The sequence below is a fragment of the Nocardia niwae NBRC 108934 = DSM 45340 genome (assembly GCF_001613465.1).
GTDB lineage: Bacteria > Actinomycetota > Actinomycetes > Mycobacteriales > Mycobacteriaceae > Nocardia > Nocardia niwae.
The window spans coordinates 56,710-113,738 of the sequence record NZ_BDCK01000015.1; the positions used below are offsets into that span (position 1 = coordinate 56,710).

The window sequence follows — 57,029 nt, forward strand, 5'->3', positions numbered from 1 at the left end:
TCCGATCGACACGATCGCGACCATGGTGTCGTGGGTGGCGCCGCGGCCGATGGTGTCGCCGTGCCAGGCGACGCTGTCGCGTCCGTCCCGGTAGTAGCACAGGCCCGCGGTGCGGAACGGTTCGCCCAGTTCGAGCCGGTAGTACTCGTTCAACGCCGTGCGGGCGTCGGCCAGCGCCGGATCCGGCAGCGGCTCGTGCTCCGCGTAGAACCGCAGCAGCCGGGGCACCTCGACCACGCGGTCGTACATCGGCCTGCGCTCGGCTTTCCATGGCACGCCATGGACCAGCCGGTCGAACAGCCCGTCCGCGCCCGACAGCCAGCCGGGCAGCAGGTCTACCCAGGCCCCGTGGTCCAGCACGGTGCGGCGCGCATCCCGAAGCGGCGAGAACTCGGTATCCCCGAACCCGTCGAGCAACGATCCTTGCAGCGGTGTGGACATGCGGTCGAGCCTACCCGCCGATCGAACATACGTGCTAGCGGTTTTCGGTCATGATTCCCGGATCTTCGCGAGGCCGGCGCAAGTGGCCCCGCTCACAGCGTGATATGGCTGGTGAAAACCGGGTTCTGAGCGCTGCTACGCTGCTTGCCGTAAGACATCCTTTAACGGACCGTCCGGTGAGGCGGGGAAGGAGGTCGGCATGGCCGTGCCCGAAGAACGGGCTGCCAAGTCCGGCGCTGCCGAGACATCGCAGCGACATGCCCCGGAGTGGGTGGCGGCGGGGCGAGAGCTGTTGTCGGCTTCGGATGTCGGGCGGACCGTCGCGCGCATCGCGCACCAGATCATCGAGAAGACCGCGCTGGACGCGGGCGAGCCGGAGGCGCCACGGGTGGTGCTGATCGGCATCCCCACCCGGGGGACCACCCTGGCCGCGCGCCTCACCGAGAAGATCGAGGAATTCTCCGGCGTCCGCCCGGCTCTGGGCTCGCTCGACATCACCCTCTACCGCGACGATCTGCGCAGCCGCCCGCACCGGCCACTGGAACGCACCTCGGTTCCGGAAGGCGGTATCGAGGACGCGCTGGTGGTCCTGGTCGACGACGTCCTGTTCTCCGGGCGCACCGTCCGTTCGGCTCTGGATGGCCTGCGCGATCTGGGCCGCCCGCGCGCGGTGCAGCTGGCGGTGCTCATCGACCGCGGGCACCGGGAACTGCCGATCCGCGCCGACTACGTGGGCAAGAACGTACCGACCAACCGGTCCGAGGACATCTCGGTGCTGCTGACCGAACACGACGGCCGCGACGGCGTCTACCTGCACCAGGAGGAGGCGTGATGGAACTGTTGCCGCACGCCGACTCGCGGCGGGAGGCAAGCGCGTGAGGCATCTGCTGTCGGTCGCCGCACTCGATCGCGCCGCCGCGAACGAGCTTCTCGACGAGGCCGAACGTTTCGAACAGGCCCTGCTCGGCCGCGAGGTGCACAAGCTGCCCACGCTGCGCGGGCGCACCGTGATGACGGTCTTCTACGAGAACTCCACCCGCACCCGGGTGTCGTTCGAGGTGGCGGGCAAGTGGATGAGCGCGGACGTGATCAACGTCAGCGCGAGCAGCTCCTCGGTCGCCAAGGGCGAATCGCTGCGCGACACCGCGCTGACCTTGCACGCTGCGGGCGCCGACGCACTGATCGTGCGGCATCCGGCTTCGGGCGCCGCGCACCAGATCGCGCGCTGGATGGACGAGTGGGCGGTCTCGGCGGGACGCACCTCGGGCCCGGCGGTGATCAACGCGGGCGACGGCACGCACGAGCACCCGACCCAGGCCCTGCTGGACGCGCTGACTCTCCGGCAGCGGCTCGGCGACATCGAGGGCAAGCGCATCGTCATCGTCGGGGACATCCTGCACAGCCGGGTGGCGCGGTCCAACGTCTTCCTGCTCGCCACGCTCGGCGCGGAAGTCGTGCTGGTCGCCCCGCGCACGCTGCTGCCGGTCGGCGTGGAGACCTGGCCCGCTCGCGTGTCGCACCATCTGGACGCCGAGTTGATCGGCGCCGACGCGGTGCTGATGCTGCGCGTGCAGGCCGAGCGGATGAACGGCGGATTCTTCCCGTCGGCCCGCGAGTACTCGATCACCTACGGGCTGTCCGAGCGCAGGCTGGCGCTGCTGGACGACCACGCCGTCGTGCTGCACCCCGGTCCGATGCTGCGCGGCATGGAGATCGCGTCCTCGGTCGCGGATTCCCCGAAAGCCGCTGTGCTGCAACAGGTCACCAATGGCGTGCACATGCGGATGGCGGTGCTGTTCCGCCTGCTCGTCGGCACCCAGGAGGCAGTGGCATGAGCGGTCGGACCCGTGCCGGAATCGGATACAGCATGAGCGGTCGGGCTTGGAGGCGGCAGCGCAGCGTGACCACGCAGAGCCACGCTCGTGCCGGAGAGGACGCAGCATGAGTGAGCACATCACCGTCTTGATCAAGGGCGTACTGCTGTACGGCGAGGGCGAACCGGTCGACGTGCTCGTCGCCGATGGGGAGATCCGCGAGATCGGCGCCGATCCGGGCGCGGTCGACGCCGAGATCATCGAGGCGCACGGGCAGATCCTGCTGCCCGGCTTCGTCGACCTGCACACCCACCTGCGCGAGCCGGGCCGCGAGGACACCGAGACCATCGAGTCCGGCTCCGCGGCCGCCGCGCTCGGCGGCTACACCGCGGTGTTCGCGATGGCCAACACCAACCCGGTCGCCGACTCGGTGGTCGTCACCGACCATGTGTGGCGGCGCGGCCGGGAGGTCGGCTTGGTCGACGTCTACCCCGTCGGCGCGGTCACGGTCGGGCTCGCGGGCAAGCAGCTCGCCGAGATGGGGACCATGGCCGCGGGCGTCGGCGCGGTGCGCATGTTCTCCGACGACGGCCACTGCGTCTACGACCCGCTGATCATGCGCCGGGCGCTGGAGTACGCGAACTCGCTCGGCGTGCTGATCGCCCAGCACGCGGAGGAGCCGCGACTGACCGAGGATGCGATCGCGCACGAGGGGCCCACCGCGGCCCGGCTGGGTCTGGCCGGCTGGCCGCGCGCGGCCGAGGAATCCATCGTGGCGCGCGACGCCCTGCTGGCGCGTGACGCGGGCGCCCGGGTACACATATGCCACGCGTCCACGGCGGGCACCGTGGAGCTGGTGCGGTGGGCGAAGTCCCAGGGCATCTCCATCACCGCCGAGGTCACCCCGCATCACCTGCTGCTGGACGACTCCCGGCTGGAGACCTACGACGCGGTCAACAAGGTCAACCCGCCGCTGCGCGAGGCGTCCGACGCCGCCGCGCTGCGGCAGGCGCTGGCGGAAGGGATCATCGACTGCGTCGCCACCGACCACGCACCGCACGCCGAGCAGGACAAGTGCTGCGAGTTCGCCGCCGCCCGGCCCGGCATGCTGGGACTGGAGACGGCGCTGTCGATCATCGTGCGGACCATGGTCGAGCCGGGGCTGCTCGACTGGCGCGGCGTCGCTCGCGTGATGAGCGAACGCCCCGCCGCGATCGTCGGCCTGGACGAGCACGGCAGGCCGCTCGAGGTCGGCGAGCCGGCCAACCTGACGCTGGTCGACCCGAAAGCGAGCTGGACGGTGCGCGGGAAGGAACTGGCCAGCATCTCGAACAACACGCCGTTCGAGGCGATGACCTTCCCGGCGCGGGTGACGGCGACGCTGCTGCGCGGCCGGATCACCGCCAGGGACGGCAAAGCGCTGGGCAACCGGGCGGAGGCGTAGATGAGCGACCGACACGCAGCCGTTCGAGGAGGTTCGTAGTGGAGAGAACACTCTGGGTGGTGGGGCTGCTGGTGCTGTTCGCGGTCTGCCTGTGGCTGATGTACCGGGGCTGGCGCAACCGCGCCGCACGTCAGGCGGAGCGCATCGGCGCTTTGCCCGCCGTGCCCGCCGAACTCGGTGCGCAGCTGCTGGAGCCGACCACCGGCCTGTATCTGGGCAGCACGATCGCGCCCAGCTGGCAAGACCGGATCACGGTAGGAGACCTGGGCTTTCGCGCCACCGCGGAACTCACGCGGTTCGAACGGGGGATTCTGCTCGAACGCGACGGCGCGACGGTGATCTGGATTCCACAGGATTCCATCACGGCGGTACGCACCGAACGTGGCCATGCGGGCAAAGTGATGACGGAAGATGGTGTGCTGGTCATTCGCTGGAAGCTGCCGACCGGAACCGAGATCGACACGGGTTTCCGCGGCGACGACAAGTCGGTCTACCCGGCTTGGCGCCGGCTTCCGGCGGGAGATCAGAGCGGGACGATGACGGGAGATGACGAGGGATGACAGGAGAAGCAGCACTCGTGCTGGAGGACGGCCGGGTATTCCGCGGCCGGGCCTACGGCGCCGTGGGCCAGACGCTCGGTGAGGCGGTGTTCTGCACCGCGATGACCGGGTATCAGGAGACCCTCACCGACCCGTCCTACCACCGCCAGATCGTGGTGGCCGCCGCGCCGCAGATCGGCAACACGGGCTGGAACGACGAGGACGACGAGTCCACCAAGATCTGGGTCGCCGGATACGCGGTGCGCGACCCCGCGCGACGCGCGTCCAACTGGCGCGCCACCAAGACGCTGCCCGACGAGCTGGAGCGGCAGGAGGTCGTCGGCATCGCGGGCATCGACACCCGCGCGCTGGTGCGTCACCTGCGCACCCGCGGCTCGATGAAGGCGGGCATCTTCTCCGGTGACGCGCTCGCGGCCGCCGACGAGCTGGTGGCCAGGGTGAACGGGCAGCCGTCGATGCTGGGCGCCGACCTCGCGGGCGAGGTGACCACCGACGCGCTCTACACGATCGAGCCGGACGGCGACCACCGGCGCACGGTCGTCGCGGTCGACCTCGGGATCAAGACGAACACCCCGCGCATGTTCGCGCAGCGCGGCATGCGGGTGCACGTGGTGTCCTCGAGCACCACGCTGGACCAGATCCTCGAACTGAAGCCGGACGGGGTCTTCCTGTCCAACGGCCCCGGCGACCCGGCCACCGCGGACACGGCGGTCGAGCTCACCCGCGGCGTGCTGGGCGAAGGCCTGCCGCTGTTCGGGATCTGCTTCGGCAACCAGATCCTCGGCCGTGCGCTCGGCCGGGGGACCTACAAGATGAAGTTCGGCCACCGCGGCATCAACATCCCGGTGGTGGAGCACGAGACCGGCCGGATCTCGATCACCGCGCAGAACCACGGGTTCGCGCTGGAGGGCGAGCGGGGCGAGCGGTTCGACACCCCCTTCGGCACGGCCGAGGTGAGTCACGTCTGCGCCAACGACGGCACGGTCGAAGGCGTGCGGCTGGTCGACGGTCGCGCGTTCTCCGTGCAGTACCACCCGGAGGCCGCCGCCGGACCCCACGACGCCGCGTATCTGTTCGACCGTTTCGCCGGTCTCATGGAAGGAGCCTGATGCCTCGCCGCGAGGATCTCGAGCACATCCTGGTGATCGGTTCTGGCCCGATCGTCATCGGCCAGGCGTGCGAATTCGACTACTCCGGCACGCAGGCGTGCCGGGTGCTGCGGGCCGAGGGCCTGCGGGTGTCGCTGGTCAACTCGAACCCGGCGACGATCATGACCGACCCGGAATTCGCCGACTCCACCTACGTGGAGCCGATCACGCCGGAGTTCGTGGAGAAGGTCATCGAGAAGGAGCGTCCCGACGCGATCCTGGCCACCCTGGGTGGACAGACCGCGCTGAACACCGCGGTCGCGCTGCACGAGCGCGGTGTGCTGGAGAAGTACGGCGTGGAGCTGATCGGCGCCGACTTCGACGCGATCCAGCGCGGTGAGGACCGGCAGAAGTTCAAGGACATCGTGGCCAAGGTGGGTGGCGAGAGCGCCCGCTCGCGGGTCTGCTTCACCATGGACGAGGTCCGCGAGACGGTCGCCGAACTCGGCTATCCGGTGGTGGTGCGGCCCTCGTTCACCATGGGCGGCCTCGGTTCCGGCATGGCGTACAACGAAGCCGACCTCGATCGCATCGCGGGTGGCGGCCTGGCCGCCTCGCCCACCGCGAACGTCCTCATCGAGGAGTCCATCCTCGGCTGGAAGGAATACGAGCTCGAGCTGATGCGCGATGGCCGCGACAACGTCGTGGTGGTCTGCTCGATCGAGAACGTCGACCCGATGGGCGTGCACACCGGCGACTCGATGACCGTCGCGCCGGCGATGACGCTCACCGACCGCGAGTACCAGAAGCTGCGCGATCTCGGCATCGCCATCCTGCGCGAGGTCGGCGTCGACACCGGCGGCTGCAACATCCAGTTCGCGGTGAACCCGAGCGACGGCCGCCTGATCGTCATCGAGATGAACCCGCGCGTCTCGCGCTCGTCCGCGCTGGCGTCGAAGGCCACCGGCTTCCCGATCGCGAAGATCGCCGCCAAGCTGGCCATCGGCTACACGCTCGACGAGATCGTCAACGACATCACCAAGGAAACCCCGGCCTGCTTCGAGCCGACCCTCGACTACGTGGTCGTGAAGGCGCCGCGGTTCGCGTTCGAGAAGTTCCCCGGCGCCGACGGCACGCTCACCACCACCATGAAGTCCGTCGGCGAGGCGATGTCGCTCGGCCGCAACTTCGCCGAGGCGCTGGGCAAGGTGCTGCGGTCGCTGGAAACCAAGGCCGCAGGCTTCTGGACCCAGGACGACGGCGCGTGGACCGACGTCGAGGCGATCCTCGAGGATCTGCGGACCCCCACCGAGGGACGCATCTACCAGGTGGAGCGGGCCCTGCGGCTGGGCGCGAGCATCGAGGACGTCGCCGCGGCATCGGGCATCGACCCGTGGTTCGTCGCGGAGGTTGCCGGTCTGGTCGAGTTGCGCCAGGAGATCCTCGACGCGCCCGTGCTGGACGAGCCGCTGCTGCGGCGGGCCAAGCACTACGGCCTGTCCGATCGCCAGCTGGCCGCGCTGCGGCCGGAGCTGGCGGGGGAGACCGGTGTGCGCGCGCTGCGCCATCGGCTCGGCGTCCGACCGGTCTTCAAGACCGTCGACACCTGTGCCGCCGAGTTCGAGGCGAAGACCCCGTACCACTACTCGGCCTACGAGCTGGACCCCGCGGCCGAGTCCGAGGTGGCGCCGCAGCCCGAACGCGAGAAGGTGATCATCCTCGGATCCGGGCCGAACCGCATCGGCCAGGGCATCGAGTTCGACTACTCGTGCGTGCACGCGGCGCAGACGCTGTCGCAGGCCGGGTACGAGACGGTGATGGTCAACTGCAACCCCGAGACCGTCTCCACCGACTACGACACCGCCGATCGCCTGTACTTCGAGCCGCTGACCTTCGAAGACGTGCTCGAGGTGTATCACGCCGAATGCGAGTCGGGTACCGTCGCGGGCGTCATCGTGCAGCTGGGCGGTCAGACGCCGCTCGGCCTCGCCCAGCGGCTCACCGCGGCGGGGGTGCCGGTGGTCGGCACCAGCGCGGCCGCCATCGACCTGGCCGAGGATCGCGGCGAGTTCGGCGATGTGCTGGTCGCGGCCGGGTTGCCCGCGCCGAAGTACGGCACCGCGACAACGTTCGCGCAGGCGCGCAAGATCGCCAACGACATCGGTTACCCGGTGCTGGTGCGCCCGTCCTACGTGCTCGGCGGACGCGGCATGGAGATCGTGTACGACGAGAACTCCTTGGAGGGCTACATCTCCCGGGCGACCGAACTCAGCCCGGAGCACCCGGTGCTGGTCGACCGGTTCCTGGAGGATGCGATCGAGATCGACGTCGACGCGCTGTGCGACGGCGAGGAGGTCTACCTCGGCGGCGTGATGGAGCACATCGAGGAGGCGGGCATCCACTCCGGCGACTCCGCGTGCGCGCTGCCGCCGATCACCCTGGGCCGCAGCGATATCGAGGCGGTGCGCCGCTCGACCATGGCCCTGGCCAAGGGCATCGGTGTCCGCGGACTGCTCAACGTGCAGTACGCGCTCAAGGACGATGTGCTCTACGTGCTGGAGGCCAATCCGCGCGCGAGCCGGACGGTTCCGTTCGTGTCGAAGGCCACCGCGGTGCCGTTGGCGAAGGCCGCCGCTCGGATCATGCTCGGCGCCACTATCGCCGAACTCCGCAAGGAGGGCATGCTCCCGGGCGAGGGCGACGGTGGGCACGTCGCGCTGGACGCGCCGGTCGCGGTCAAAGAGGCTGTGCTGCCGTTCCACCGCTTCCGGCGCGCCGACGGCAGCGGCATCGATTCGCTGCTGTCGCCGGAGATGAAGTCCACCGGCGAGGTGATGGGCATCGACGCCGATTTCGGCACCGCCTTCGCCAAGAGCCAGACCGCCGCCTACGGCTCTCTGCCCACCGAGGGCACCGTGTTCGTCTCGATCGCCAACCGGGACAAGCGCGCGATGGTCTTCCCGGTCAAACGACTGCACGACCTGGGCTTCCGGATCCTCGCCACCGAAGGCACCGCGGAGATGCTGCGGCGCAACGGCATTCCCTGCGTGCAGGTGCGCAAGCACTCCGAGGTGGGCCCGGACGACGAGCCGACGATCGTGGAGCAGATCCGCGACGGCGAGGTCGACATGGTGTTCAACACGCCCTACGGCAACTCCGGTCCCCGCGTGGACGGCTACGAGATCCGCAGCGCGGCGGTCGGGGTGAACATCCCGTGCATCACCACCGTGCAGGGTGCGGCGGCCGCGGTGCAGGGCATCGAGGCCAGCATCAACGGCGGCATCGGGGTGCGGTCCCTGCAGGAACTGCACTCGGTGCTGCGTGGGTGAGCCACGACCGGACGGAGTGGGCGAGATGAAGACCTTCGGCGAGCGCTTGCGGCACGCGATGCGGGACTTCGGGCCCGTGTGCGTGGGGATCGACCCGCATCCGGAGCTGCTGCGGACCTGGGATCTCACCGACGACGTCGAGGGACTCGAGCGCTTCACCGAGATCTGTGTGGAGGCCTTCGACGGTCTGGTCGCCCTGGTCAAGCCGCAGGTCGCGTTCTTCGAGGCTTACGGCTCCGGCGGTATCGCGGTCCTGGAGCGCGCCATCGCGGTGTTGCGCGCCTCGGGAACCTTGGTGCTCGCCGACGCCAAGCGCGGCGACATCGGCTCCACGATGGACGCCTACGCCCGGACCTGGCTGGCCGACGGTCCGCTCGGGTCCGACGCGGTGACGGTCTCGCCGTATCTGGGCTTCGGCTCGCTGGCACCGGCGCTGACGCTCGCCGAGGCCGGGCACCGCGGCGTCTTCGTGCTCGCGGCGACCTCGAACCCGGAGGGAGCGCAGGTGCAGCGGGCGGTCGCCGCGGACGGGCGCACGGTCGCGCAGACGATGGTCGACGAGGCCGCGGCTCGCAACGCGGGCGCGGACTTCGGTTCGGTCGGCGTCGTGGTCGGCGCCACGCTCAGCGAGGCCCCGGAGCTCGCCGCGCTCAACGGTCCGATCCTCATGCCCGGGGTGGGCGCCCAGGGCGGTGGTCCGGAAAGCATCCGGGACCTGGTACCCGAGCCGATGCTCGGGTCCGTCGTGCCGAACGTCTCGCGCGAGGTGCTGAAAGAGGGGCCTTCCGTCCCGGCACTGCGTGCCAGAGTGCAGGCGTTCCAGGACGCGTTCGCGTTCGTGCAGAAATGACCTCGAAAGGCCGGCGCACCCGCGCCGGCCTTTCGGCTTCTCCGCCTCCTGTGTGTGCAGGTGTTCGCACACACGTGCCCCTTACCGGGGTCTGTGCGGGCTCCTGGGCCGATTTCGGGGCGAACCGGTGCACGGGGATGGGCGTATCGCTCCTGGGGCGATGTACCGGGCCGGAAACCGGCACCGGATGCCGGTCTGCGCGGCCGAATCGGCTCGGATGTGACGCCCGACACGCGCAAAAAAGTCGCGACACGCGGAGAATTTCCAGAAAGTTCCTGGTAGGGCGCGTGAGGGGTTGCTGGAGAGATGCGCCGCCGTGTCGCAACCCTTCCGCAAACCATTCGGTTTGTCGAAAACGCCCTGCTGGCGGCGTATTTCGCTGATCCGGCACGGTGATGCGCTCGGTGGCGCGGGCGGGACCGGCGCTGGGCCCCGCGGGCGGGGTCCTCACCCCGAATCATGCGCTGACCTGGGGGGTGGGTTCGCAATCGGCGGACGTCGTGGGTACGGTCGCTGAGACTGCCGGGTTACCGGCAGGAGTTGATGCAATGAACGATGAGACGGAGGAACCGTGGCCCTTCCCCAGCTGACTGACGAGCAGCGCGCCGCTGCTTTGGAGAAGGCGGCTGCCGCTCGCCGCGCTCGGGCGGAGCTCAAGGAGCGCTTGAAGCGTGGCGGCACCAACCTGAAGCAGGTCCTCACCGACGCCGAGACCGACGAGATCCTCGGCAAGATGAAGGTGTCGGCGCTGCTGGAGGCCCTGCCGAAGGTGGGCAAGGTCAAGGCGGCGGAAATCATGAGCGAGCTGGAGATCGCCCCCACCCGGCGGCTGCGCGGACTCGGCGACCGGCAGCGTAAGGCGCTGCTCGCCCGGTTCGACTTCGACGCCTGACGACGAGGGTGATCGAACACACGCGGAAGGGTCGACTGGTAGTACTGGTCGGCCCCTCGGCCGTGGGCAAGTCCACCGTGGTCCGCTGTGTCCGCGAACGACTGCCCGACCTGGTCTTCAGCGTGTCGGCAACGACCCGGGCCCCGCGGCCCGGGGAGGTCGACGGCCTCGACTACCACTTCGTCTCCCGTGCGGAGTTCGACGCGATGATCGAGGCGGATGAGCTGCTCGAATGGGCGGACATCCACGGCGGGCTGCAGCGTTCGGGCACCCCCGCCGGGCCGGTGCGCGCCGCTCTGGCGGAGGGCCTGCCGGTGCTGGTCGAAGTGGATCTGGAGGGCGCGCGATCGGTGCGCCGGGCCATCCCGGACGCGATCCTGGTGTTCCTGGCTCCGCCGAGCTGGGAGGAGCTGGTGGCGCGGCTGACCTCGCGCGGCACCGAGTCGCCCGAGGTGATCGAGCGCCGCCTGGAAACGGCCAGGATCGAGCTGGCCGCCTGTGACGAGTTCGACATCGTTATCGTGAACGACGAGGTGACCAGCGCCTGTGAGCAGTTGGTATCGTTGTTCGTTAGCACAAATTCGAGTTCGTGACCTCCCAAACACCAGGAGCCCCCCTAGTGAGCAGTACGGACACCAAGACCGCGCCCGCCTACGACACGCCGGTCGGCCTCACCAACCCGCCGATCGACGAGCTGCTGGAGCGCACGTCGTCCAAGTACGCCCTGGTCATCTACGCGGCCAAGCGCGCCCGGCAGATCAATGACTACTACAACCAGCTCGGCGACGGCATCCTCGAGTACGTCGGCCCGCTGGTCGAGCCGGGTCTGCAGGAGAAGCCGCTGTCGGTCGCACTGCGCGAGATCCACTCCGACCTGCTCGAGCACTCCGAAGGCGAGTGAGGCGAACCGCGTTCGCCGTGACCACGACTAGGCCGGAGGCGTAGTGACCACAAGGATCGTCGTCGGCGTGGCCGGAGGGATCGCCGCCTACAAGGCGTGTTCTCTGGTCCGGCGATTCACCGAGACCGGACACGACGTCCGGGTGATCCCCACCACCTCGGCGCTGGAGTTCGTCGGCAAGGCGACCTTCGAGGCACTGTCCGGGAACCCGGTGCACACCGGCGTGTTCTCCGACGTGCCCGAGGTCCCGCACGTTCGGCTGGGCCAGGAGGCGGACCTGGTGGTCATCGCCCCGGCGACCGCCGACCTCATGGCCCGTGCCGCGTCCGGTCGCGCCGACGACCTGCTCACCGCCACGTTGCTGACGGCCCGATGTCCGATTTTGTTCGCGCCCGCGATGCACACCGAGATGTGGGAGCATCCTGCGACCGTCGCGAACGTCGCGACGCTGCGCGCCCGCGGTGCGATCGTCATGGAGCCCGCGGCGGGCCGGCTCACCGGCGCCGACACCGGCCCCGGACGGCTGCCCGAGCCCGAGGAGATCTTCGGCTTGGCGTCGCTGCTCCAGGAGCGCGCCGACGCGATCCCGCGGGATCTGGAGGGCCGCCGAGTCGTCATCACGGCGGGCGGCACCAGGGAACCGCTGGATCCGGTGCGTTTCCTCGGCAACCGCAGCTCCGGCAAGCAGGGCTACGCGCTCGCGCGGGTCGCCGCTCAGCGTGGCGCCCACGTCACGCTGATCGCGGGCAACACGATCGAGATGGCGGCGCCTGCCGCCGTCGACCTGGTGCACATCACCACCGCCGAACAGCTGAAGACCGCCGTCGACAAGCACGCCGTCGGCTCCGACGCGGTGATCATGGCCGCGGCGGTCGCCGATTTCCGGCCGACCAATGTCGCCGCCGCCAAGATCAAGAAGGGTGCGGGCGAGCCCGACGTCATTGCGCTGACCAAGACCGACGACATCCTCGCCGGACTGGTGCAGGCGCGCCGCGACGGGCAGTTGCCCGGCACCGCGATCGTCGGCTTCGCCGCCGAGACCGGTGACGAGCACGGCGACGTCCTCACCCACGCGCGGGCCAAACTCGCCCGCAAGGGCTGCGACCTGCTCGTGGTAAACGCGGTCGGCGAGGGCAAGGCGTTCGAGGTGGACACCAACGACGGCTGGCTGCTCGGCGCGGACGGCACCGAACAGGCGCTCGATCACGGCTCGAAGGCCTTGCTGGCCAGCCGTGTGCTCGACGCGCTGAGCGTGTTGTTGCGCTGAGCCGGGCGGCGTGCCTGCCAGCATTGCCATCCGATCCGTCGTTCGTTCGCGGCGTCGTCATGATTTCGGCATCGCCGGGACACCGGGAATTCAGCTGTCCGGGGCGGCTGTGTAGTTGAGGTCCGCCCTGTCGGTGATTTGGAATAGTCTGAGATGTAAGGGTTGCGCGGTCGCGACATCGCGTTACTGTCGCAAGCCGATACGAGTAACCCGTTGAGGGAGAGGGAAGAACTGTGCGCACGTCCGGGAGCCGGCTTTTCACCAGCGAGTCCGTGACCGAAGGTCATCCGGACAAAATCTGTGATGCCATCAGCGATTCCATTCTCGACGCATTGCTCGCGGAGGATCCGCGCAGCCGGGTCGCGGTGGAAACCCTCGTGACGACCGGCCAGGTCCATGTCGCGGGTGAGGTCACGACGTCGGCGTACGCCGATATTCCCCGAATTGTCCGGGAAAAGGTCCTGGAAATCGGATATGACTCGTCGGCAAAGGGATTCGACGGGAATTCCTGCGGTGTGAATATCGCGATCGGCGCGCAGTCGCCGGATATCGCGCAGGGTGTCGACACCTCGCACGAGGCGCGCGTCGGCGGCTCCGATGACGAGATCGAGCGGCAGGGCGCCGGTGATCAGGGCTTGATGTTCGGTTACGCCACCAAGGACACCCCGGAGCTCATGCCGCTGCCGATCGCGCTCGCGCACCGGCTGTCGCGCCGCCTGACCGAGGTGCGCAAATCCGGCGTGCTGCCCTACCTGCGCCCGGACGGCAAGACCCAGGTCACCATCGAGTACGACGGCGATCGTCCGGTCCGCCTGGACACGGTGGTGGTCTCCACCCAGCACGCCGCCGACATCGACTTGGACAACCTGCTGGCGCCCGACATCCGCGAGAAGGTGCTCGACGCTGTGCTCGCCGACCTGGAGGTGCCGAGCCTGGACGTCTCGAACATCCGCCTGCTGGTGAACCCCACCGGCAAGTTCGTGCTCGGTGGCCCGATGGGCGACGCCGGCCTGACCGGCCGCAAGATCATCGTCGACACCTATGGCGGCATGGCCCGTCACGGTGGCGGCGCCTTCTCCGGCAAGGATCCGTCGAAGGTCGACCGCTCGGCCGCCTACGCCATGCGCTGGGTCGCGAAGAACGTGGTCGCGGCCGACCTGGCCGACCGGGTCGAGGTCCAGGTGGCCTACGCGATCGGCAAGGCGGCTCCGGTCGGCTTGTTCGTCGAGACCTTCGGCACCGAGAAGGTGGACCCGGCCCGCATCTCCACCGCGATCACCGAGGTCTTCGACTTGCGCCCCGGCGCGATCATCCGCGACCTGGACCTGCTGCGCCCGATCTACGCGCCGACCGCCGCGTACGGCCACTTCGGCCGCACCGACGTCGACCTGCCGTGGGAGCACACCGACCGCGCGGACAAGCTGCGCGCGGCTGTCGGACTCTGACCTCGATCAGGTCCGAGTGAACGAACCCGCGGCGGACACCCCCGCCACCGAGGCGGACGGTCCGGCCGCGGGTCTTCCGGGCGTGACGCTGCCGATCGCCCGGGTGCTGCCGCTCTTGTCGCCGGCGCATCTCGACCGCGACTTCGACTACCTGGTGCCCCCCGAGCTGGACGAGATCGCCCAGCCGGGGGTCCGGGTGCGTGTCCGTTTCGCTGGTCGACTGGTCGACGGGTATCTCCTGGCCCGGTCGGCGCACAGTGACCACGGCGGCAAGCTGGTCAAGCTCGAACGTGTCGTTTCCGGCGAACGCGTGCTGACCCCGGAAATCCTGGAACTGGCGGGCAACGTGGCAGCCCGGTACGCGGGTACGCGGGCCGACGTCCTGCGGTTGGCCATTCCGCCGCGCCACGCACGCACGGAAACCGGGGGCAAGAAGAAGTCGGCTGCGGCACAGTCGGATTCCGTGTCCTCCGGCGTTTCCCCGTCTGCTTCCCCGGTGGACCGGGGTGCGCGCGCGGACGCTGATGAAGCCGAAACGGTCGGTGGTCAGGCGTCTTTCGCCCGATCTGTCGGCGCGGAAGACGCCACCGATACGCCATCCGACACTGTGAGTCCCGCGAATTCTTCTGTACCGCAGCATGGTTCGGCATACCGAGGCTACGGATCCATGGGAGAGAATGGCGGAACCGTCGGTGCGGCCGATGCGGGCGATCGCGACCCTGCGAGCGCGGACACCGCCCGGGATGTGCGCTCGCCTGAGGCGGCCGGTGCTGAATTCGAGGGCGAATCGTTCTCGCAATCCCCGGAACCGGGCTGCGACGGCGACGGGCACCGCGCGGCGACCGGCGGCGACAGTGCGCAGGCAACCTGCGAGGACTCGCCGCTCGCGGCCGTAGATCTCGCTGCCTGGGAGCGTTACGTACACGGCTCGGCATTCGTCGGTGCGCTCGCGCAAGGCAAAGGGGCCCGCGCGGCGTGGCAGGCGCTGCCGGGTGAGGACTGGCCACGGCGGCTGGCGGAACTCGCCGCCGTGGAGGCGCGGCAAGGGCGCAGTGCGATTCTCATGGTGCCCGACCAACGCGATCTCGACCGCGTGCTGGCGGAATGCGTTCGACTGGTGGGGGACTCGGCTGTCGGGCTGGCCGCAGGCCTCGGCCCCGCGGCTCGCTACCGGCGTTGGCTCGCGGTGCTGCGCGGTTCGGCCCGCGTGGTGGTCGGCACGCGCAGCGCGGTATTCGCACCAGCGGTGAACCTCGGGCTGATCGCGCTGTGGGATGACGGCGACGACACCTACGCCGAACCCCGCGCACCGTATCCGCACGCGCGTGAGGTGGCGATGTTGCGCGCACACGACACCGGAGCGGCCTTCGTCGCGGCGGGTTTCGCCCGGACCGCCGAGATCCAAGCGGTGGTCGATTCCGGCTGGGCGCACGACCTGATCGCCGATCGCGCGGTACTGCGCAAGGCCGCGCCGCGGATCAGCGCCCCAGGCGACAGCGACATCGCACTGGAGCGCGATCCGGTCGCGCGTGCGGTCCGGATCCCCGGCGTCGCCTTCGCGGCGGCTCGCGCCGCACTGAAGGAGGGGGCGCCGGTGCTGGTGCAAGTGCCGCGCCGGGGGTACATTCCGGCGCTGGCCTGTGGGAAGTGCCGTACTCCGGCGCGCTGCAGACACTGCAACGGGCCGCTCGCGCTGCCCGAAGCCCGGAGCTCGGCCGATCCCGGTGCGTCCGCGCAGAGCCCCGCTTGCCGCTGGTGCGGGATCACCGAGGCTGCCTTCCGATGCTCCACCTGCGGCTCGCGCGCGCTGCGCGCCGTGGTGATCGGGGCAGCGCGCACGGCGGAGGAACTCGGCCGCGCCTTCCCCGGCGTGCCGATCCGAGGTTCCGGTGGCGGCGCCGTGCTCGATACGGTGGAGCAGGGGCCGCAGGTGGTGGTCGCCACGGTCGGCGCCGAACCCGTGGTCCCCGGCGGGTACGGCGTCGCGCTGCTGCTCGACGGCTGGGCCTTGCTCAGCCGCCCGGACCTGCGCGCCGCCGAGGACGCGCTGCGCCGCTGGATGACCGCCGCGGCGCTGGTCCGCGCGCACGGCCAGGTCGTCGTCGTGGCCGAGCCGTCCGTCCCGACCGTGCAGGCGCTGGTCCGATGGGATCCGGTGGGCGCGGCGCGAGCGGAGGTAGCGGCGCGGGCCGAGGTGGGCTTCCCGCCCGCGGTCCGGCTCGCCGCGATCGACGGCACCGCCGAGACCATCGCCGACCTGCTCGCGGCGGCGGACCTGCCCGATACGGTCGACCGCCTCGGACCGGTGCCGCTGCCGGATGGCGCCCGCAAACCGTTCTCCTCCGGCGATGCGCCCGCCGAAGTCGAACGCTTGCTCCTGCGGGTCGAGCGCCGTCGTGGATCGGCGCTCGCGCATGCCCTGCGTGCCGCCCAGGCAGTCCGCAGCACGCATCGTTCCGACGCTCCGCTCCGCGTGCAGATCGACCCGGTCGACATCGGCTGACGGGCGCGGGGAGAGGGTTCCGAGGGGACTCCTCGACCCCGGTCTTCGGGCAGTTCGGCCGAGGTGCCGGACGCCGACGGGCAGGCGACGAAGTCGCCCATCGCCGAACCGGCGGCCCAGCGCTCCGCCGAGCGTCAGGCGAAGGCCGCCCGGTTACGAACGGCCCAGTCGGCGTAATGCGTAGCCGGCCGCCCGAGCACGCGCGGCACGTCGGGGCTGATCTGCTGTTCGTCGGCGGTCGGCTCGCCGAGGATCGTCAGCGTGTGCTCGGCCACCGGTTCGGGCATGAACTCGAGCATTGCCGAACGCGCCTGCGCCCGAGTCAGTTCCACGAATCGCAGCGGCTCGCCGAGCGCCTCGCCGAGTGCCGCGGCCTGGCTCCGCGGTGTGGCGAGTTCGGGTCCGGTCAGGGTGTAGACCTGTCCGGCGTGCCGGTCGTCGCGCAACGCCGCCGCCGCCACGGCGGCGATATCGGCGGGATCGATCGAGGGAAGACCGATATCGCCGAACGGCGCGGCGACCAGACGCTGCGTGCGCACCGAATCCGCCCACGCGTAGGTGTTGGAGAAGAACCCGCCCGGGCGCAGGAAGGTCCAGGCCAGCCCGGAGTCCTTGATCGCCTGTTCGTAGGCGACGAGCCGGGCATAGCCCGCCGCGTCCGGGCGAGTGGCGACGCCTTGCGAGGACACGAAGACGATGCGCCGCACACCACCCGCCGCGGCGACCTTCAGCACCTGCTCCGGTTCCGGGCCTGCCACCAACTGCTCACCGGTGATCAAGAGGAACAGGGTGTCGGCCCCCGCGACGGCGGGGGAGAGGCTTTCCGGCTCGCCGAGATCGGCCCGAACCGAGCGGACTGTGTCGGGCAGCGAGAGATCCGTATGCCGCGCGACGGCTGTCACCTCCTCGCCTGCGTCCGCCAGCAGGCGCACGAGGGGCGCGCCGATGTTGCCGGTCGCTCCGGTGATCACGATCATGGTCATCTCCTAAGTTAGTTGGCTGACTAAATACAACCTAGCCGGTCTGGCCCGCGCTGTCTACAGTTAGTTGTGTGACTGACTCAGTGGCGGAGACCAAGCTCGGCAAGCGGGAACGGCTGATCGAAGCCGCCGTGCGGGTGTTCTATCAGCAGGGCGTGGAAAAGACGACGATCGCGGACATCGCCCGCGCCGCGGAGGTTCCGGTCGGCAACGTCTACTACTACTTCAAGACCAAGGACCAGCTGATCGAGGCGGCGATCGGCTCGCACGCGCGCATCCTCGATGCCGTGATCGCCGCGAGCGACCGGAGTGAGACTCCTGCGGAGCGACTGAAAGCCCTGATCGCGGGGTGGGTCGCCGATCGCGAGCAGACCGTGCGTTACGGCTGTCCGTTCGGCACCCTGTCGTCGGAGCTGGACAAGCGGGGTGGCGGATTGGATACCGCGGCCGCCGATGTGATGCGTGTCCTGGTGGATTGGGCCGAACGGCAGTTCGCCGCGATGGGACGCGTCGACGCTAGCGAGCTCGCGATCGCCTACGTCGCGGCTTATCAAGGTATCTCGCTGCTCACCAATACTTTTCGCGATCCGGAACTCATGGTCACCGAAGGCGCGCGGCTGTCGCGTTGGATCGACTCGCTGGTGGGCTGACACTCGGGCGGGGGGTCAGGGTGCGAAATCGAACCTTGCGTTCGATGCATTGCCGATATATCGTCGATAGTGTGAATCGAACCCGAGAGCCCTGGGAGGCTGACATGGAAAACCAAGAATTTCGCGAATTCGGCCGGCGTGGCCGCAGGCCGATGCCGGGTCCGGAAGGCTTCGAACACGGGCGGCGCTTCCGCCGCGGCGGACGTCACGGCTTCGGTCCCGAGTTCGGCCCTGGCTTCGGTCCCGGATTCGGCCCTGGCTTCGGTCCGCACTTCGGTCGCGGACGCGGACGCGGCGGCCGGGGCAGGCGGGGTGACGTCCGCGCCGCCGTGCTGTTGCTCCTTGCCGAGCAGCCGATGCACGGATACGAACTCATCCAGCAGATCCGCGAGCGCAGCAACGACATCTGGCGTCCGAGTCCCGGCTCGATCTACCCCGCGCTGGCGCAGCTGGAAGACGAGGGCCTGGTCCTCATCGAAAAGGTCGCCGGGCGCAAGACGGCGAAGCTCACCGAGACCGGTACCGAGTATGTCGCCGCGCACCGCGACGAGCTGGGCGATCCCTGGGCAGACGTGCAGCAGGACGTCGGTGCTCAGGCGATGGATCTGCGCGCCCTCGTGGGACAGTTGATGGGGGCGGTGGCGCAGGTCGCGGCGGCCGGCACGCCGCAGCAGGCGGCGCGTGCGGCGGAGTTGCTGACCGAGACCCGCAAGTCCCTCTACCGCATCCTCGCGGAGGACGAGACCCCCGAGAAGTAGGGGAGGCGAAACACCCCTATACCGCGCGCATTTCGAGTCGATCGGAGGGATCATTGTGAGATGCGACAGCCGAGTCGAGCGGGAGCTTGGGGTAGTTCACACTTGCGTCGCGCCGTGCTGGCCCTCGTGGTCGCCGGTGCGGCCGCGCTGGGGCCGGGCGTGGCGTCGGCCGAGCCGTCCGGCCTTCGCCCGCCCGACGTGCCGACCAACGCGGGCCCGCCGCAGTCCGATCACTTGGCCGCCGCCTGGTATCAGAAGAGCCACCCGAACGCGGTCCCCGGTGGTACCAACGACTTCGGCTGCGTGCCCAGCGCCCGTCACCCCCGTCCTGTGGTGCTCGCGCACGGGACCGACTCCACGGCCTATTCCGACTGGTCGGGGATAGCACCGCGGCTCACCGCGGCCGGATTCTGCGTGTTCGCGATGAACTACGGCGGCAAGCCCGGCGCGGACAGTTACGGTACCGAGGATCTGGTGCTCAGCGCTTATCAGATCGGTGCGTTCGTCGATCAAGTGCTCGCGGCGACCCGCTCGGCCAAGGTCGATCTGGTCGGGTTCTCCCAAGGCGCCAACGTGACTCGGTACTACGTCAACAAGCTGGGCGGTGCGCCCAAGGTCGAGCAGTGGGTCGGCCTCGCCTCGCCCACCTACGGCGGAGTCATGTACGGACTGGTGCCGGTCGCCCAGGCGATTCCCGGCGCTTTGCAGGCGTTCGCCCAGGTGACTTCGCTCGCCGCGGTGCAGCAGGCCGAAGGGTCGCCGATCATGCTCGATCTCAACGAGGGCGGCGACACGGTGCCCGGCGTGCGGTACGTGACCGTCGGCAGCCGCGTCGACGAGATGATCCAGCCGTTCGAGAACATCGCGCTGCGCGGGCCCGGCGCGCGGAACATAGCCCTGCAGGACCTGTGTCCCGCCGATCTCACCGGGCACTTCCATATGGTGTACGACCCGTTCGTGCAGGAGTTGCTGCTGACCGTGCTGGAGCCGAGCAGCCCGGCGCCCGTGTGCCGACCGGTGCCGCTAGGCACCGGCATTCCCGAAGTCATCATCGCCGGCAACTCCTGAGCCAGGGACCGCGCCGCCCGGCCCGCTCGGCTGCGCCAGGAAGAGGGAGCTGAAGGCGCGTACCCGCCCACGCCGCGCTGGAGCTCACCAGGGGCGAGCGGAGCCGGTTCGTAGGGCACGCGCGCCGGCGCCGGCCGAATCCGCTGCCCACGGTCGACGCTGAACCGGCGGGGAGTCCGGAGGGCTGCTCGTTCTTCATCTTCGCCCTACGGAGGAGGCCCGGCTCGGCTTCCTCGGGCGGGGTCGTCGATCCCAACGTCGCCACCGGTGTCGGCCGCCTGGTGCCCGCACCGGTTTGCGGCGCGTGGGTCGGTCGGCCGATATCGGCGTGTAGCCGATCGAGTCGGCCCCTGCGTGGTTCGCGCGGGCGGCGGTGAGACAACGAAAGTCACCGATCAGTTCCGTTCGCCGACGACCTCGCGGGCAGGACGAAGTCTTCTGGCGGAGGCTCGCGGCGGAATGCCCGGCAACGTTTCAATCAATGATTGAATCACCGTTGGAAACGTGCTTGACTGTGCGCATGCCGAAACCGGTCTCCGAAGCCGCGACCACGCGCGATCGCTTGCTGACAGCCGCCGAACGCCTGCTGCTCGAAGGCCGGTACGACGAGGTGTCGGTGCGGGGGATCTGCGCGCATGCCGGGGCGAATCCGGCGGCGGTGCACTACCACTTCGGGTCGAAGGACGCCCTGGTCGCCGCGTTGCTCGAGGAGCGGCTCGGACCGGTGTGGGCGGACCGTCTGGCCGCCGTAACCGGCGCCCACGGGTCGATCGGCGAGGTGGTCGACGCGGTCATCGAACCTTTCGTCGAGTTGGCTGCCGATCCGGTGGGCCGTCTGCACCTGCGATTGCTGGCGCAATTCGTCCTCGGCAGGCATGTGACGGAGTGGCGTCAGCCCTGGTTCCGCATCGATGCGTGGGTGAGCCTTTTGCCGGGCCTGAGTGAACGCGAGAGCAGGCGCCGGTGGATGCTGGCGTTCGACCTCGTCATCATGCGGTTCGGCAGCGCGGAGCACCGGGAGTTGTCCCAGGAGGCGGTGGCCACCCTCCGGGAATTCGTGGTGGCCGGATTGACCGCGCCGACAGGAGAGAAATGATGAACGACGTATTCGCACCGGCCCGGCTCGGGCCGATCACGTTGCGCAATCGGGTGATCAAGGCCGCGACCTTCGAGGGTCGTACGCCGGACGCGGTGGTGACCGACGAACTGATCGAGTTCCATCGCGAGGTGGCCGCCGGTGGCGTCGGGATGACGACGGTGGCCTATTGCGCTGTCGCTCCCGGTGGACGGACCGACCGGCACCAGATCTGGATGCGTCCCGATGCGGTGCCGGGGCTGCGCAGGCTCACCGACGCCGTCCATGGCGAGGGCGCCGCGGTGAGCGCGCAGCTCGGCCATGCGGGCCCGGTGGCGAACGCGGCCTCCAACCGTGCTCCGGCGCTGGCGCCGAGCCGGATGTTCAGCCCCCTCTCGATGCGCATGATGCGAAGCCCCGACGAGCACGGCCTGCGCGAGGTCGTGGCCGCACACGCGGATGCGGCGAGGCTGGCGGAGGAGGCCGGCTTCGACGCGGTCGAGATCCACTTCGGACACAACTATCTGGTGAGCTCGTTCCTGAGTCCCAAGCTGAACCGCCGCACGGACCGGTATGGCGGCAGCTTGGCCAACCGTGCGCGTCTGGCGCGCGAGATCGCCGCTGCGGTGCGGCACGCCGTGGGCGGCCGCCTCGCGGTGACGGCGAAACTGAATATGGAAGACGGCGTGCGGGGCGGGCTCACCGTGCCCGAGTCGGTGCAGGTCGCCGCGTGGCTGGAAGCCGACGGCAGCCTGGACGCCTTGGAACTCACGGCGGGCAGTTCACTGCTCAATCCGATGCTGCTGTTCCACGGCGACGCTCCCCGGCGGTCGTTCGGCGACGTGCTGCCGGTGCCCGCGCGCTGGGGCTTCCGGGTGGTCGGCAAAGCCTTCTTGAAGGAGTACCCGTACCGCGAGGCGTATCTGCTGGAGCGAGCCCGGCACTTCCGGCGGGAATTGTCGATGCCGCTGGTTCTGCTCGGCGGCATCACGAATCTGGACACCATGCGGCTCGCCATGGCCGAAGGCTTCGAGTTCGTCGCCATGGCCCGTGCGTTGCTCCGTGAGCCGAACTTGTTGCGGCGCATCCAGTCCGATGCGTCGACCCGGTCGGCCTGCGTGCACTGCAACGAGTGCATGCCCACGATCTACACGTGTACGCGCTGCGTGTTCCGCCCTGATCAGCCGAGGGAACCCGTCGAGCTGACAGTGTCGGGGCTCGGTGGTACGGAGGTGCAGGCGTAGGCTCGGCGATCGACTCGGGCGCCGCGGGCGGGACGATCATCAGTGGCGAGGGCCTACGTAGTTCGCTGCGAGGGCAGCGAAGAGTAGACGCCACTGCCCGGCGGACAGCGTCCGGCCGGTGTCACTCCACATCACCGCCATGGCGGTGAGCATGACCGCGTGGACAGTTCCGAACCGGGATCACCGTATCGGCCGAGCCGCCCCGACGTGGGATGCGGAGCGAGGAGGCCGACGGCCGCTACAGCCGCGCCGCGGTACTCGGCTAGGGGAGAAGATCGGTGAGCAGTGCACACGGCCGGAAGACGATCAAGGCGGCGGGCGGAGTGACCAGTGTGGTTCTCAGCACCGTCATGGCCACGGTGGGAGCAACCCGGCCGATCTTCAATGGCCCGGGGCAGGACCTGCCCCGCGGCTTCTTCTTGATGGTCGAGCGGGGCGGTGAACTCGTACCGCAGATCACGCCGCTGGACCCGGCGCTGCTGTCGGACGATCACGCCGTCCGTCTTACCGACCAGCGTGTCGAATTCTTCATCGACGGGGCGCCGGTGGGCGCGTGCGGGAGCCCGCCGTACGGCAAGGGGGTCAACATCCTGCAGAAGCCGGTTGCGCTGCTCGGGCAGGCCTGGCTCGACGGCAGCCACTGGTTCCCGCTGCCGATCCCGGAGTACGACGACCGCGAGCAGCGGCTCACGATGACGCGGTACCGGCGGGGGCCGACCGAAACCACCCCGCAGCGCTGACGCCGCCGGGCGCGACACGCCCGTGGTGCCGAACTTTATCGCCGTGGCTGGTTCGAGGCCGGTCTCCCGGGTATGCGCCAAGTGTCAGCTTGTTCCGATATTCCAGGAGGTTGTTGTGGCGGAACACGGAAGCGGTGCTCGTGAAGGCGCCGAAGGCGTCGTCGAAGACGTCAAGGGCAAGGTGAAGGAAGCGGCCGGCACCGTCACCGGTCACCAGGACCTCAAGGACGAAGGTCGCGCGCAGCAGGACAAGGCGGAATCGCAGCGCGAGGCGGCCGGCAAGGAAGCCGCGGCCGAGAAGGCTCGTGCCGAGGCGGACGTCGACGAAGCCCGCCAGTCCGCACATCAGCACGGACGGTAAGCGCACGCCGTTTCGTCCTACCGCAGACACCCCGCCGCCGCCGGTCGACACCGGCGGCGGCGGGCGTGTGTCCGAGACCTTCCTGCCGAGGCGGTGGCGCTCGGGCGAGGACCTCGGGCGAACGCGGCGGGCTCGGGCGGGGCGCTGCTCAGGAGTACGGCTCGACGGTGACTACGTAGTCGAGGTCCCGCACCCGTTCGGCGGTCTCGGGCGCCGACAGAATGACCAAGCGATTCGCGCCGCCGTCCTGAACCACTTCGGCGCCGGTTCTCCTCAGCCAGTCGAAGAATTCCGACCGGATCGCCGTGAGCGCGGCGTCGTCGGCGAGATCACCCGGACGCAGCAGGATGAGGTATCGGCGGTCGTGCGCTGACATACAGCTCTCCTCTCGATCATCCGGGAGCACGGTCGGGTCAACGAGGTGTGGGCGACGACCTCCGTCCTCGGATGTCTTGGCGGTGAAGATCCGCAGGTGCGCGAAGACCTGACCCGTAGTGACACGCTCGGGAATCGGCCGGTGCTACCCGAAGTCTATGGACCCCGGAGGCGAGGGTCCTGCTCTTCGGTGGTGTGGCGAGCCGGGCCCGCCTGCGGGTCAAGACCTGTCGGCCGCCGCCCGGCGGGCGGCGCTGACCGCGCGCTTGGCGATAGCCCACCGGTGTACCTCGGAAGGCCCGTCGTAGATGCGGAACGGCCGCACTTCGCGGGACAGGCGGGCCAGTGGCAGGTCGTCGGAGACGCCGAGGCCGCCGCACAACTGGATGCTCCGGTCGACGATGCGGAAGATCGCCTCGGCGGCGAAGGTCTTCGCGATCGAGGTGGCGTTGCCCGCGTGCTCCCCGTTGTCGAGTTCCCAGCAGGCGCGCACCAGCAGCGCACGGGTGGCGGCGATGTCGATCTCGTTGTCGGCGATCATCTTCTGCGCCATGCCGAGATCGCCGATGCGCGCTCCGAAGCCTTCGCGCTGAGCGACCCGCTCGACGGCGATGTCGTGGCCGCGCCGCGCCGCGCCGAGCCAGCGCATCACGTGCGTCATGCGGGCCGGCCCCAGCCGGACCTGGGCGTATTCGAAACCGCGGTCGACCGCGCCGAGCACCGCTTCATCGGGAACGATCATGTCCTCGAAGAAGACCTCGCAGTGGCCGCCGATCATGGCCCGGTCCAGCGTGGTGATGTGCCTGCCCACGCGCAGGCCGGGAGTGTCGGCGGGAGCCAGGAACATGGTCGCGCCGCCCCGCTGCCCGGGCACGCCGGAGGTCCGCGCCATCACGATGAAGAAGCCGGCGCCATCCGCGCCGGTGATGAAGTGCTTGTGGCCGTTGATCCGCCAGCCGCCGTCGGCGCGCACGGCGCGGGTGGCCAGTGCAGCCGGGTCGGAGCCGGCGCCGGGGGCGGGCTCGGTCATCGCGAAGGCCGAACGCACCTCGCCCCGCGCGAGCGGTTCCAGATAGCGCGACTTCTGCTCCGGGTCGGCGATGTGGGCGAGCATGTGGATGTTGCCTTCGTCCGGCGCGGCGATATTGAGCGCCGTCGGACCGAACAGCGAGTAACCCGCTTCCTCGAACACCGGCGCGCGATCCGACATCGACAATCCGTGACCGCCGTATTCGAGGGGCGCGTGCGGCGCGAAGACCCCGGCTTCGCGCGCCAGCTTGTTCAGCGTGACACGCAGTCCGTCGCCCCCCGCGGCGGTGATGTCGCCGTTGTGTTCGTCCGAGATCGGCAGCACCGTCTCCCGCACGAATTCACGAGTGCGCTCGGTGAGCGCCCGGACCTCGTCGGAATAGGTCAGATCGATCGGCATCGCGCATTCCTCCTCGATTTCCGGAGCTCGTCATTCGACCGAACGATCGCTCCATCTGAACACTGTCTCACTGCCGGTAAGCGCTGTCAAAGCTTCCACAGAGCATGAATCGGATCGAGAAATGGACATCTTCTGATGTTCAGATATTCTAAACATTATGGAGAACGGGACCGCTGCGCCGCACGAGGCGATCCGGCGCGCGCGCCGTGCCACCGGCCTGTCGCTGCGTGAAGTGGCTCGCCGTCTGGAGGTGAGTCCCGCAACGCTCAGCGCCGTGGAGACAGGTAAGACCGGGATCTCGATCGCCCGGCTCACCCTCTTGTCCGAGGTGCTCGGCGTGCCGGTCGCCCACCTGCTCGGCGGCGCTTCCACCGCGGCTCCGCCGAGCCGCCGCCGGTCGGTCGCCGAGCCGGGCGCGCCCGGCGGCTGGCGTGAGTTCGCCCCGTTGGACGTCGACCCGGTGCTGGCCGCCGCCCTCGCCTCGTTCGTAGAGTTCGGCTATCACGGCACGACCGTGCGCGCCCTCGCCCGGCGGGCGGGCACCAGCGTTCCCGGGCTCTACCACCACTATCGCGACAAGCACGACCTGCTGGTTCGCATCCTGGACCTGACCATGGACGAATTGCACTGGCGAGTGCGCGCCGCCCGCGCCGAAGGCCGCGACAGCATCCACCGGGTGCGCCTGATCGTCGAAGCGCTGGCCCTGTTCCACACCCATCGCCGCGATCTCGGTTTCATCGGCGCCAGCGAGATGCGCAGCCTCTCGCCGAGTGAACGCGCCCGCATCGCCCGCTCTCGCCGCGACATCCAAGCCATCCTGGACGACGCGATCGCCGAGGCTCACGCCGAGGGCCGCGTCGCGAGTCCCCACATCCGGGCGGCGGGCCGAGCCATCGCCACCATGTGCACCGCCATTCCCCAGTGGTTCCGAGAGTCCGGCCGGGCGACGCCGGAGGAAGTGGCCACGCAGTACGGCGACTTCGCCCTGGATCTGCTCGGCGTCGATCCGGAGAACTAGCCGCGCCTTTCCTCGCCGGCGCGGACATCACTGCGAGCCGCTCCGTGCAGGCCGCCCCACCTTGGTGGTGATCGGCCCACCCCTTGGGGATCTGAGCCCAGCACTCGGGGGCCTGCCTGCGGCGGCGCGGACGGCGGACAGTAGGACGTGTCATCGCCAGCGAACCGGAGCATCCCATGTCGATTCTCAGCAGCATCGCCGCCACCGCGGAACGGCGTGCCACGGTCTGGACCGAAGACGGCGTGGCGCTCGCGGTCCGCGAATACGGCCCGCGAAACGCGGACCTCACCGTCGTCCTGTTGCACGGACACTGCCTGCGCACCGAATCCTGGACCTACGTCCGCGCGGAGTTGCTGCGCCGATACACCGGCGCCCGGATCGTCTGCTACGACCACCGTGGCCACGGCGAATCCGCCACGGCCTCCCGGCGGACCTACAACCTCGACCAGCTCGGCCGGGATCTGCGGGTCGTTCTCGACGCCGTGGCCCCCACCGGACCGGTCGTCCTCGCGGGCCACTCGATGGGTGGCATGACCGCGCTCACCTATGCCGGTCAGAATCCGCACGAGATCGGCACCCGGGTCGTCGGCGTGGCTCTCCTCGCGACCGCTGCCGACGGGCTCGCCGACGCCGGGTTCGGCCGTCTGCTGCGCAATCCGGTCGTCTCCGCGTTCCAGGCGGCCGTCCGCCGCGCCCCGGGGGCGATGCACCACGCGAAGCTGCTGGCCTGCCGTCTGTTCGCTCCGCTCATCCGTACCGCGGAGTTCGGTGATCGCAAGGTCAGCACGCGGGTGCTCGCCCTGGCCAACGCGATGCGCAACGAGACGCCGATCGTCACGATGGCGAGCTTCTTGAGCGACTTCATGGTCTACGACCGAACCGACGCGCTCGCGCTCCTCTCCCGGATCCCCACCTTGGTGCTGTGCGGCTCCGCCGACCTGATGACGCCACCGTCGCATTCCATCGCGATGGCCGCCGCCGTCGAGTACTCGGATTTCGTGATCGTCGAGGGCGCCGGTCACTCCGTGATCCTGGAGCGGCCCGGCCAGGTCGCGGAGGCCGTCGCACGCCTGATCGAGCGCGCAGGCCAGGCCGCCGACCTCACCTTCGCGGCGTAGCGCTCCGGGTAACTCACGTGTACCGCTGGCGGAGTTTGCCTTTGACCAGCTTCCCCGTGGGGGTTCGAGGCAGGTCGTCGGCGAAGTCGAAACTCCGTGGCACCTTGTAGTGGGCGATGCGGTCGCGCAGATAGTCGCGCAGCTCCGCCGCGAGGTCGGGGCCGGGTTCGACGCCCGGCGCCGGTTGGACGACGGCCTTGACGGATTCGCCCATCTCCTCGTCGGGCACGCCGATCACCGCCACGTCGAGCACCGCGGGATGCAGGGCGAGCGCGTCCTCCACTTCCTGCGGGTAGATGTTCACGCCGCCGGAGATGATCATGAAGGCCTTGCGGTCGGTGAGGAACAGATAACCGTCCTCGTCGACGTAGCCGATGTCGCCGGTGGTCGTCCAGGCCGGGTGGTCCGGGTGGACCGCCTCGGCCGTCTTCTCGGGGTCGTTGTGATAGGCGAAGGGAGCCGCGTCGCGTTCGAAGTAGATGGTGCCGATCTCCCCGGTGGGGAGTTCCGCGCCGTCGTCGCCGCACACCCGGATCGTTCCCAGGCCGGCGGTGCCGACCGAGCCCGGTTTGCGCAACCACTGCTCGCTGTCGATGAAGGTGGCGCCGTTGGCCTCCGTGGAGGCGTAGTACTCGTGCAGGATCGGGCCCCACCAGTCGATCATCGCCCGCTTCACGTCGACCGGACACGGTGCGGCCGCGTGCACGGCCACCCGCAGGCTGGACACGTCGTAGCGGGCGCGGGCGGTCTCGTCCAGTTTCAGCATCCGTACGAACATGGTCGGCACCCACTGGCTGTGGGTCACCCGGTAGCGCTCGATGGCGGCCAACGCCTGTTCGGCGTCGAACTTCTCCATGATCACGAGCGTTCCGCCGAGCGCGTGGACCACGCCGCCGAAGCGCAGCGGCGCGGCGTGATAGAGCGGGGCGGGGGAGAGGTAGACCGTGTCGGTGTCGAAACCGTAGAGCGGGCCGAAGATCGCGGTGTAGGCGTCGCCCGGCGCGTCGCCGACCTGCCGGTCCGGCAGGGGCTGTTCGATGCCTTTGGGACGCCCTGTGGTGCCCGAGGAATAGAGCATGTCCGCTCCGCGCGGCTGGTCCGGCAGGGGCTCGGGGGACGCGGCGGCCCGGGCGTCCTCGTAGGACTTGTAACCCTGCACCGGACCGTCGAAGGCAAGACGGATGTCGACCGCGGGGGTCTGCGCCACGATCTGCTCGGCGGCGTCGGCGAGACCGGCCGACACGATCAGGGCCCTGGCGCCACAGTCGTTGACGATGTAGGCGATCTCGCTCGGCGACAGATGCCGGTTGACGGCGGTGATGTAAAGCCCGGTTCGCAGTGCCGCCCAGTAGACCTCGTAGATCTTCGGGTCGTTTCCGGACAGCAGCGCCACGTGCTCGCCCTTGCGCAGCCCCGCGTCGTACAAGTGCCGGGCCAGTCGGACCGAGTTCTCCTCGAGTTCCCGATAGGTCAGACCTTCGCCGGTCTCGGCGCGAATGATAGCCGGTTTGTCAGGGAATCGGTCGACGTGTGCGCCGGGGTACATGCGGCTCCTCGGTGGAACATGGCGGTCGATGCCCGGCCGCCCGGCCTGCGCGGGCTCCCTGGCCATCCGGCCACGCGCCGGCGTCCCCGGGGTCCCGCAGAGCGTTTGCTCTGGCGCCGACGATAGCTGAAAGTAAACGACGGTTCTGGTCTATTCGGCAGAATCGATGGCGCGGAACCGGGCGGACGCCGGAGTGCCGGGCAGCACGGTTTACATGGCTGTTCCGGCGACGGGAAGCCGAAGACCATGAATTCTCCCGGCGCACAGCGCTGGAACTCGGAATCGAATCCGGCCGAGAACCTGAGGGCCTCCACGGTCGAGTGGGTCTTCGACGCCACCGGCATGCACGACGGCGATCGCCGAAACGGGTACTGCCATCGCCGGTGGTCAGCGCGTCCTGGGATGTCGTACATCTGCGCAACGAGGATTTCATCGGCAGGGCGAAGGCATCGCTGCACCAGCACTATCCGGAGGCCCGGCACCGCGCAAGTGTTGCACAACAGGGTGATTCACCAGCCGCAGGCCAGTTTCCCCGCCCATCCCGGCTTCGAGTCGCCGCGGCTGAGCCAGACGACACCCATCCGAGAGCTCTTCCTCGCCGGCGACTGGACCAGGACCGAACTGCCGTCCACCATGGAGTCCGCGGCGGAGAGCGCCCGGCGAGCCGTCGGGGAGTACCTGACTGCCGCGAAGTGAGCGGAATGTTTTGAGCGGCATGGTGGCTCGTCCGGCTGCGCCGTTCGGCGACCTCGGATGATTTCGTCGCGGTTATTCCACCCGAAGTGGGCAATACGGTTCATGGAGAGGTGAGAACCATGAGCTTTGTCCGAAGTGCTGACAGGTATCGATGGCGCCGCAACGGTCGCCGACAGCGCCTTGGGCCCCTGGCTGCTCATCGCGGTGTCGCTCGGCCTGATGGCATTCGGCGTCCTGTCGTTCCTCCAGGCGAAATACCGGCGCACCTACGGTGGCGTCCCGGTGTAACCGGAGTGGCGTCTGCCCGTCGCCTCCTCATCCAGGTGCGCCGGCCATTCGCGCTCGACGCCTGGGCGGCGGAGTGCCACCGACATCGACTGGTGTCACGGCGTCGGCCTCGAGTCTGCGGACCCATCGCGGCATTGCTGTTGCCGGTAAGGGGGCGTAGCACGGCTGTCGGACCCGGCGGGAGCGGGGCTCGCGCCGTTGACCGAACACCAGGTCACCACCTGACCCCGATGTCGGATCAGCCGTGTGTGTCGGCGGTCGGTGCGGAGCGGGTGGGCGGCCCTTTGATCTCGACGATCGGCAACCGCAGCGCCGCGGGGGCATCGGCCGGGACCGTCGGGTCGCGGGGCGGCACGGGTGCGATGCGCCGGTAGGGAGCGCCCGGCTCGGGACGCGGATCCGGCTCGCCCTTGTTCGGCCAGAGGGCAACCGCGCGTTCGGCCTGCGCGGTGATCGTGAGCGACGGGTTCACCCCGAGGTTGGCCGAGATGGTCGAGCCGTCGATGACGTGCAGTCCCCGGTATCCGTGCATCCGATGGTAGGGATCGACGACCCCGGTGTCCGGGGACTCCCCGATGACGCAGCCGCCGATGAAATGCCCGGTCATCGGGATGTCGAACAGCGCGCTCCAGCCGGCACCCGGGATGCCGTCGATCTTGTCGGCGACCCGGTGCGCCACCTCGTGCCCGGCCGGAAGCCAGGTCGGGTTGGGTTCGCCCACACCCTGTTTGGTGGTCATCGTGCGGCCGAAGAGGCCGCGCTTGGTGTAGGTGGTGATGGAGTTGTCGACCGACTGCATCACCAGCAGCCCGATCATCTGTTCCGACCAGCCGCGCGGGTTCTGCAGATGGAGGGCGTCGCGGCCGAGCTCGCGCATCGTGCGTGCCCACAGGCGCAGCTTCGGCGTGCGCCCGTCCGGGTCGATCATGGCGGTGCCGATGAGACCGATCGCGTTGCTGCCCTTGCCGTAGCGCACCGGCTCGATGTGGGTGTCGTCGTCCGGGTGGATCGAGGAGGTGATCGCCACCCCTTTGGTGAAGTCGGAGTCCTTGCGGCGGCTGCGGACCGAGAGCAGTTCCTCGGAATTGGTGCGCGAGAGCTCGCCCAGCCGCGGCGAGATGTCCGGCAGTGAACCGCGATCACGGAGCCGGTGCAGCAGTTTCTGAGTGCCCAGTGCGGCCGCTGCGAAGACGACCTGCTCGGCCGTGAACTTCCGGCGAGCCTTGCGCACCCAGCGGCCGGTGCGGACGGTGGCGATTTCGTAACCACCGCCGGGCAGGGGGCGCACATCGGTCACCGTGGTGAGCGCATGCACCGTCGCACCGGCCTGCTCGGCGAGGTAGAGGTAGTTCTTGACCAGGGTGTTCTTGGCATTGTGGCGGCAACCGGTCATGCACTCGCCGCAGTGCGTGCAGGTGCTGCGGGCCGGTCCGACGCCGCCGAAGAACGGGTCGGCCACCTCCTGACCGGGGCGTGTCCCCTTGCCGCCGAACAGGACGCCGACGGGGGTGCTGCGGTAGGTCGCTCCGACGCCCATCTCCTCGGCGATCTCGGCCAGCACGCGGTCCGACGGCGTGGTCGCCGGGTTGGTCGTCACGCCGAGCATCCGCTTGGCCTGGTCGTAGTGCGGGGCGAGTTCTTCTTTCCAGTCGGTGATGTGGGCCCACTGGCGGTCCTGGTAGAACCGGTCCGGCGGCTCGTAGAGGGTGTTCGCGTAGACCAGCGAGCCACCGCCGACGCCCGCCCCCGCCATGATGAAGGTGTCCTTCAGCAGCGTCAGCCGCTGGATGCCGAAGCAGCCGAGGGCCGGAGCCCACAGGTACTTGCGCGCGTCCCAGGATGTTTCGGCGAATTCGTCGTCGGCGAAGCGCCTGCCCGCCTCGAGCACGCCCACCCGGTAACCCTTCTCGGTCAGGCGCAGCGCGGTCACGCTGCCGCCGAAGCCGGAACCGACGACCACCACGTCGTAGTCGAACGTCATCTGATCTCCACCACTTGTCGAAGTTGCTGCCGGGGACGAGGCGGGCCGGGTCACGAGACGAGCCTCGCGTCGAAGTCCGCGGGATCGAGCTTGCGCGTGTGCCACCGGTAGCTGGTGACGGTGCCCGGCCAGTTGTTGGTGATCCGCCCGGCCGCGTTGCGGTACCAGCTCGAGCAGAAGTTCCACGGCGTGCGGTCGAGGCGCTGTTGCAGCCGGTGATCGAAGCGGGCCTCGATGTCGGGACGCACCTCGAGTACGTGGCCCGGCCGCTCGGCGAGCCGCTGGACCGCCTGGCGGATGTAGCGGGCTTGCGATTCGATCATGTAGACGATCGAACCGACGCCGAGGTTGGTGTTCGGGCCGTAGATCAGGAACAGGTTCGGGTAGCCGGGCACCGTGATGCCTTGGTACGCCCTGGCGCCCTGCGCCCACTCGTCGGCCAGCTTGCGCCCGCCCCGTCCGGAGACCTGCATGGGCCAGAGGAATTCGGTCCCCTTGAAGCCCGTGCCGTAGACGATCGCGTCCACCTCGTGCAGCACGCCGTCGGCAGTGCGCACGCCCTCTGGGGTGACCTCGGTGATCGCAGTGGTCTCCACCGTCACGTTGGGCCGGGTGAGCGCGGGCAGGTAGTCGTTGGAGAACAGCGCCCGCTTGCAGCCGGCCGGGTAGTCCGGGGTCAGCTCGGCGCGCAGGTCCGGGTCCGCCACCTGGCGCCGAAGATGGCGCAGGCCGATCCGCGTCACCAGTTTGCGGATGATCGGCACGTCGACGATACCGAGGGCGAGGAACTCGCAGAACAGCCAGAACGCGAAGCGCTCGGTGAGGCGGGTCGGCGGCAGCAGCCGGAAGGCGCGATGGTGCCAGGCCTTGTACTCGACGTCCGGCTTCGGCATGATCCACGCCGCCGAGCGCTGGAACAGCGTCAGGTGCGCCACCGAAGGCGCGATCGCGGGCACGAACTGCACCGCGCTCGCGCCGGTGCCGATGACCGCCACCCGCTTGCCGGTCAAATCGGCCTGGTGATCCCACTCGGCGGAATGGAAGGCGGTACCGCGGAAGGTCTCCACCCCGGGGATGTCCGGCAGCGCTGGCCGCGAGAGCTGCCCGACCGCGGAGATCAGCACATCGCAGGTCAGCTGGGCGCCGTCGGCGGTGCGCACGGTCCAGCGTCCGGCGGCGTCGTCGAACTCCGCTTCGGTGACCTCGCTGCGGAACCGGATCTTGGGCAGCAGGTCGTGGTCGCGGGCGATGCCACGCAGGTAGGCGAGAATGTCCGGCTGCTGGGAGAACCGCTTCGGCCAATCGGTGCGCGGTGCGTACGAGTAGGAGTACAGCGGCGAGGGGATGTCGCAGCCCGCGCCGGGATAGGTGTTCTCCCTCCAGACGCCGCCGACGTCCTCGGCTCGCTCCAGGATCGTGACATCGTCCAGGCCCGCCCGCTGGAGTTCCATCGCCATGCCGAGCCCCCCGAAACCGGTACCGATGATGACGATCGAAGGTGTGCTCATGGTGACGACGCTATGGCCTGGACAGAGATCGCCGTCAAACACTCGAGGTCAGAAAATCAATACTTTCGGCCAAATCGTCGGTACGGCGCCATCACGCTGACCTCGAACGACAGAACGCCGTAGCCGATCGGCAGGGTGCCGCCCGCGATACGGACGATCGACCCGTCGCCCTCCGTCGCGACGCGGCGGAAATATGCCCGGCTCGGCCGCGCGCAGGCAGTAGTTCTGCTCGCCGGCCCCACACGGCGGGCACATCCCGCAGCTCCACGGGCCGTAGACGGCGACCGCGTCACCTACCGAGTGGCACACGCCCGCCGCCGAGATCTTCAGCAGGGACACAGACGCCGCTTCGACGCGCACCCCTATCCGAAGGAGCTCACGTTGTTCACTTGGTTCGACTGCGTATACCCGCTCTGCACGTACTCGATGCTGAACCCGCCGGAACTGTCCCAGGTGATCGGCGTCGATTCGGTGCCGACATTGGTCATCCACAAGATGTAGATCTCATGTCCGGCCTCGTATTCCGAGCTGGTCTGGCCCGGAGCCAGGACGAACAGTGATTTGGGCTTGTCCCATTCCTGCCGGTAGACCGACACGTATACGTCCGTGTCGTTGTACAGCTTGTACCAGCCGGGCGAGCTGCGGTCGACGGGTTGCCGCTGTTCGGTCAACGAGGACAAAGACACGGTCTTGCGCTTGGTCTGCATGCCGGTATCGGTCATCGGTCGTCTCCCTTCAGGGGTGCGCTCGGCGCACGGGGAATCGAGGCGCGCCCCTCGCCGAATTGCAGCGGAGATCGCGCCGCTTCGTGGTGCGGATCGGTCACCGGAGCAGAACGTGTTGTGGCTCTTCGGACGCTCGCACGGTGGCAGCATATGAATACGCCCCCGGCGCTTCCCTCACCTCTTTCGGATGAATTACCGCGGAGCGGAGTCGTTTGATCGCAATCAGGATCCAGTCGACGGAATTCGCTTCGGCGTCCGGCCGATTCTGCTGTACTCGCTCTCGGCGATTCGCCGTGGAGGAAGACTACGAGATCAGGGCAGCGTCACCGCCGGTGTCGCGCTGGGTAGCGGTGCGCTCACACAGTGAGGACGAGACCATGACTACCAAATATCAGATCATCAATTACGACACCGGACAGGCCCTCGGGGTCGACGGCCACGGGGATAGTGTGACCTTGCAGCAACGTGCGCCCGAGGATGCCGCCCAGTTGTGGAACGTACTGGTCAATGCCGAAGAGGATGACTTGGACATCGTCAACACGAAAACCGGCGGTTATCTCTCGGCCACCGGTTCGAATGGCCAACTGATGTGTGGCGCCGAGCGTTTCGGCTGGGATCTGCCCGAGTTCCCCGAGATATCCCCGATCGCCACCAGTGATGACAGATCCGTAATCGGCATCTACTTCAACAATCGACCACAGTTGATGCCCAACCTGACGCCCGATCATGAACGCGACAATGAGAGGTGGATATTCCATCAGGTGTTGTAGCAAGCCACCGTCTCGAACATCCCCGGACGCGTTCGCGCGGATTCCAAAATCGGCATGCGGCCCTCGCGCCCCAGCGTCGCAACGGTAAACCTTCTCGTCGATGTCAAGGCAAGACCCCGCGCGGTGGGACCGTCGTCGCGCCTCGATCCGGCCGTAGGCGAGGCCGGGTCATCCGGGTGCCACGAGCGATCCCGAGCGGGGTCGTTCGCAAGACTTCAGCCCAGGTGGGCGCCTGCTGCCTTCGCGATTTCATCGAGGGCACGCACTGTCTCCGATTCCGGGGCGCCGGCAGGCCGAAGAGCAAGCGCTGCGCTCCGGCCTCGGCATAGCCGTCGATCAGTGCCGGATCGGTCGCCACAAACGCGACGGTCACCGGCAGGCCGCTGCCGCGCAGCGGGGACGAGGAGCAGTGGCGGTACGCACGAACGATCGCCTCCAGCGGAGTCGCTGGCCGGAGCACACGCTGACCGCGTTCGTTCCCTTCGCTCGGTTGTCGCCATCGGCGTCACTCGCCCGGGAACAGGTGGGTGCGGAGGAATTCGATCTGGTCGGTGACGACGTCTTCGACAGCCGGTGGGTGATACACCGTGAAATGGTCGGCGTCATAGTGTTCGAGTGTGCCCTGGGGGACAGCGGCGGCGACCTTCTCGGCGATCGCCGGATCGATGAGGTTCTCCCGGTCGCAGGCGCACACCAGTAGCGGGCACCGGACGCGGGGCGCTCGGGAGGCGGCGTTGTAGAACAGCATGCCCAGCCCGGAGGCGGCGGTGATGCGGTTGTCGAACCGGTATTCGGAGGGAGTGACCGACAGCCAGCCTTCCAGCGCGCCAGGCTGATCGACGAAGGCCCGTTCGCCCGGCCGCCCGACGATCGGCACGTACCTGCGAGGCAATCGCAGCGCGGCGCGGATCAGGTCGGAGGTGATCGGTGCGGTGAACCGGGCCAGGTGGCGTACTCCGGCCCGGGAGACGACCGCTCGCCCGCTGAAGACGGGGCACTGCACGACCGCGGCGGCGAGATCGTCATGGCGAGCCGCGGCGGTCAGAACGTGGCTGGCGCCGAACGACGTTCCCCACAGCGCGATTCGGCCGCCATCGATCTCGGGCCGGGCGCGAGTGAACGCGAGGGCCGCGTCGACGTCCGCGGCATAGCGTCGCTGGCTGATCATTTGACGGGGCCGCCCTCCCGATTCGCCCAGATGGCGAAAGTCGAACGCCACCACGGCGATTCCGGCCTCGGAGAACCACTTCTCGTACTGGCCGAGCATCATCTCGTGCGTTGCTCCGCCGCCGTGGACGAGCACGACGGCCGGGTGGGGGCCCGGACCCGCAGGCAGGGTCAGCCACGCGGCGCACGTGTCGCGGCCGGACGGGAAGGATGTGCGGACGGTCATCATCACTCCATTCAGGTACGTTGTACGTAAACCGTCCACAGTTAAACACGTACGATGTACTTGATCAAGGAGTGGGATGCCCGCGCCTCGCAAATTCACGCTCGACCAGCTGCAAACCGCCGCGCTCGAGCTGGTCGACAATGACGGATTGGCCGGTTTGACCATGCGCAGCCTGGCAGGCGCGCTCGGTACCGGCGCGATGACGATCTACAACTACGTCGACGGACGGGAAGGCCTGGAACAGCTCGTCACCGGCGCCGTCATGGCCCAGGCGCGGTGGGACTCCGATCCGGGCGGCGGGTGGGAGGAGCAAGTCACCGCGATCGCCGTGGGGACGTGGCGCGCCGTCCGCGCGCATCCCAACGCCATCCCCCTGATCCTCACCCGCCGCAGCCTCGACGAGGACACGCTGCGGCCCGCCGAAGCTCTACTGCGTGCCCTCGCCCGCGGCGGCATGTCCGGGCGCCGCCTGCTGATCGCGTTCCGGGCGGTGTCGGGCGTGATCGCCGGCTCGGCCCAAGCCGAACTCGCAGGCCCGCTCGCGGCCGCACGCGGTGACGACGCCCGCACGGTCACCGACCGGATCACCGGCCTGCCGGCCCCGCGCTTCGCGAAACTGATCGAAATCGCCCACGCCGCGCTGGACAGCGACCCCGAGGACGAATTCCGTGCCGCACTACACATCATCCTCGCCGGTTTGCGGCACGATCGCGAGTGACGGCGCCGTCAGCGTCCGCGGCGATTACCGTGTGTCTCGTCTGGTGACGACCGTGTCGTCGGAAAAACGTGGATTCCGTCGTGAATTCGTCAGTCCCCGAAATGGCAGTGGGCCGACGCGGATACAGCCCGGCCGGTCCGCTCAGCGTTGACGCCAGCTCAGCGGGCCCGGCAGGTCGACACTGTTCTTCTTACTGCGGGAGTTCCAGGACCACGGGCCGATCTTGATACTCCACGAGGACAGACCCGATTGGGTGAAGTTCAGTTTCAGCGGCCCGAAGGATTTGCGCTGACGGTATCTGACGGGCATGAGCAGCTCTCCTGACTCGCTGGCAGGGTAACCGATCCGGTTATCCCACATGGCTTTCGATCAACAGGATTGACCGAATGCCCGCCCGCAAACCCGCATACGGGTGTGGCCGGTGGAAGTCCGCATCGAGACCATGCGCCGATCGGACCGGGAGCCGAAGCCCCCGCGAAGAGAGCACGGGCCCGGCGCCGGTGCCGACCGCTATTTCGTCTGCGCGAGCTACCTCGCGTCGACCGCGCTCAACACGCGAGAGCCGGCGGCGGGGCCCAGTTGTGCGCCTGCCTGCGGGTAGGTCGGATACTCGATGCCCGAGATGTACTGAACCGTCCGCACCACCTGGCAGGAGTAGCCGAATTCGTTGTCGTACCAGACATACAGGATCGCCGTGTCGTCCTCGACGATGGTGGCATTGGCGTCGATGATCGACGCGGCGCGCGATCCGATGAAGTCGCTGGAAACCACGTCCGTGGCGGCGGTGTAATCGAGGTTTCGGCTCAACGGCCCGGCGAGCGAAACCTGACGGAGGTACTCGAGCACATCGCTCTTCGTCGTTTTCCGCTGGAGTTGCAGGTTCAAGATCGCAACGGATACGTCGGGGGTGGGCACCCGGATCGAGTTGCCGGTGATCTTGGCCTCGAGATCCGGCAGTGCCTTCGCGACCGCGGATGCGGCGCCGGTTTCGGTGAGCACCAGATTGAACGGCGCGGACCGGCCGCGACGGTCCGCCTTGTGATAGTTGTCGAGAAGGTTCTGGTCGTTGGTGAACGAGTGCACCGTCTCCACGTGCCCGCGGATGATGCCGTACTCGTCGTCCATGGCCTTGAGCGGCGGAACGATCGCGTTGGTGGTGCACGAGGCGCACGAGAAGATCCGTTGCGACAGGTCCAGGCTGCGGTGGTTGACGCCGTGCACGATGTTCGGAACGTCGCCCTTACCGGGCGCGGTGAGCACGACTTTCGCGATGCCGGGTCGCAGATGCTGCGACAGCCCGGCACGATCACGCCACCTGCCGGTGTTGTCGATCAGGATGGCGTCGTCGATCCCGTATTCGGTGTAGTCGATCGTCGTCGGATCATCGCTGTAGATGAACTTGATCACGTTCCCGTTCGCGGTGATCGTGTCATTGTCGGTATCGACCTTGATCGTGCCGTTGAAGTGACCGTGCACCGAATCCCGGCGAAGCAACGACGCGCGCTTGGCCAGGTCGTCGTCGCCTCCTCTGCGTACCACCACGGCTCGCAGGTTCAACCCGTTGCCGGATCCGGCCTTCTCGATGAGCAGGCGGGTGACCAGGCGACCGATGCGGCCGAAGCCGTAGAGGACAACATCTCTCGGGCCTGGTGACCGAGCCTTGTTGCCGTCGGTCACCTCCGCCAGCACCGCTGCGGTGAACTCGCGGATCGACAGTCCCCGGTCGTCGGTGCGGTAGGTCATGACCAGTTGACCGAGATCGATCTTGCAGGGTCCCAGATCCAGCTCGCTGAGCACTTGCAGGAAGGGAAGGGTCTGGTCGACCGACAATTCTTCGCCCTCGATCTGCCTCGCGAAGCGGTGCGTCCGCAGGATGCTGATCACCGACTTGTTCACCAGTGACCGGCTGTGCAGCAGGATCGTCACGCCTTTCCTGCGATACAACGTGCCGATGATCGGAATCATCGCCTCAGCGGCGGCTTCCTGAGCGTTCCAGCGGTCAAGATGTTCGGTAGTCAACGCAGGCCCTCGGATTTCCTCGATTTTTTCGCCGTATCGATGCTAATGAGGGCCTCGATATCACCGAGGCCGGATACCCACTGGTGAGATCGCCAGGTGGTGACGCACTCGGGCGCAGATCCTGTCGTACTCGTAATCCGTCGACCGAAGCGAGCGGGAGACACCTCAGCAGTTGGTCGGGGCGGGCTCGCCGCGAACCCGGGCTTCGAGCCACAGCAGCACCGCGGGCGCTCCCAGGACCGCTGGAGTCAAATGCTCGAGCGCGGACTCCGGTTCGACCGTAGGCACCCGCAACGTCTGCACCCGCACCCCCGCCGCGCACCAACGGCGCATGGTGTTGTCGATCGCATCGACCGGAATCTGCCGGTCATCCGGCGAATGCCATTCGAAGATCGGTATTTCCGGCACCCCGACGTAGAGTTCCAAGCTGTTTTCCTCCAACACCGACCGGGCTTCTCGGTTGTCGAAGATCGCGGTGTCGGTGACGTAGTCCCGCGCGCTGCCGTTGATGCCCGCGATGAGGATTTCGTTGCTGCAACCGTTGGCCATGGCCGCACCGACCTCGAGGCCGCGCGGGTTGAGGTACGAGCTGGTCGGCAGCCGGTCCGGGTACTCCCGCTCCAGACCGATCGCCGCCGCCATGGCCAACCCGAACGAAGGGTGCGGGTCCAAGCCCAGCGCCTCGGCGATGGTCACCAGATTCATCGGAGCACCGCCGATTGCCGCGCCCGCGAGCTTCAGGTCGGGTGCGTACGTCGGCTGCAACGCGGCTGCCCACGCGGTGGCCAAGCCGCCGCCGGAGTAACCGGCCAGGACCGTTGGGCTGTGTTGTACGGCGAATGCGGGTAGCCGCTGCACTGCTCGGATGCCATCCAAGACGATCTGGCCGCCCAGACGCGCGGCCCCGAGAGCGAACTGCGGTCCGAGGTGGTCCGGCAGCGCGACACTCCAGCCCTGCGCCAGCACCACGTTCAAGATCGGCGTGGTCGCCACCAGATTCAGGTCGTCGCTGTACAGCTTGTGCGATATCGCGCAGTCGGTGCCGAGCGCATTGATGAAGTGCTGATAGGACAGCAGTGGCCCATCGGGCCGCCGGCCGAAGGGCGTGAGAACCGTGGTCGTCGCCGCGATCGGCGCTCCACGCGAGTTGGTGGATCGGAACTTGACCAGTGTGACGGTGGAGCCGGGGAAGAGGGCCAGCGGCGGCATCGCGCGCACGTCGAGCACTTCGCCCGGTTGGTGTGCCGCCAGATCCGCCGGGGCGGCGTAGAACGGATCCGGGTCGGGGCGCGGATACAGTGGGTCCGCGGTGGCGATCGTTGCCAGGAGCAACCCGAGGGCTGCACCGCCGATCACACCGAGCGCACGAGCTGTGCCGCTGCGTCTGTTGCCGGAGAAACGAGTAAATCGCCGGATCACAACCTCGACCTCCAGTAGTTCGACGTTTGTCAACAGTCGGCTTCCATCCAATGCCGAGTCTTTGGCAAATCTTCAGCGACACGCCGGACGCGAAGCCGTAGGCCGGTCCCCGTCTCGTCCGTCGACCGGGCACTGGTCACACCCCGGGCCGCGATCATCAACGGCGCATCGCATTGGGCGGGCTGCGGGTGAGGAGCGGGCCAGGCGTCACCGGCAGGCCGCTGACCAGGGCTTTCCCAGGCGGCCCCGTGGGGGATCGATGACCCGTGCGGCGCCGGGGAAGCGTCAGGCCATCGGCACTTTCGGCCCAGTCGTTCCGGGCCCGCGTCGTCACCGCGGTCCCCAATGGTGGTGTTGGCGCTACCTCCTGCCGGGTAGCGCGCGCGACCGTGATTCGGGCGCGCGGGGTATGGGCCGCGCGGATCCGGCTTCCTACGCTCGATCTGGCCGAAAACACGAACTGAACAGGAGAAATGTCTTCATGAGCGCAATGCGGCGACATCGCCGAAGGATCGCGCTGGCCGGTGTCGGGCTGCTGGGCGCGCTCGTAGTCCAAGCATGCGGCACCGACACCGGCGACGGCGAACCAACCCGCAAGGAGAGGTATCGGACCGTCACTCAGGCTCTCGACACGCTGGTCCGCAACGGTTTCCCGGGCGCGCAGGTCACCATCGACGGCCCGGATGGTCACCGGGTGCTGACCGCCGGCGCGGCGGACCTGGCCACCGGAGTGCCCATCGCCGACGACGCCCGAGTCCGGATCGGCAGCAATACCAAGACCTTCGTCGCTACTGTCGTGCTGCAACTGGCCGCCGACGGCAAGGTCGATCTCGAGGCGCCGATCGAACGCTTGTTACCGGGCGTCGTGCAGGGCAATGGCAATGACGGCAATCGCATCACGGTCCGCCAACTGCTCCAGCACACCAGCGGCCTGCCGGACTACCTTGCCGGCGGCGATCCGGATCTGACAGCTGCCGCGAGCACCCCGCAGCTGCGGGCCGATGCCGACGAAATCCGCTGGGCCCATTACGAACCCGCGGACCTGGTGCGAATCGCCCTGTCGATGCCGCCCCGATTGGAACCGGGGGAGCGTTCGGTCTATACGAACACCAACTACATTCTGCTCGGCATGCTGATCGAGAAGATCACCGGCCACTCGGCGGAGGCCGAGATCGCCGGCCGCATCCTGGAACCGCTGGGCTTGCGCGACACCTACTTCCCCGATGCGCACGAGATCGGCATCCGGGGGCCGCATCCGCGCGGATATCAGCAAACCGACAGCCGGCGTATCGATTTCACCGATCTGGACCCGTCCTGGGCGGGCACCGCAGGCGCGATGGTCTCCACCCCCGACGACCTGAACCGTTTCTTCACCGCCCTGCTCGCCGGGAAGTTACTGCGCGCAGCGCAATTGGCCGAGATGAAACAGACCATCCCCTGGGACCGCGGCGAACCCGGTTCCGGATACGGCCTCGGCCTGATTCACCACCCGGTCTCCTGTGGCAAGGAGGTGTGGGGCCACGGCGGCAGCATCCCGGGCTTCGCAACCCGCAACGGCGTGGCGTCCGACGGCACCGCCGTCGTGGTGACGGTCAATCAGCTCCCGGTCGATACGGCCGCCTCGGACGCGGTGTCGAAGCTGTTCGATGCCGCCGTCTGCGCCCGATGAGGAGATTATTCGTGTCTCGACACAAGCTGCCGCGGGTACTGGGCACTCCGGTAGCGTTCGCGGTCACCGGGCTCGTCGCCGCGGTGGCGTTCACGACGACCGCCGTCGCCGATCGGGCCGGCGCGGCCGAGCCCTTGGACCGCTACCACCACCAGCCGCTCACCTGGAAGTCCTGCGATGCACCAGGTCTCGACGGCATGGGCGCACAATGCGCCGATGTGACGGTGCCCCTGGATTACGCTGCGCCGCAAGGCTCTACCATCACCGTCGCCATCTCCCGCATCGCCGCGACCGACCCGGCCCAGCGGCGTGGCGTCATCCTCTCCAACCCGGGCGGTCCGGGCGGTGCCGGCCTGGACTACTTCGTCGACACGAGCCAGGCCATGGCCCCCGAGGTCCGCGCCCGCTACGACCTGATCGGCATGGACCCGCGCGGTGTCGGGCGCTCCTCGCCGGTGAACTGTCACTGGCCGCACGGTTTCGGCCTGCAGTTCGCTGGTGTAGATGCCGAGGGATTCGCCGAATCCGTCGCCGATCAAGCCGATCTGGCGGCGCGCTGCGCCGACGCCGAGGGGGAGCGACTGCCGCACTTCACCACCCGCAATACCGCTCGCGACATGGATGTCATCCGTACCGCACTCGGCGAAAGCAAGATCAGTTATCTGGGCACCTCCTACGGTACCTACCTGGGTGCTGTGTATATGCAGATGTTCCCGGAACGTTCCGACCGCATGGTGCTGGACGGCGCTGTGGACCCGTACCGCTACGGCGCGGTCGGCATGGTGCAGGACATGGGCTCACCCAACGAGGCCGCGCTCGACGCCTGGGCGGCGTGGACCGCCCAACGCGACGACGAATACCACCTCGGCACCACCGGTGCCGCCGTTCGCGGTCTGGTCGAGCGGCTCATCGAACACGCCGCCGCCCACCCGATCCGGATCGGCGACTACGACATCGACGAGCATTCCCTGCCCCTGGTGTTGTACATCGCGTTCGATTCGCCCCGCGGCTACGGTGTTGCCGCGAAACACACCCGGGACCTGGCCGAGGCCGCCGAAGGCAGACCGGTACGACCGGACGAAGACCTGGCGGGCAAGCTGGCCATGATCCTGCGCGCCCAGCCCCGCGACATGTCACCTCAGATGGCAATCCTCTGCGGAGACATCGGCGCACCCCGGGACCCGGACTGGTACCGGCGCAATATCGAAGCATCCCGCGCCACCCAGCCGGTCTTCGGCGCGTTGGCGAACAACATCACGCCGTGCGCGTTCTGGGCTCCGCCCGCCGAACCGCCCACCGTGATCGGCAATTCAGTGCCGAACCTGATCGTCCAGGCCACCGGCGACACCCGGACCACTTTCGGTGGCGCACTCGCCATGCACCGGGCGCTCACCGGCTCTCGCATGGTCACGTTGCAAGACGTCGCCATTCACTCGATCCTCGGCCGCTACCCGAATGCCTGCGTCTACGACGCTGTGAACAGCTACCTGGCTGACGGCGCTCTGCCCGCCGCCGACCTCACCTGTCGCGACGACTGATCATCCGGCATTCAGATAGGCGAGCACGGCCAGCACCCGCCGGTGCCCCACCTCGTCGGCGAAGAGGCCCAGCTTGGCGAAGATGCTCCGAATGTGTTTGAGCACAGCACCTTCGGTCACCACGAGGCGCTCGGCAATGGTCGCATTGTCGAGCCCCTCGGCCATGAGCGCCAGCACCTCGCGTTCGCGTGGGGTCAGCGCGGACAGCGGATCGTCGGTCTTGCGCCACACCAGCAGCTGCGAGATCACTTCCGGATCCATGGCGGTCCCGCCCTCGGCGACCCGCCGCAGCGAATCCAGGAATCGATCCACCTTCCCGACCCGTTCCTTGAGCAGGTATCCGATCCCGCCCGCCCCGTCGCCGAGCAGTTCGGCGGCATAGCTGCGCTCGACCCAGGCCGAGAGCACCAGCACCGGCAGGCCGGGGTGAATCTCGCGGGCCCGAACCGCCGCTCGCAATCCGTCATCGGTGAAGGTGGGCGGCAGACGCACATCCACGACCACGGCATCGGGCCGGTCGGCGTTCACCACCGAGAGAAAGTCCTCCGCATTGTCCACCGCGGCGACCACCTCGATCCCCGCCGTCTGCAACAGCAACGCCAGCCCTTCCCGCAACAGGGCGTCATCCTCGGCGATCACAACCCGCACGGCAGCTCCACCCGAACCACAGAAGGCCCACCCGCCGGACTGCTCAGCGCCATTCGCCCGTCCAGCGCTTCAGCCCGCCGCCGAATCCCGGCCAGCCCGCCACTCTCGATCTCTCGTGCCCCGCCCACCCCGTCATCCCGCACCTCGACGGCCAGCAGCCCGGCATCGCCTCCGAGGAATACCCGAAGATGTTCGGCTCCGGAATGTTTGGTCGCATTGGTGATCGCCTCGGAGATGACGAAATACGCGGCCGCTTCGACGGCCGCCGGCCACCGAGCCCCCGCATCCGCTGCCTCGTTCCTGCCGTGGCACACTGCGACGGCGCCGTCGAGATCGAGTTCGACCGGAATCGGGGAGCGCGCGGCCAACGCCGAAATCGCGCTCGTCAGACCACGATCCGCGAGCACCGGCGGATACACCGTCCGCACCACATCGCGGAGTTCGGCCAACGCGGCCTCGGCGGTGTCCTGCGCCTTGCGGACCAGGTCGGACGATGCGGCCGGATCCCGTTCGCGCAATTGGTCGGCCAGCCCGAGCTGCATGATGACCGCCGCGATCCGCGCCTGCGCGCCATCGTGCAGATCCCGCTCGATGCGTCGCAGTTCCGCCCCATGCGCATCCAGCGCGGCGGCCCGGGTGGCGGTCAACTCCGCCACCCGCACCGCGAGTTCGGTGCCCGGCGCCGGGCCGAGCAGCGTCCGCGCCAGCAGCGCCTGCCAGCGGGCCACCGTGGGCAGCCGAAGGACCAGGACCGCCAAGGGAATCGCGATGAGGGCGCTGAACCCGGCCAGCGGCCAGGAATCGACCACGAAGCCGAAGTTGTCGACGGTGCCCGGCGGTGCGATCTGCCAATAGACCGGAATCGCCAGCTGATTCAGCACACCCAATGGCAGTGCGATCGAGAACAATGCCACCACCATGCCAGGCACCCCGTGCACGCACAGCCACGCGATATCCCGGCCGTTCGCCGGATCCCCGAAGGCACTGGCCAGTCGTTGCCGCAGGCCGCCGGTCATCGGCCTATACGCCACCACGATCGGCGCGCCCAGCCGCTTGCCGGCCCGCCGCCGTTCGAACCCGGACAGCGGCCGGATCAACCGCAGGTACTCGGGAATCGCCGGAATGCCCACCCCGCCGAGGCTGGTGACCGCGACCACGAACAAACCGGCCGTGGCGAACGTGGCCGCCACGCCGGTGGCGCCGCCGACCAGCAAATAGCCGATGCTTCCCGGCAGTGCCCCCAGCCGACCGGCGACCGACCGCCGCACGGCCACGGGTCCGCGCTCCTGCATCGGATCGGCACTCATCCCACCAATCTACTGACCGCGGGATCGGCCCCCGCCGTGGAGATCGCGCGGCGGTCAGCGCTGCTTGCCGCCGCATTCCTGTATATGCGGCGCTGGTCGTTGTCGATCTGCTTTCACGCCTTCGCCCGCTCGGCGCGCATTCGCGCGTGGTGCGGGCGGCCGGCCCTTCGTTCTCACGGCTCAGCTTGGGGTGGGTGACCAGGCGACGCCGGGAAGCGCGCCGGCTCCGATGGCTGCCTGCGCCGCGTACCCCGGCTCGCTCTCTGCGAGCAGTCGGTGAAGCGGCAAGGCTCGAGGCCCGAGCTGCCGAGCAGGGCGACAGTGCCGTGAGCAGCGACGGAAGGTTCGACTCCGCCTCGACGATCGCTGTGCGTGGCCGGTTTCGGCGCACCGGCTCAGCCGGGTTCAACGCGGGACGGTGGCAGGCCGCTGACCAGGCCTTTCCCGGGCGGCCGGGCGGAGGGATCGACACCCCGCCCGGACCGCATAGGATTTCTATCAGCTTCCGGCTGGTGAATCGGGGATTTCCGGTGGTCTCACTAGAATGGGGCGACCGTATTCGTCCGCTTCCGGGAGTCAGTCGTGACCATCCAGCCCGTTCGCCTGTTCGGCGATCCCATCCTGCGTGCCCGCGCCGCGGAGGTCACCGCGTTCGACCGCGAGCTGCGGCAGCTGGTGACCGACCTGACCGAGACCATGCACGACGACGGCGGGGTCGGGATGGCCGCGCCGCAGATCGGGGTCGGGCTGCGGGTGTTCGTCTACGACACCGGCGACGCCGCGGGTCATCTGGTGAACCCCCAGTGGGAGGTCGTCGGCGACGAGGAGCAAGTCGGCCCGGAAGGCTGTCTGTCGATTCCCGGCGTGCGCTACGACACCCGCCGGGCCTTGCGCGTGCGGGCCTCCGGGGTGGACGTCGACGGCGCGCCGGTCGCTTTCGAAGCGGAAGGGCTGCTGGCGCGGTGCGTGCAGCACGAAACCGATCATCTCGACGGGGTTCTGTTCATCGATCGCCTCGACCCGGCCCAGCGCAAGGAGGCGATGCGGGTGATCCGCGAATCCGATTGGTTCGCCGCCGGATTGACGGTGCGCCCGGCACGCTCGATGAGCGGTGCGGGCCGGCCCAACCCGTTCGGGGCCGGCCACTGATGCGCGTCGTCTTCGCGGGGACTCCGGAACCGGCGGTCGCGTCGTTGCGGCGTCTGTTGGAATCGGCGCGGCACGAGGTCGTCGCCGTGGTGACGCGGCCGGACGCGGTGGCCGGGCGCGGCCGGAAGGTGACCAGGTCGCCGGTCGGCCGGCTGGCCGACGAGCACGGCATCCCGGTGCTGACCCCGGCGCGGCCGTCGGAGCCGGAATTCGTCGCGCAGCTCACCGAACTGGCGCCGGACTGCTGCCCGGTCGTCGCCTACGGCGCGCTGTTACCCCAGTCGGTGCTGGACATACCGCGCTTCGGCTGGATCAACCTGCATTTCTCGCTGTTGCCCGCCTGGCGGGGTGCGGCGCCGGTGCAGGCCGCGATCGATGCGGGCGACGAGATAACCGGCGCCTCCACCTTCCAGATCGAAGCCGGGCTGGACACCGGCCCGGTCTTCGGCATGGTGACCGAGAAGATCGCCGTCACCGATACCGCAGGAGGCCTCCTGGAGCGGTTGGCCGACAGCGGCGCCCGTCTGCTGGAAGCGACGCTCGACGGGGTGGAAGACGGGAGTTTGCAGGCGGTGCCACAGTCGACGGAAGGCGTCTCGTACGCGCCCAAGGTCGGCGTGGAGGCCGGGCACGTGCGCTGGGATCAACCGGCGCTGGCCATCAGCAGGCGCATTCGCGCGGTCACCCCCGCTCCGGGGGCATGGACCGAGGTCGGCGGCACCCGGCTGAAGCTGGGGCCGGTCGAGTTGGTGGAGGAGGAGTTGCCGGAACGCGTGATCGAGGTGCGCAAGTCCGGTGTGTTCGTGGGCACTGCCACCACCGCCGTGCGGCTCGACCAGGTGCAGCCGCAAGGCAAACGCATGATGGCCGCGCTCGACTGGGCGCGCGGCGCCCGCCTGCAACCGGGCGCGGTGGTCGAATGACGCGCGGCAATCGGCCCGGTGACGGCAACGCACGCGACCGGCGGCGGGAGGAACGAGAATCCGCGCCGAACCGCTCCGCGGAGGCAGGCCGGGCGCGCGCGCAGGGCGGCGGACGGCAGCAGGACGGCGCCGGCCGGTCGCAGGCGACCGGCCGGCGTTCCGGCGGCGGACGAGCCGAGGCGGGTGGTGGTGATCGCGATCGCGACGAACGGCGCACCGCCACCGGACGACGCTCCGCGGCGAGCCGATCGGACCGTTCCGCCGGCGGTCGCCCGGCTGCGCAAACGGCACCGCGCCAAGGCGCCAAGGCCGCGGGGCGAGCGCACCGTGGCGAACCCGCCGATCCGCCGCGGTCGGTCGCCAGAGATGTGCTGCGGGCGGTCCGGGAGCGCGACGCCTACGCCAATCTCGTTCTGCCCGCCTTGCTGCGCGAACGAGGCTTGTCGGGTCGAGACGCCGCACTGGCCACCGAACTCGCTTACGGCGCGTGCCGCTCACTGGGACTGCTGGACGCGGTGATCGCCGAAGGCGCGGGCCGGTCGATCGAGGAGATCGACGGACCCCTGCTGGACGTGCTCCGGCTGGGCGTCTACCAGTTGTTGCGCACCCGGATCGGCGCGCACGCCGCCGTCGACACCTCCGTCGCGCTGACCCGTGCCGAATTCGGCGCGGGCAAAGCCGGTTTCGTCAACGCCGTGCTCCGGCGAGCGGGGGAGAAGACCCCCGAGCAGTGGGTCGATGCACTCGCGCCCGCCGATCCCGTCGGCCGGTTGGCGTTCGAGTACGCCCATCCCACCTGGATCGCGCAAGCCTTCGCCGACGCGCTCGGCGCGCGAGCGACGGAACTGCGCGACGTGCTCGCCGCCGACGACGCCCGCCCGCTGGTGCACCTGGTGGCCCGCCCCGGCGACATCACCGCGGAGGAACTCGCGCTGGTCACCGGTGGCGAGGAGGGCCGCTGGTCGCCGTACGCGGTCTACCTCGACGGTGGCGATCCGGGCAAGCTGGAGCCGGTCCGCGAGGGCATGGCGGCGGTGCAGGACGAAGGCAGCCAGCTGGTGGCGCTAGCGCTGCTCGGGGCTCCGCTCGACGGACCGGATACCGGTCGCTGGCTCGACCTGTGCGCCGGACCGGGCGGCAAGGCCGCGCTGCTGGGCGCGATCGCCGGGATCGATGGCTTCCGGGTGGACGCCGTCGAGCCCGCCGCGCACCGCGCCGAACTGGTCCGCAAGGCCGTGCGCGATCTGCCGGTGGACGTCCATGTCGCCGACGGCCGTGCCAGCGGACTGGCCCCGGGCTACGACCGCATCCTCGTGGACGCCCCGTGTACGGGCCTCGGGGCGCTGCGCCGCAGGCCCGAGGCGCGCTGGCGGCGCACTCAGGAAGACGTTCGCGACCTCGTGGTGTTGCAGCGTGAATTGCTCACCGCCGCATGGGGTTTGCTGCGCCCCGGCGGCGTCGTGGTGTACTCGACCTGCTCGCCGCACCTACCGGAGACGGTGTCGATCGTCGCCGACGCCGTGCGCCGCCTCGGCGCCGAGCAACTCGACACCCGTGAGTTGCTGCCCGGTGTCACCGATACCGGCGACGGACCCGGAGCGCAGCTGTGGCCGCACCGGCACGGCACCGACGCCATGTTCCTGGCCGCTCTGCGCAAACCCCGCTGAGCGGCGTTCCATTCGTCCAAGCCGGGCGCGTCGTCCTGCCGCACCCTGGGAGGATGACGATGACCTGGCAGGACGTGGTCCGGATGGCGTCCGGGCTGCCGGAGGTGGCGGAGTCCACCTGGTGGCGCAGCCGGCGCTGAAGGTCGCGGGCAAGGGGTTCGCCCGGCTGCGCAGCGAGGCCGATCTCGTCTCGGCCTGCGACCTGGCCGAGAAGGAGGCGCTGCTCGTCTCCGGCGATCCGGCCTTCTACACCACACCGCACTACGACGGCTACGCCTACATCCTGATCGACCTCGATCTTGTAGCGCCCGGCCACCTGCGGGAACTGCTCGATGCCGCGTGGTGGCTCACCGCTCCGGCGAGAGTGTGCAGGCTCCGCGCGCACGACGCCCGATGAGACCACTCATTCCCGGCTGGATTGCTCCCGCAGCCGCGCAAGGGTTTTCGCGAGGATGCGCGAGACGTGCATCTGCGAGATGCCCATCTGCTGCGCGATCTGCGTCTGGGTCATCGATTCGAAGAACCGCATGGTGAGGATGCGCCGTTCCCGCTCGGGCAGCCCGGCCAGCAGCGGGCGGATCGCGACGTATTCCTCGACCCGATCGAACTGGGATTCCTCCTCGCCGAGCGTGTCCAGCAGCGAAGCGTCGGTATCACGGCCGAGCGTGGCGGCGTCGATCGAACTCGGCTGGTAGGCGTTGCCCGCGATGACCGCCTGGGTCACCTCGTCCGGATCGACGTCCAGCTCCGCGGCGATCTCCTTCGCCGTCGGCGAGCGGCCGAGGGACTGGGAAAGACTGTCGATCGCCGCGCCGATGCGTAGGTGAGTTTCCTTCACCCGGCGCGGCACACGCATCGCCCAGGTGTTGTCGCGGAAGTATCGGCGAACCTCGCCCATGATGGTGGGCACCGCGAAAGACAGGAAATTCGAGCCGCGCTCCACGTCGAAGCGATCCACCGCGTGCACCAAGCCGACCCGTGCGACCTGGGTGAGGTCGTCGAACGGCTCACCACGCCCACTGAACTTGCGGGCGATGTGGTCGGCGAGCGGAATGCAGCGGCTGATCAGTTCCGCGCGCAGCGCGCTGTGCCGTGCTGTGCCGCGTTCGCTGGCCGCCAGCTGCCCGAAGAGCAAACCGACGTCGTCGTATCCGGGTACCGTGCCCGCCGCTTCCAGGGCTTCGTCGGCATCGGCGGCGTCCTCGGTGGTCAGCGTGTCGGCGTCGTCCTCGCGTTGGGAGTCGTACACGGTGTTTTCGTCCGCCACTACGCCTTCCCCCGGACCCGACGGAACTCGACCGTCGTCGGATATCCGGAAGTCGTCGTGTCGAACGAATCCTGTGTCGCGTCCACCGCGTCGGTGAGGGTGCGCAGCACATGCCACCCGAAGCTGCGCTGATCGGGCAGGCCCGGCTTCTCCGCGATGCCCTCGACCCGGACGAGCAACTCGTGGTCACCCACGGTGAACCGGCAGTTCAGGCTCGTTTCCGGGGCGGCGACCGCGATCAGCGTCGAGCAGACCTCGTCGACGGCCAGCCGGATGTCGGCCACCTCGTCCAGCGTGAAATCGCTGAGTAGGACGAGTGTTTCGGCGAGCCCACGCACGATGGGCAGTTGTGTCACCGACGCCGCCACCCGAATCTCCACCGGGGTGCTGTAGAGCCCCTGTTCCGCCGAAATATTGATCACCCTATGCAGGCTACCCACTCCCGCGCTGGGCAACCCTGGGTACCGTTAGACTCCGGCGTTGTGTCCAACCCGACTTACCCGCGTCCGGCCGCTCCGATGATCGCCCCCTCCATTCTGTCCGCCGACTTCGCGCACCTCGCGGACGAAGCCCAGGCCGTCGCAGGCGCCGACTGGCTGCACGTCGATGTGATGGACGCGCACTTCGTGCCGAATCTCACGCTCGGCCTCCCGGTGGTGGAGAGCCTGCTGAAGGCGACCGAGATTCCGCTGGACTGCCACCTGATGATCGAGGATCCGGGCCGCTGGGCGCCGCCGTACGCGGAGGCAGGCGCGCACAACGTGACCTTCCACGCGGAGGCGACCGACGATCCGATCGCGGTGGCCCGCGACATTCGCGCGGCGGGCGCGAAGGCGGGGCTCTCGGTGAAACCGGGCACGCCGATCGAGCCGTACTTGGAGATCCTGCGCGAATTCGACACGCTGCTGGTGATGAGCGTGGAACCGGGTTTCGGCGGGCAGTCGTTCATCCCGGAGGTGCTGCAGAAGGCGCGCATCGTGCGCAACCTGGTCGACTCAGGAGAACTGCGCCTGCTGGTCGAGATCGACGGCGGCATCAACGCCGACACCATCGAGGCGGCCGCGGCAGCCGGTGTGGACTGCTTCGTTGCCGGTTCCGCGGTGTACAGCACCGCCGACCCCGGGGCCACCGTGCAGAAGCTGCGTAGCCAGGCGGCCTCGGCGTGGTCGCACTGAACGGCCTTATCGGGCCCGGCTTCCGCGCACAGCGACCGCGCGGATCGTCTCGATCACCGCGCTGATCGGCGGGCGGCGACCGGCGACCTCGGGCGACCGGACCCACACGCGGTATCCGGTGCGCTCGTCGTCCGGTGACGGCAGCACCACCTGGCTGCCCGCGCAGGCCACCGCCGCGTACAGGCGGAAAAGTTCGGCCGAGACCGCCGGGGCGATCGTGTCGGGTCCTGCGGGCCCGGTGAGGAAGGTCCAGTGCCTGGCTCGCGGATGGTCGACGACCGGACCCGCGATTCCGTCCTGGACGAGGTGGCGCAGCACTCGCTCGCCGAGTTCGGCGGGCATGGTGACGGCGCCGTAGTCGACGCCGATCTGCAGCAGAATGCGATGTGAACCGGGATCCATCGATGCGGGTAACTGGAATTCGCGCCGATACCGTGAGCAGCGAATTTCCGGCGTCGAATCGAGAAATGTGGTCACACCGCGCCCCCAGCTGTGTCCGACCCGATTTGTTCCACTGTGTTCTCCGGCTTTCTCGAGGGATGAACATCGTGCGGCAGGCTTCCCGGTCGACCGCCACATGACCTGGTGGGGTGGCCCATCGGACTTGCTCTGGCGGGAAAGCTGAACGCGAGAAGTCGGCCGCGTAACGATATCGCTTCCCCTCTCATCGGAGCGCGAAATCTGCGTTATAACCGTGTTTCGTTCGGGTATCGAGTAGAAATCGGCAAACACTGGGGGATAAATAGATTCACGCGGTACGCGACCGTCTTCGAACGGATATTCCGTCCCGGGTTCGCGGGGTGATCGCGGCGCGTGTGGACAGCTTTCGTTCCATTTTCGATGAGGACCGGCCGGTTCCGGGTGGCTTGCCGCGCCCGGCGGTCCGCTTCCCGCGCGGCGGGCGCGCACCCGTCGCGCCCTCGGAGCCGCCCGGAACGCCGCTGTCTACCGCGCCTGCGCGTCACTAGGCTGAGGGCACGGGAATAGCGGCCGGTCTCCGCGCTGTTGCGCAACCGGAAGACAACGACGACAGGGAGTCAGGGCACATGTTCACAGGCATCGTCGAGGAGCTCGGCGAGATCGTCGCCAGCGAGCAGCTGACCGACGCCGCGCGGCTGACGATCAAGGGCAAGCTGGTGACCTCCGATGCCGGGCACGGTGATTCGATCGCCGTGAACGGAGTGTGCCTGACCGTCGTGGAGGTGGTCGGTGGCGACTCGTTCACCGTCGACGTCATGGCGGAGACGCTCAACCGCTCGAGCATCGGCAAGCTGGATGTCGGCTCGAAGGTGAATCTCGAGCGCGCCGCGGCGCTGAACAGCAGGCTGGGCGGCCACCTGGTGCAAGGGCATGTGGACGGCACCGGCACGGTGCTCTCGCGCACTCCGTCGGAGAACTGGGACGTGGTGCGCATCTCGCTTCCGGAGAACATCGCCCGCTACGTGGTGGAGAAGGGCTCGATCACCGTGGACGGCATCTCGCTCACCGTCTCGGGCCTCGGCGTCTCCGGTGAGCCCGCCGAATCGGGCAGCCGGGACTGGTTCGAGGTCTCGCTCATCCCCACCACCCTCTCGCTGACCAACCTCGGCTTCGCCACCGTCGGCACCACCGTCAATCTGGAAGTCGACGTGATCGCCAAGTACGTCGAACGCCTCCAGCAGCGCGGCTGACCGTGATCGCCCCGCTCGTCCTCGCCGACCCGGACGAGGGTGCGCGGCGACGGCGCGTGCGGGGCAGCTGTGCCATAGTGTCCTCATCCCAGCCGCTACGCCTGGGCGAAGTCCCGGTCGCCGGTGCACCCGCGGGCTCCGAGGCCGGTCGTATCGACATCGGTCCGGTCACCGAGCCAGTCGAGCCCGACCGATGCCCGCCCGTACCCGTACCCGTACCCGTACCCGCATCCGAGAAGCTCTCGCTTCCACCAGCCGGTAGGTGGGCGTGGCCGCCATCGCTCCCGCTCCGGACACACCGCGGCGCCCGGTCGCTTCGGTGCCGGACGTCGGGCAGCGGCATACATACGGGTCCGCTGATCCCAGCGCCGAGTGACCAGCGCACCTCGACCACGTCTTCCGAGCGAAGCGAGACCGCGCATGCGCCGTTCGCGCCAAGAGGGGGCCGCGAACACGCCGCGACGCAGTCGCGGCAAATCGAGCACAGTACTGTGGTGAGGCACCTATTTCGAGATGGAGCACAGCAGACGTGACCAGGTTCGACAGCATCGAGCGCGCAGTCGCCGATATCGCCGCCGGTAAGGCGGTCGTCGTCGTCGACGACGAGGACCGCGAGAACGAGGGAGACCTCATCTTCGCGGCGGAGAAGGCCACCCCCGAACTGGTCGCCTTCATGATCCGCTACACCTCCGGATACATCTGCGTGCCGCTCACGGGTGACGACTGCGACCGGCTCGGCCTGCCGCCGATGTACGCGATGAACCAGGACAAGCACGGCACCGCCTACACCGTCTCCGTGGACGCGCGCGAGGGCGTCACGACCGGGATCTCCGGCGCCGATCGCGCCACCACCATGCGGCTGCTGGCCGACGCCGATGCCAAGGCCGACGATTTCACCCGGCCCGGGCACGTGGTGCCGTTGCGCGCGAAGGACGGTGGTGTGCTGCGCAGGCCCGGTCACACCGAGGCGGCCGTGGATCTGGCGCGCATGGCCGGCTTGCGTCCCGCGGGCGTGATCTGCGAGATCGTCAGCCAGAAGGACGAGGGCCACATGGCCCGCACCGAGGAGCTGCGCGTCTTCGCCGACGAGCACGAGCTCGCGCTGATTTCGATCGCCGACATGATCGCCTGGCGGCGCAGGCACGAGAAGCACGTGGTGCGCGTCGCCGAGGCGCGGATCCCCACCGCGCACGGTGAATTCATGGCGGTCGGCTATCAGAGCATCTACGACGAGGTCGAGCACGTCGCGCTGGTGCGCGGCGACATCAGCGACGGCGAGGACGTCCTGGTGCGCGTGCACTCGGAGTGCCTGACCGGTGACGTCTTCGGGTCGCTGCGCTGCGACTGCGGCCCGCAGCTGGACGCCGCGCTGGAGATGGTCGCGGCCGAGGGGCGCGGTGTGGTGCTGTACATGCGCGGGCACGAGGGGCGCGGCATCGGTCTGATGCACAAGTTGCAGGCCTATCAGCTGCAGGATTCCGGCCACGACACGGTCGACGCGAACCTGGAACTGGGGCTGCCCGCCGATGCCCGCGATTACGGCACCGGCGCGCAGATTCTGGTGGATCTCGGCCTTCGCTCGATGCGCTTGCTCACCAACAACCCGGCCAAGCGGGTCGGCTTGGACGGCTACGGCCTGCGGATCACCGAGCGGGTGCCGATGCCGTTGCGTGCGAACGCGGAAAACCTGCGCTACCTGCGTACCAAGCGGGATCGCATGGGGCACGACCTGATCGGCCTCGACGAGCTCGATCTCGGCGAGACGGCGCACTGACCTGCGAACACACCGGAAAGGCGGACATCGATGAGCGGTACCGGGGTACCGACTTTCGCGCTGGCGGACGCCAAGGACCTCTCCTTGGGCATCGTCGCCTCGCGCTGGCACACCCAGATCTGCGACACCCTGCTGGCGAATGCCGAGCGGGTGGCCAAGGACGCGGGCGTCCAGCAGATCACGGTGGTGCGTTGCGCCGGCGCGATGGAGCTGCCGGTGGTGGCCCAGGAGCTGGCCAAGTCGCACGATGCGGTGGTGGCGCTCGGTGTGGTGATCCGGGGTGACACACCGCATTTCGAGTACGTCTGCGATGCGGTGACCGCGGGGCTCACCCGGGTTTCGCTGGACGAGGGCACGCCGGTCGCGAACGGAGTGCTCACCACGAACAACGAGCGGCAGGCCCTGGACCGAGCCGGGCTGCCGGAATCACACGAGAACAAGGGCGAGCAGGCGGCCGCCGCGGCGCTGGACGCCGCGTTGACGCTGCGCGCCCTGCGGCAGTCCGCGTAGCGATGCCGGTCGTCCGTATCTTCCGGAGGAACGCGGGCTCGCCCACGGCGGTCGGCGAGACGGCCGAGTGGGAGTTCGAAGTGCGGCCCCGGCGCGCGGTGCGGACGGCCTGGATCGTGGCGGTGCTGATCGCGGCCGCGTTCACCGTGGGCGGCATCTGGCTGCGCAGCGGGTCGACCGGCGTCAACTTCCGGGTGGCCGATCAGATCGCGATGATCGGGATCGGCCTGCTCGGCGCCGCGGCGGTGCTGCTGCTGACCAGGCCGAGGGTGCGCGCTGGGGCGCGGGGTGTCTCCGTGCGAAATATACTGGGGGACAACGATTTTCCGTGGGACTACATCCGCGGTGTGTCGTTTCCGGATCGGAAGTCCTGGGCTCGTCTGGAATTGATCGATGACGATTATGTCCCGATGCTGGCGATCCGTTCGAACGACAAGGAGCACGCGGCGCGGGCGATGGGTCGGCTGCGGGAACTCGGCGCGAAGTACTCCGGCAGCAAGTGAGCGGGTGGGCCGCGCACGCCCACCTGTCCGGCTGGCGGGAGTTCGAACAGCCGTCTAGCCTTCGCGGGTATGGAGCCGGGTGCGTTCGTCCTCGCGGCAGCTTTCGCCGACGATCCATTGATGACCTACTTCTGGCCGGGATCGTCGCGGCGGCGAAAAGCGTTGCCCGGGTTCTGGGATTCGCGCATCGCGTCGCGCCGGAAAAACGGTTGCGTCGACCTCGCACACGATGCCGCGGGTGATCTGGCCTGCGTGGCACTGTGGGAACCGGCGAACGTGGTCGCGCCGACAGCGAAGCCCTTGACCTTGCTACGAGCCTTGGGGCCGGCCACGGCGCGAGCCTTGGCGGCCGGGCGACGGATGGAGCGCGCGCGACCGGAGACGCCGCATCTGTACCTGGCCGCCATCGGGACGCTGCCCCGCGCCCGGGGCCGGGGTCTGGCGACCACGCTGCTCGAGCGGCGGCTGTCGACGGCCGAACAGGACTGCTTCTTGATCTCCAACACCAGCGGCACGGTGCCCTACTACCAGCGATTCGGGTTCGAACCGCAGGGTGAGCTGCCGATCGGCCGGGGTCCGGTGGTGTATCCGATGCTCCGGAAGAAGTCCACGCACCGCCCCCGGCCGTAGCGGACCCGGAATGGCTCGGCCACTCACCGAGGCCTGCTGCCGCGGTCGATCAGTGGGTGTCGCCTAGAACGGCGCCTTCGCGGCGCGGGTCCGCTCCGCCGATCCAGCCCTCGCCGCCGTTGCGTTTGAGCGCGCTGAGGCCGCTGGATTGCGGCGCGACCGAGACCTGGTGGCCGAGCTGGCGCA

General features: G+C 68.8%; 55 protein-coding genes and 1 pseudogene (2 of these 56 only partly in view). 38 read left to right on the forward strand and 18 right to left on the reverse strand.

Features of this window, described 5'->3' with window-relative positions:
- A protein-coding gene (locus NNI01S_RS04125; protein WP_063017652.1) for an alpha-ketoglutarate-dependent dioxygenase AlkB crosses the window boundary here: on the reverse strand, positions 1-441 show its 5' portion. The gene continues 186 nt to the left of window position 1, outside the view; only the first 441 of its 627 coding nucleotides appear in the window; the start codon lies at positions 439-441; the stop codon falls past the left edge of the window.
- A gap of 199 nt (positions 442-640) precedes the next feature.
- Between NNI01S_RS04125 and pyrR the strand changes: the two genes are divergently transcribed.
- The 13 genes from pyrR to NNI01S_RS35855 all read left to right on the forward strand — a co-directional run bounded on the left by pyrR (position 641) and on the right by NNI01S_RS35855 (position 16,534).
- Positions 641-1,273, forward strand: coding sequence for a bifunctional pyr operon transcriptional regulator/uracil phosphoribosyltransferase PyrR (gene pyrR / locus NNI01S_RS04130; protein WP_063017653.1), 633 nt, complete (start codon positions 641-643; stop codon positions 1,271-1,273).
- 43 nt (positions 1,274-1,316) lie between these two features.
- Positions 1,317-2,276, forward strand: a complete 960-nt coding sequence (locus NNI01S_RS04135) for an aspartate carbamoyltransferase catalytic subunit (protein WP_063017655.1) — start codon at positions 1,317-1,319, stop codon at positions 2,274-2,276.
- Positions 2,277-2,382: 106 nt separating this feature from the next.
- Positions 2,383-3,699 (forward strand): dihydroorotase, encoded by a 1,317-nt coding sequence (locus tag NNI01S_RS04140; RefSeq protein WP_063017657.1) that lies wholly within the window; start codon positions 2,383-2,385, stop codon positions 3,697-3,699.
- A 38-nt stretch (positions 3,700-3,737) separates the two neighbouring features.
- On the forward strand, positions 3,738-4,259 hold the full coding sequence (locus NNI01S_RS04145; RefSeq protein WP_063017659.1) for a PH-like domain-containing protein: 522 nt from the start codon (positions 3,738-3,740) through the stop codon (positions 4,257-4,259).
- Positions 4,256-5,368 carry a glutamine-hydrolyzing carbamoyl-phosphate synthase small subunit gene (gene carA / locus NNI01S_RS04150; protein WP_063017661.1) on the forward strand — a complete coding sequence of 371 codons (1,113 nt, stop codon included), beginning with the start codon at positions 4,256-4,258 and terminating at the stop codon, positions 5,366-5,368. The genes NNI01S_RS04145 and carA overlap by 4 nt, the downstream gene beginning before the upstream one ends.
- A complete protein-coding gene (gene carB, locus NNI01S_RS04155; RefSeq protein ID WP_063017662.1) occupies positions 5,368-8,676 on the forward strand; it encodes a carbamoyl-phosphate synthase large subunit in 3,309 nt (1,102 codons plus the stop codon). The genes carA and carB overlap by 1 nt, the downstream gene beginning before the upstream one ends.
- Positions 8,677-8,701: 25 nt before the next feature.
- Entirely contained in the window at positions 8,702-9,526 is an 825-nt protein-coding gene (pyrF, locus tag NNI01S_RS04160; RefSeq protein WP_063018666.1) for an orotidine-5'-phosphate decarboxylase, read from the forward strand.
- Positions 9,527-10,097: 571 nt separating this feature from the next.
- Positions 10,098-10,418: an integration host factor, actinobacterial type gene (mihF, locus tag NNI01S_RS04165; protein WP_028476708.1), complete on the forward strand. Its 321-nt coding sequence runs from the start codon at positions 10,098-10,100 to the stop codon at positions 10,416-10,418.
- 8 nt (positions 10,419-10,426) lie between these two features.
- The gene (gene gmk / locus NNI01S_RS04170; protein WP_063017664.1) at positions 10,427-11,011 is read left to right on the forward strand and encodes a guanylate kinase; all 585 of its coding nucleotides are present in this window, start codon (positions 10,427-10,429) and stop codon (positions 11,009-11,011) included.
- Positions 11,012-11,037: 26 nt separating this feature from the next.
- Positions 11,038-11,319 (forward strand): DNA-directed RNA polymerase subunit omega, encoded by a 282-nt coding sequence (gene rpoZ, locus NNI01S_RS04175; protein ID WP_039798918.1) that lies wholly within the window; start codon positions 11,038-11,040, stop codon positions 11,317-11,319.
- Between the two features lie 43 nt (positions 11,320-11,362).
- Complete coding sequence (gene coaBC, locus NNI01S_RS04180) at positions 11,363-12,586, forward strand: bifunctional phosphopantothenoylcysteine decarboxylase/phosphopantothenate--cysteine ligase CoaBC (protein WP_063017666.1); 1,224 nt, start codon at positions 11,363-11,365, stop codon at positions 12,584-12,586.
- Positions 12,587-12,819: 233 nt separating this feature from the next.
- Positions 12,820-14,031: a methionine adenosyltransferase gene (gene metK / locus NNI01S_RS04185; RefSeq protein ID WP_084488458.1), complete on the forward strand. Its 1,212-nt coding sequence runs from the start codon at positions 12,820-12,822 to the stop codon at positions 14,029-14,031.
- Between the two features lie 82 nt (positions 14,032-14,113).
- The gene (locus NNI01S_RS35855; protein ID WP_084488581.1) at positions 14,114-16,534 is read left to right on the forward strand and encodes a primosomal protein N'; all 2,421 of its coding nucleotides are present in this window, start codon (positions 14,114-14,116) and stop codon (positions 16,532-16,534) included.
- Between the two features lie 134 nt (positions 16,535-16,668).
- On the opposite strand, the gene NNI01S_RS04195 is transcribed toward NNI01S_RS35855, so the two are convergent.
- Positions 16,669-17,511, reverse strand: coding sequence for an NAD(P)H-binding protein (locus tag NNI01S_RS04195; RefSeq protein ID WP_063018670.1), 843 nt, complete (start codon positions 17,509-17,511; stop codon positions 16,669-16,671).
- Positions 17,512-17,585: 74 nt separating this feature from the next.
- Here NNI01S_RS04195 and NNI01S_RS04200 point away from each other — a divergent pair, with 74 nt between their 5' ends.
- The 7 genes from NNI01S_RS04200 to mbp1 all read left to right on the forward strand — a co-directional run bounded on the left by NNI01S_RS04200 (position 17,586) and on the right by mbp1 (position 23,410).
- Entirely contained in the window at positions 17,586-18,164 is a 579-nt protein-coding gene (locus NNI01S_RS04200) for a TetR/AcrR family transcriptional regulator (RefSeq protein WP_245675966.1), read from the forward strand.
- A gap of 104 nt (positions 18,165-18,268) precedes the next feature.
- Positions 18,269-18,922 carry a PadR family transcriptional regulator gene (locus NNI01S_RS04205; protein WP_063017668.1) on the forward strand — a complete coding sequence of 218 codons (654 nt, stop codon included), beginning with the start codon at positions 18,269-18,271 and terminating at the stop codon, positions 18,920-18,922.
- Positions 18,923-18,982: 60 nt separating this feature from the next.
- Positions 18,983-19,990: an esterase/lipase family protein gene (locus NNI01S_RS04210; RefSeq protein ID WP_084488460.1), complete on the forward strand. Its 1,008-nt coding sequence runs from the start codon at positions 18,983-18,985 to the stop codon at positions 19,988-19,990.
- Positions 19,991-20,510: 520 nt separating this feature from the next.
- Positions 20,511-21,086, forward strand: a complete 576-nt coding sequence (locus tag NNI01S_RS04215; RefSeq protein ID WP_063017670.1) for a TetR/AcrR family transcriptional regulator — start codon at positions 20,511-20,513, stop codon at positions 21,084-21,086.
- Positions 21,086-22,309, forward strand: coding sequence for an NADH:flavin oxidoreductase (locus NNI01S_RS04220; protein WP_063017672.1), 1,224 nt, complete (start codon positions 21,086-21,088; stop codon positions 22,307-22,309). Before NNI01S_RS04215 ends, NNI01S_RS04220 begins: the two co-directional genes overlap by 1 nt.
- 278 nt (positions 22,310-22,587) lie before the next feature.
- A complete protein-coding gene (locus NNI01S_RS04225) occupies positions 22,588-23,049 on the forward strand; it encodes a hypothetical protein (RefSeq protein WP_063017674.1) in 462 nt (153 codons plus the stop codon).
- A gap of 115 nt (positions 23,050-23,164) precedes the next feature.
- The gene (gene mbp1 / locus NNI01S_RS04230) at positions 23,165-23,410 is read left to right on the forward strand and encodes a microaggregate-binding protein 1 (RefSeq protein WP_063017676.1); all 246 of its coding nucleotides are present in this window, start codon (positions 23,165-23,167) and stop codon (positions 23,408-23,410) included.
- A 148-nt stretch (positions 23,411-23,558) separates the two neighbouring features.
- Here the strand turns inward: mbp1 and NNI01S_RS04235 are convergent, their stop codons facing one another.
- A complete protein-coding gene (locus NNI01S_RS04235; RefSeq protein WP_063017678.1) occupies positions 23,559-23,786 on the reverse strand; it encodes a hypothetical protein in 228 nt (75 codons plus the stop codon).
- Between the two features lie 219 nt (positions 23,787-24,005).
- Positions 24,006-25,214, reverse strand: a complete 1,209-nt coding sequence (locus tag NNI01S_RS04240; protein WP_063017680.1) for an acyl-CoA dehydrogenase family protein — start codon at positions 25,212-25,214, stop codon at positions 24,006-24,008.
- Positions 25,215-25,371: 157 nt separating this feature from the next.
- On the opposite strand from NNI01S_RS04240, the gene NNI01S_RS04245 reads away from it, so the two are divergent.
- Positions 25,372-26,232, forward strand: a complete 861-nt coding sequence (locus NNI01S_RS04245; protein WP_063017682.1) for a TetR-type transcription factor C-terminal domain-containing protein — start codon at positions 25,372-25,374, stop codon at positions 26,230-26,232.
- A 176-nt stretch (positions 26,233-26,408) separates the two neighbouring features.
- On the forward strand, positions 26,409-27,350 hold the full coding sequence (locus NNI01S_RS04250; protein ID WP_063017684.1) for an alpha/beta fold hydrolase: 942 nt from the start codon (positions 26,409-26,411) through the stop codon (positions 27,348-27,350).
- A 13-nt stretch (positions 27,351-27,363) separates the two neighbouring features.
- Here the strand turns inward: NNI01S_RS04250 and NNI01S_RS04255 are convergent, their stop codons facing one another.
- Positions 27,364-28,896, reverse strand: coding sequence for an acyl-CoA synthetase (locus NNI01S_RS04255; protein ID WP_063017693.1), 1,533 nt, complete (start codon positions 28,894-28,896; stop codon positions 27,364-27,366).
- A 492-nt stretch (positions 28,897-29,388) separates the two neighbouring features.
- Here NNI01S_RS04255 and NNI01S_RS35200 point away from each other — a divergent pair, with 492 nt between their 5' ends.
- Together NNI01S_RS35200 and NNI01S_RS34255 are read left to right on the forward strand one after the other, a co-directional pair.
- Positions 29,389-29,592 (forward strand): FAD-dependent oxidoreductase, encoded by a 204-nt coding sequence (locus tag NNI01S_RS35200; RefSeq protein WP_169812921.1) that lies wholly within the window; start codon positions 29,389-29,391, stop codon positions 29,590-29,592.
- Between the two features lie 135 nt (positions 29,593-29,727).
- Positions 29,728-29,880 (forward strand): DUF1206 domain-containing protein, encoded by a 153-nt coding sequence (locus tag NNI01S_RS34255; protein WP_245676000.1) that lies wholly within the window; start codon positions 29,728-29,730, stop codon positions 29,878-29,880.
- 238 nt (positions 29,881-30,118) lie between these two features.
- On the opposite strand, the gene NNI01S_RS04265 is transcribed toward NNI01S_RS34255, so the two are convergent.
- The 3 genes from NNI01S_RS04265 to NNI01S_RS35865 form a co-directional block, all read right to left on the reverse strand.
- Positions 30,119-31,861 (reverse strand): GMC family oxidoreductase, encoded by a 1,743-nt coding sequence (locus NNI01S_RS04265; RefSeq protein WP_063017698.1) that lies wholly within the window; start codon positions 31,859-31,861, stop codon positions 30,119-30,121.
- Positions 31,862-31,911: 50 nt separating this feature from the next.
- A complete protein-coding gene (locus NNI01S_RS04270; RefSeq protein WP_063017700.1) occupies positions 31,912-33,369 on the reverse strand; it encodes a flavin-containing monooxygenase in 1,458 nt (485 codons plus the stop codon).
- A gap of 362 nt (positions 33,370-33,731) precedes the next feature.
- Positions 33,732-34,091 (reverse strand): hypothetical protein, encoded by a 360-nt coding sequence (locus tag NNI01S_RS35865; RefSeq protein ID WP_063017701.1) that lies wholly within the window; start codon positions 34,089-34,091, stop codon positions 33,732-33,734.
- 353 nt (positions 34,092-34,444) lie between these two features.
- Between NNI01S_RS35865 and NNI01S_RS04280 the strand changes: the two genes are divergently transcribed.
- Complete coding sequence (locus NNI01S_RS04280; protein ID WP_501193587.1) at positions 34,445-34,864, forward strand: RICIN domain-containing protein; 420 nt, start codon at positions 34,445-34,447, stop codon at positions 34,862-34,864.
- A gap of 505 nt (positions 34,865-35,369) precedes the next feature.
- Here the strand turns inward: NNI01S_RS04280 and NNI01S_RS04285 are convergent.
- Positions 35,370-36,296, reverse strand: coding sequence for an alpha/beta fold hydrolase (locus NNI01S_RS04285; protein ID WP_494407700.1), 927 nt, complete (start codon positions 36,294-36,296; stop codon positions 35,370-35,372).
- 37 nt (positions 36,297-36,333) lie between these two features.
- On the opposite strand from NNI01S_RS04285, the gene NNI01S_RS04290 reads away from it, so the two are divergent.
- A complete protein-coding gene (locus tag NNI01S_RS04290) occupies positions 36,334-36,975 on the forward strand; it encodes a TetR/AcrR family transcriptional regulator (RefSeq protein WP_063017703.1) in 642 nt (213 codons plus the stop codon).
- Between the two features lie 141 nt (positions 36,976-37,116).
- Here NNI01S_RS04290 and NNI01S_RS04295 read toward each other — a convergent pair whose 3' ends face one another.
- From NNI01S_RS04295 to NNI01S_RS04305, 3 genes are all read right to left on the reverse strand, one after another.
- Entirely contained in the window at positions 37,117-37,284 is a 168-nt protein-coding gene (locus NNI01S_RS04295; protein WP_084488582.1) for a DUF4236 domain-containing protein, read from the reverse strand.
- Positions 37,285-37,503: 219 nt separating this feature from the next.
- Positions 37,504-38,994 (reverse strand): glyceraldehyde-3-phosphate dehydrogenase, encoded by a 1,491-nt coding sequence (locus tag NNI01S_RS04300; protein WP_063017706.1) that lies wholly within the window; start codon positions 38,992-38,994, stop codon positions 37,504-37,506.
- A gap of 165 nt (positions 38,995-39,159) precedes the next feature.
- Positions 39,160-40,410 carry a lipase family protein gene (locus NNI01S_RS04305; RefSeq protein ID WP_439956116.1) on the reverse strand — a complete coding sequence of 417 codons (1,251 nt, stop codon included), beginning with the start codon at positions 40,408-40,410 and terminating at the stop codon, positions 39,160-39,162.
- A gap of 484 nt (positions 40,411-40,894) precedes the next feature.
- Between NNI01S_RS04305 and NNI01S_RS04310 the strand changes: the two genes are divergently transcribed.
- Positions 40,895-42,082, forward strand: coding sequence for a serine hydrolase domain-containing protein (locus NNI01S_RS04310; protein WP_063017710.1), 1,188 nt, complete (start codon positions 40,895-40,897; stop codon positions 42,080-42,082).
- An 11-nt stretch (positions 42,083-42,093) separates the two neighbouring features.
- Positions 42,094-43,620, forward strand: coding sequence for an alpha/beta fold hydrolase (locus tag NNI01S_RS04315; protein ID WP_245675967.1), 1,527 nt, complete (start codon positions 42,094-42,096; stop codon positions 43,618-43,620).
- Here the strand turns inward: NNI01S_RS04315 and NNI01S_RS04320 are convergent, their stop codons facing one another.
- Positions 43,621-44,268, reverse strand: a complete 648-nt coding sequence (locus NNI01S_RS04320) for a response regulator (protein WP_063017714.1) — start codon at positions 44,266-44,268, stop codon at positions 43,621-43,623.
- Entirely contained in the window at positions 44,256-45,575 is a 1,320-nt protein-coding gene (locus NNI01S_RS04325; RefSeq protein WP_169812922.1) for a sensor histidine kinase, read from the reverse strand. The genes NNI01S_RS04320 and NNI01S_RS04325 overlap by 13 nt, the downstream gene beginning before the upstream one ends.
- 582 nt (positions 45,576-46,157) lie before the next feature.
- On the opposite strand from NNI01S_RS04325, the gene def reads away from it, so the two are divergent.
- The 4 genes and pseudogenes from def to NNI01S_RS04345 all read left to right on the forward strand — a co-directional run bounded on the left by def (position 46,158) and on the right by NNI01S_RS04345 (position 49,711).
- A complete protein-coding gene (def, locus tag NNI01S_RS04330) occupies positions 46,158-46,724 on the forward strand; it encodes a peptide deformylase (RefSeq protein ID WP_063017716.1) in 567 nt (188 codons plus the stop codon).
- Positions 46,724-47,647: a methionyl-tRNA formyltransferase gene (gene fmt / locus NNI01S_RS04335; protein WP_063017718.1), complete on the forward strand. Its 924-nt coding sequence runs from the start codon at positions 46,724-46,726 to the stop codon at positions 47,645-47,647. Before def ends, fmt begins: the two co-directional genes overlap by 1 nt.
- Entirely contained in the window at positions 47,644-49,314 is a 1,671-nt protein-coding gene (locus tag NNI01S_RS04340) for an RsmB/NOP family class I SAM-dependent RNA methyltransferase (RefSeq protein ID WP_084488464.1), read from the forward strand. Before fmt ends, NNI01S_RS04340 begins: the two co-directional genes overlap by 4 nt.
- Positions 49,315-49,367: 53 nt before the next feature.
- Positions 49,368-49,711, forward strand: a pseudogene (locus tag NNI01S_RS04345) (MmcQ/YjbR family DNA-binding protein).
- Between the two features lie 6 nt (positions 49,712-49,717).
- On the opposite strand, the gene NNI01S_RS04350 reads toward NNI01S_RS04345, so the two are convergent.
- Both NNI01S_RS04350 and NNI01S_RS04355 read right to left on the reverse strand, forming a co-directional pair.
- Positions 49,718-50,581 carry an RNA polymerase sigma factor SigF gene (locus tag NNI01S_RS04350; protein ID WP_157114592.1) on the reverse strand — a complete coding sequence of 288 codons (864 nt, stop codon included), beginning with the start codon at positions 50,579-50,581 and terminating at the stop codon, positions 49,718-49,720.
- The gene (locus tag NNI01S_RS04355) at positions 50,581-51,003 is read right to left on the reverse strand and encodes an ATP-binding protein (protein ID WP_063017720.1); all 423 of its coding nucleotides are present in this window, start codon (positions 51,001-51,003) and stop codon (positions 50,581-50,583) included. The genes NNI01S_RS04350 and NNI01S_RS04355 overlap by 1 nt, the downstream gene beginning before the upstream one ends.
- A gap of 96 nt (positions 51,004-51,099) precedes the next feature.
- Between NNI01S_RS04355 and rpe the strand changes: the two genes are divergently transcribed.
- Positions 51,100-51,756, forward strand: a complete 657-nt coding sequence (gene rpe, locus NNI01S_RS04360; RefSeq protein ID WP_063017722.1) for a ribulose-phosphate 3-epimerase — start codon at positions 51,100-51,102, stop codon at positions 51,754-51,756.
- Positions 51,757-51,762: 6 nt separating this feature from the next.
- On the opposite strand, the gene NNI01S_RS04365 is transcribed toward rpe, so the two are convergent.
- On the reverse strand, positions 51,763-52,158 hold the full coding sequence (locus NNI01S_RS04365) for a hypothetical protein (RefSeq protein WP_245675968.1): 396 nt from the start codon (positions 52,156-52,158) through the stop codon (positions 51,763-51,765).
- Between the two features lie 644 nt (positions 52,159-52,802).
- Here NNI01S_RS04365 and NNI01S_RS04370 point away from each other — a divergent pair.
- The 5 genes from NNI01S_RS04370 (at position 52,803) to NNI01S_RS04390 (ending at position 56,843) form a co-directional block, all read left to right on the forward strand.
- Entirely contained in the window at positions 52,803-53,426 is a 624-nt protein-coding gene (locus tag NNI01S_RS04370; RefSeq protein WP_063017726.1) for a riboflavin synthase, read from the forward strand.
- Between the two features lie 529 nt (positions 53,427-53,955).
- A complete protein-coding gene (locus tag NNI01S_RS04375) occupies positions 53,956-55,200 on the forward strand; it encodes a bifunctional 3,4-dihydroxy-2-butanone-4-phosphate synthase/GTP cyclohydrolase II (RefSeq protein ID WP_063017728.1) in 1,245 nt (414 codons plus the stop codon).
- Positions 55,201-55,230: 30 nt separating this feature from the next.
- A complete protein-coding gene (gene ribH, locus NNI01S_RS04380; RefSeq protein WP_063017730.1) occupies positions 55,231-55,710 on the forward strand; it encodes a 6,7-dimethyl-8-ribityllumazine synthase in 480 nt (159 codons plus the stop codon).
- 2 nt (positions 55,711-55,712) lie between these two features.
- Complete coding sequence (locus NNI01S_RS04385) at positions 55,713-56,213, forward strand: PH domain-containing protein (RefSeq protein ID WP_063017732.1); 501 nt, start codon at positions 55,713-55,715, stop codon at positions 56,211-56,213.
- A gap of 69 nt (positions 56,214-56,282) precedes the next feature.
- Complete coding sequence (locus tag NNI01S_RS04390; RefSeq protein ID WP_063017734.1) at positions 56,283-56,843, forward strand: GNAT family N-acetyltransferase; 561 nt, start codon at positions 56,283-56,285, stop codon at positions 56,841-56,843.
- A gap of 49 nt (positions 56,844-56,892) precedes the next feature.
- On the opposite strand, the gene NNI01S_RS04395 is transcribed toward NNI01S_RS04390, so the two are convergent.
- Positions 56,893-57,029, reverse strand: partial view of a gamma-glutamyltransferase family protein gene (locus tag NNI01S_RS04395; RefSeq protein ID WP_063017736.1) — the 3' portion only. It continues 1,816 nt past the right edge of the window; 137 of the gene's 1,953 nt are visible here — the last part of the coding sequence; its start codon lies off the right edge, out of view; the stop codon is at positions 56,893-56,895.

What these genes read in the sequence shown, in the direction of transcription:
- pyrR (WP_063017653.1), top strand. Translation starts at nt 641, where the DNA reads ATGGCCGTGCCCGAAGAACGGGCTGCCAAGTCCGGCGCTGCCGAGACA.
- NNI01S_RS04140 (WP_063017657.1), top strand. Translation starts at nt 2,383, where the DNA reads ATGAGTGAGCACATCACCGTCTTGATCAAGGGCGTACTGCTGTACGGC.
- carA (WP_063017661.1), top strand. Translation starts at nt 4,256, where the DNA reads ATGACAGGAGAAGCAGCACTCGTGCTGGAGGACGGCCGGGTATTCCGC.
- carB (WP_063017662.1), top strand. Translation starts at nt 5,368, where the DNA reads ATGCCTCGCCGCGAGGATCTCGAGCACATCCTGGTGATCGGTTCTGGC.
- pyrF (WP_063018666.1), top strand. Translation starts at nt 8,702, where the DNA reads ATGAAGACCTTCGGCGAGCGCTTGCGGCACGCGATGCGGGACTTCGGG.
- NNI01S_RS04195 (WP_063018670.1), bottom strand. Translation starts at nt 17,511, where the DNA reads ATGATCGTGATCACCGGAGCGACCGGCAACATCGGCGCGCCCCTCGTG.
- NNI01S_RS04205 (WP_063017668.1), top strand. Translation starts at nt 18,269, where the DNA reads ATGGAAAACCAAGAATTTCGCGAATTCGGCCGGCGTGGCCGCAGGCCG.
- NNI01S_RS04210 (WP_084488460.1), top strand. Translation starts at nt 18,983, where the DNA reads ATGCGACAGCCGAGTCGAGCGGGAGCTTGGGGTAGTTCACACTTGCGT.
- NNI01S_RS04215 (WP_063017670.1), top strand. Translation starts at nt 20,511, where the DNA reads ATGCCGAAACCGGTCTCCGAAGCCGCGACCACGCGCGATCGCTTGCTG.
- NNI01S_RS04220 (WP_063017672.1), top strand. Translation starts at nt 21,086, where the DNA reads ATGAACGACGTATTCGCACCGGCCCGGCTCGGGCCGATCACGTTGCGC.
- NNI01S_RS04235 (WP_063017678.1), bottom strand. Translation starts at nt 23,786, where the DNA reads ATGTCAGCGCACGACCGCCGATACCTCATCCTGCTGCGTCCGGGTGAT.
- NNI01S_RS04240 (WP_063017680.1), bottom strand. Translation starts at nt 25,214, where the DNA reads ATGCCGATCGATCTGACCTATTCCGACGAGGTCCGGGCGCTCACCGAG.
- NNI01S_RS04245 (WP_063017682.1), top strand. Translation starts at nt 25,372, where the DNA reads ATGGAGAACGGGACCGCTGCGCCGCACGAGGCGATCCGGCGCGCGCGC.
- NNI01S_RS04250 (WP_063017684.1), top strand. Translation starts at nt 26,409, where the DNA reads ATGTCGATTCTCAGCAGCATCGCCGCCACCGCGGAACGGCGTGCCACG.
- NNI01S_RS04255 (WP_063017693.1), bottom strand. Translation starts at nt 28,896, where the DNA reads ATGTACCCCGGCGCACACGTCGACCGATTCCCTGACAAACCGGCTATC.
- NNI01S_RS04265 (WP_063017698.1), bottom strand. Translation starts at nt 31,861, where the DNA reads ATGACGTTCGACTACGACGTGGTGGTCGTCGGTTCCGGCTTCGGCGGC.
- NNI01S_RS04270 (WP_063017700.1), bottom strand. Translation starts at nt 33,369, where the DNA reads ATGAGCACACCTTCGATCGTCATCATCGGTACCGGTTTCGGGGGGCTC.
- NNI01S_RS35865 (WP_063017701.1), bottom strand. Translation starts at nt 34,091, where the DNA reads ATGACCGATACCGGCATGCAGACCAAGCGCAAGACCGTGTCTTTGTCC.
- NNI01S_RS04290 (WP_063017703.1), top strand. Translation starts at nt 36,334, where the DNA reads ATGCCCGCGCCTCGCAAATTCACGCTCGACCAGCTGCAAACCGCCGCG.
- NNI01S_RS04295 (WP_084488582.1), bottom strand. Translation starts at nt 37,284, where the DNA reads ATGCCCGTCAGATACCGTCAGCGCAAATCCTTCGGGCCGCTGAAACTG.
- NNI01S_RS04310 (WP_063017710.1), top strand. Translation starts at nt 40,895, where the DNA reads ATGAGCGCAATGCGGCGACATCGCCGAAGGATCGCGCTGGCCGGTGTC.
- NNI01S_RS04325 (WP_169812922.1), bottom strand. Translation starts at nt 45,575, where the DNA reads ATGAGTGCCGATCCGATGCAGGAGCGCGGACCCGTGGCCGTGCGGCGG.
- fmt (WP_063017718.1), top strand. Translation starts at nt 46,724, where the DNA reads ATGCGCGTCGTCTTCGCGGGGACTCCGGAACCGGCGGTCGCGTCGTTG.
- NNI01S_RS04340 (WP_084488464.1), top strand. Translation starts at nt 47,644, where the DNA reads ATGACGCGCGGCAATCGGCCCGGTGACGGCAACGCACGCGACCGGCGG.
- rpe (WP_063017722.1), top strand. Translation starts at nt 51,100, where the DNA reads ATGATCGCCCCCTCCATTCTGTCCGCCGACTTCGCGCACCTCGCGGAC.
- NNI01S_RS04365 (WP_245675968.1), bottom strand. Translation starts at nt 52,158, where the DNA reads ATGGATCCCGGTTCACATCGCATTCTGCTGCAGATCGGCGTCGACTAC.
- NNI01S_RS04370 (WP_063017726.1), top strand. Translation starts at nt 52,803, where the DNA reads ATGTTCACAGGCATCGTCGAGGAGCTCGGCGAGATCGTCGCCAGCGAG.
- ribH (WP_063017730.1), top strand. Translation starts at nt 55,231, where the DNA reads ATGAGCGGTACCGGGGTACCGACTTTCGCGCTGGCGGACGCCAAGGAC.
- NNI01S_RS04385 (WP_063017732.1), top strand. Translation starts at nt 55,713, where the DNA reads ATGCCGGTCGTCCGTATCTTCCGGAGGAACGCGGGCTCGCCCACGGCG.
- NNI01S_RS04390 (WP_063017734.1), top strand. Translation starts at nt 56,283, where the DNA reads ATGGAGCCGGGTGCGTTCGTCCTCGCGGCAGCTTTCGCCGACGATCCA.